Here is a 56,100-nt window from a genome sequence, read left to right as displayed (position 1 = left end):
AGATGTGTATAAGAGACAGGGGTGGGGTTTCGGGGTGCGGGGGGAGGGAGGCGCGGCGCGCTTCCGTGCTCATGCACCCCCCGTTTCCTCGGGCCCGGCCCGTTTCTCCGACACGGGCCGCAGACGGTGGTCCTGACCGCCTCCTGCCCGGCCCGGCGCGGAACCGATCCGTTCCGGGCACGCATACCCGCTCGGGAGGACCGCCATCCCGGCGCGGGCCCCCGGGCCCTGCCGCCGGGGCCGGGGCCCCGCCGTGCGTGCGCGTCACTCTACGGCGTGACCCCGCCGAAGGGGGAACCAGTCCGCACGCCCGCGGCATTGGCCCGGATCGTCCCCCTACCCTGCGGTAATCCTGTCTGGCAGGCTGCCGTCATGACCGCACGCGCCGCCGACCGGGCCCGGTACGACCGGGCCACCGCCCATCTGGACGCCCCCGTGGCGATCGTGGACCTGGAGGCCTTCGACGCCAACGCGGACGATTTGGTCCGCCGGGCCGGCGGGAAGCCGATCCGGGTCGCCAGCAAGTCCGTACGCTGTCGTGCGCTGCTGGAACGGGCCCTGGCCAGGGACGGTTTCGCGGGCGTCATGTCGTTCACCCTGGCCGAGTCCCTGTGGCTGGCGCGCTCCGGTTTCGAGGACGTGCTGCTCGCCTATCCGTCGGCGGACCGCGCCGGGTACGCCGAGCTGACCGCCGACCCGAAGCTCGCCTCCGCCGTGACGGTGATGGTCGACGACCTGGCGCAGCTGGACCTCGTCGACGCCGCGCGCGACGGCGACGGCGGCGGGGAAGTCGTGCGGGTGTGCCTGGAGTTGGACACCTCGCTGAGGCTGTTCGGGGGCCGGGTGCGGGTCGGCGCCCGTCGTTCGCCGCTGCACTCCCCCGCCGAGGTCGCCGCCCTGGCCCGCGCGGTGGCCCGGCGGCCTGGGTTCGAGGTCGTCGGCATCATGGCGTACGAGGGGCATGTCGCCGGGGTCGGCGACGCGGTGGCGGGGCGTCCGCTCCGGTCGCGTGCCGTGCGGCTGATGCAGGCCGCCGCCCGACGGGAACTCGCCGAGCGGCGGGCGGCCGTGGTGCGGGCGGTCCGGGCCGTGGTGCCCGGCCTGGAGTTCGTCAACGGCGGCGGCACGGGCAGCGTGCAGCACACCGCCGCCGAGGACGCGGTGACCGAGATCGCGGCCGGTTCCGGGCTGTACGTGCCGCGGTTGTTCGACAACTACACCTCGTTCAGCGGCCGTCCGGCGGCGCTGTTCGCCCAGCCCGTGGTACGGCGGCCGGGGGTCGGGGTCGTGACCGTGCTCGGCGGCGGGTATCCGGCCTCGGGCGCGGCCGGTGCCGACCGGCTGCCGGTGCCGTACCTGCCCGAGGGCCTGCGCTACGACCCCCAGGAGGGCCCGGGCGAGGTGCAGACGCCGCTGCTGGGCTCGCCCGCCGACGACCTGCTCATCGGCGACAAGGTGTGGTTCCGGCACGCCAAGGCCGGGGAGCTGTGCGAGCGGTTCGACGCCCTGCACCTGGTGGAGGGCGACGCGGTGACGGCGACGGTGCCGACGTACCGGGGCGAGGGGCGCACCTTCCTGTAGCGCGGGCGCCCCGGGCCGGGTCAGTCCGTCGGGCCGATGCCGCTGCCCACGCCGCCGCCGGTGTCCGCGTCGCCGATGGGCCGGATGCCCTTGGTGATCCGGTCCATGTCCGTCAGGGGCGGTCCGTCCTCGCCCGCGTCGAAGACGTAGCGGACGAGGATCGGGGACTCGGTGCCGACGGTGGAGGGGAACACCGTCGACTGGACGTAGCCGCCGGGCCCCTCGGCCGTCCTCACCCGCCAGCGCACGTAGTACCCGGCACGTCCGGCGACCGCGACGGGGCCGGACGCCACCTCGTGGTGGGATTCGACGCCGCCGAAGGGCTTGTTGCCGACGAGGTCGCGGTCGTAGGCGTCGTCGGCCGCGTCCTCGATGTCCTGCCGCGCGAGGGCCTTGGGGGACGACTCGGAGTTCGCCGTGACGGTGCGGGAGAGGACGAGGCCGTGCCGGCACACGCCGCCGTCGGCGGGGCAGTCGTAGGTACCGTCGGTGGTCATCATGACGTCGTCCTCCGCGACGTACGTGGGCGGGACCCAGCCGTCCGGCAGCGGGAAGGTGACGCCGTTGAGCTGGTCCTCGACCAGGGCCGGGTCGTCGGCCGAGGGCGCGGCGGAGGTGGGTGAGGGGGACGGCGACTCGCTCACCGGCGCGGGGTCGGTGGCGCTCTCCGTGACCGGCGGGGTCCGGGTCCGGGGGCTGCCGCCGTCGTCCTCGCCCAGCACGAACACGCCGGTGACGATCGCCGCGACCAGCACGGCCGCGGCGACGGTCACGGCGACGGCCTTGCCGCGTCCGCCGGTGCCCGCCCCCGGCCCGGGTCCCGGGCCGGGTCCCGGGCCGGGTCCCGGGCCGGGTCCCGGTGCCTGACCCACCGCCGGCCCGTACCCGGCGGGTTCGGCGGCGCGGCGGTGCTCCGTCCAGGCGGTGCCGTCCCACCAGCGTTCCTGGTGCGGGGCCGACGGGTCGCGGTACCAGCCGGGCGGCGGCGTCATGCTCATCCCGGCACTGTAGGACGCGGCGCGCGGTGTTCTACAGCGGTGTGACGTACGCCCCCGAGATCCCGCCGTCCACCAGGAAGTCCGTGGCGTTGACGAAGGAGGAGTCGTCGCTGGCCAGGAAGGCGACGGCGGCGGCGATCTCCTCGGCCTCGGCGAACCGCCCCACCGGAATGTGCACGAGCCGGCGCGCGGCCCGCTCCGGGTCCTTGGCGAACAGTTCCTGGAGGAGCGGGGTGTTGACCGGCCCCGGGCACAGCGCGTTGACGCGGATGCCCTCCCGCGCGAACTGCACGCCCAGTTCCCGGGACATGGCGAGGACGCCGCCCTTGGAGGCCGTGTACGAGATCTGCGAGGTGGCCGCGCCCATCCGGGCCACGAAGGAGGCGGTGTTGATGACGGACCCCCTGCCCTGACGCCGCATGTAGGGGATGGCGGCCTTGCAGCACAGGTAGACGGAGGTGAGGTTGACCTCCTGGACGCGCTTCCACGCCTCCAGGCCGGTCTCCAGGATGGAGTCGTCGTCGGGCGGTGAGATGCCGGCGTTGTTGAACGCGACGTCGACGCTGCCGTAGGTGTCGTACGCCGCCGCGAACAGCGCCTCGACCTGCTCGGGGTCGGTGACGTCGGCCTTGACGAAGGTCCCGCCGGTCTGCTCGGCCGCGGCCTTGCCCCGGGTCTCGTCGACGTCGCCGCAGACGACGTGGGCGCCCTCGGAGGCCAGTCGGCGGGCGGAGGCGAGGCCGATGCCGCTCCCGGCTCCGGTGACGACGGCGGTACGGCCGACCAGGCGGCGGCAGACGATGTCCTCGGTCATGAGTGGCTAGCCCTCCGTGCTGATGAAGACGTTCTTGGTCTCGGTGAACGCGGTCAGCGCGTCCGGGCCCAGTTCGCGGCCGAGGCCGGACTGCTTGAACCCGCCGAACGGTGTCCAGTAGCGGACGCTGGCGTGGGAGTTGACGGACAGGTTCCCGGTGCGCACCGCGCCCGACACGCGCAGGGCGCGGCCGACGTCCCGGGTCCACAGCGAGCCGGACAGTCCGTAGGCGGTGGCGTTGGCCAGGCGGATCGCGTCGGCCTCGTCCGCGAAGGGCAGGACGACGGCGACGGGCCCGAAGACCTCCTCCACGGCCACGCGCGCCTGCGGGTCGACGCCGGTGAGGACGGTCGGCGGGAACCAGAATCCGGGGCCTTGCTCGGGTGCCTTGCCCCGGATTCCGGCGGCGTCGGCGGGGACGTGGGAGCGGACGCGCTCCAGTTGGGCGCGGGAGATCAGCGGGCCCATCTCGGTGCTCTCGTCGGCCGGGTCGCCGACCCGGACGGCCTCGATCGCGGGGGCGAGGAGTTCGAGGAAGCGGTCGTACACGGACCGCTGGACCAGGATGCGGGTGCGGGCGCAGCAGTCCTGGCCGCTGTTGTCGAGGAAGGACAGGGGCGTGGCGGCCGCGGCGGCCTCGACGTCCGCGTCGGCGAAGACGATGTTGGGGCTCTTGCCGCCGAGTTCGAGGGTGACGGGTTTGAGGAGCGCCGCGGCCCTGGCGGCCACCCGGCGGCCGACGGCGGTGGACCCGGTGAAGACGATCTTGGCGACGCCCGGGTGCTCGACGAGCGCGTCTCCCGCGACCGGCCCGTGGCCGGGCAGTACCTGGAACAGGCCCTCGGGAAGGCCCGCCGCCAGGGCGAGTTCGGCCAGGCGGAGTGCGGTGAGCGGGGTCGTCTCGGCGGGCTTGAGGAGGACCGCGTTGCCCGCCGCGAGCGCCGGGGCGGCGGCCCACGCGGCGATCGGCATGGGGAAGTTCCAGGGGGCGATGACGCCGACGACGCCGAGTGGTTCGAGGAGCGTGACGTCCAGGCCGCCTGCCACCGGAATCTGGCGGCCGGTGAGCCGCTCCACTCCCCCGGCGGCGTAGTCGAGCAGGTCGCGGACGTTGCCGGCCTCCCAGCGGGCGTTGCCCAGGAGGTGCCCGGCCTGGCGGACCTCCAGACGGGCCAGCTCCTCCAGGTGCTCGTCGACGGTGACGGCGAAGCGGCGCAGCAGTCGGGCCCGGTCGCCGGGGGCGAGGGCGGCCCAGGCGCCCTGGGCCCGTGCGGCGCGTGCGACGGCGGCGTCCACGTCGGCCGCGGAGGCGGCGGGGACGGTGGCGACGACCTCTTCGGTGGCGGGATTCAGTACGACCAGGTCGGGCGACTCGTGGGACGAGTGGGACGAGTGGGACACGTGGGCCTCACATGCGTTCGAAGGAGCGGCGCAGTTCCCAGTCCGTGACGGCGGCGTCGTACGCGTCCAGTTCGACGCGTGCCATGTTGCGGTAGTGGGCGACGACCTCGTCCCCGAAGGCGGCCTTGGCGAGGGCGCTGTTCTCCCACAGCTCGGCGGCCTCGCGCAGGGTGGAGGGGACGTGCTCGAAGTCGGCGGCGTACGCGTTGCCGGGGCAGGGATCGGGCAGCTCCAGCCGCTGCTCGACGCCGTGCAGTCCGGCCGCGACCAGACCGGCCACCGCGAGGTAGGGGTTGACGTCGCCGCCGGGGAGCCGGTTCTCGAAGCGGAGCGAGCGGCCGTGGCCGACGACGCGCAGGGCGCAGGTGCGGTTGTCGTGGCCCCAGGCGACGGCGGTGGGGGCGAAGGAGCCGGGCTGGAAGCGCTTGTAGGAGTTGATGTGCGGGGCGTAGAGGAGGGAGAACTCGCGCAGCGCCACCAGTTGTCCGGCGAGGAAGTGCCGCATGACCTCGGACATGCCGGTCCCGTCGGCCATCGCGTTGCGGCCGTCGGGGTCGGCGAGCGAGAGGTGGATGTGGCAGGAGTTGCCCTCGCGCTCGTTGTACTTGGCCATGAAGGTGAGGGACATGCCCTCCTGGGCGGCGATCTCCTTGGCGCCGGTCTTGTAGACCGCGTGCTGGTCGCAGGTGACCAGGGCCTCGTCGTAGCGGAAGGCGATCTCGTGCTGGCCCGGGTTGCACTCGCCCTTGGCGGACTCGACGGTGAGGCCGGCGCCGGCCATCTCGTTGCGGATGCGGCGCAGCAGCGGTTCGACGCGGCCGGTGCCGAGCACCGAGTAGTCGACGTTGTACTGGTTGGCCGGGGTCAGGCCGCGGTAGCCCGCGTCCCAGGCGTGTTCGTAGGTGTCGCGGAAGACGATGAACTCCAGCTCGGTGCCGACCTGCGCGGTGTAGCCGTGCCCGGCGAGCCGCTCCAGTTGGCGGCGCAGGATCTGCCGGGGCGCGGCGAGCACCGGGGAGCCGTCCTCCCAGGCGAGGTCGGCGACGGCCATCGCGGTGCCCTCGTTCCAGGGCAGCCGGCGCAGGGTGGCCGGGTCGGGGCGCATGGCGAAGTCGCCGTAGCCGCGGTCCCAGGAGGACATGGCGTAGCCGTCGACGGTGTTCATGTCGGCGTCGACGGCGAGGAGGTAGTTGCAGCCCTCGGTGCCGTGTGCGAGGACCTCGTCGAGGAAGAAGCGCGCGGCGAACCGCTTGCCCTGGAGGCGGCCCTGCATGTCGGGGAAGGCCAGGACGACGGTGTCGATGTCACCGGCGGCGACGAGGGCGTGCAGCTCCTCGACCCCGAGCGGGGGTGTGCGGTCTGCCACGGGGAGAGCCTCCTTCTGGCCGGGAGCCATAAGGTATTGCCGGGAACCTTTGGTTGGGAAGGGGGCGCGGCCGCGTGCGGGAGGAATCCGGCGGGAGTGCCGGGAGCGTGACGGACCGGCTGGCGCCGGTGCTGCGACCGGTGCGGGCCGGGAACGGCTTCGAGGAGGCGCTGAAGCAGATCCTCCAGGTCGTCCGGCTGGGCCTGGTGGCGGGCGGCGAGCGGCTGCCGGCCGAGCGGGAGCTGGCGGAGCGGCTGGGGATCAGCCGGGTGACGCTGCGCGAGGTGCTGCGGGTGCTCCAGGAGCAGGGGCTGGTCGAGGCGCGGCGCGGGCGCTACGGCGGAACGTTCGTGCTGGCCCGCGCGGACGCGGCCGGCGAGGACGAACTGCGGCGCCGGGTGGCGGGGGTGGACATCGAGGACGTGCTGCGCTTCCGGGAGGTGCTGGAGGTGGGCGCGGTCGGGCTGTGCGCGGCGCACGGGCTGACGGACGCGGGGGCGGAGCGGCTGGGCGCGGCACTGACCGGCACCCGGGACGCGCCGCTGGCGCAGTACCGGCGGCGGGACACGATGCTGCACCTCACCCTGGCGGAGCTGTGCGGCTCACCGGCGCTGGCGGCGCAGTACGCGGCCGTCCGTGCCACCCTCAACGACCTGCTGGACTGCATCCCGCTGCTGGTGCGCAACCTGGAGCACTCCCAGCGCCAGCACGCCGCGCTGGTGGCGGCGGTGCTCGACGGGGACGCGGACGCGGCTCGGGAGATCGCGCGGGAGCACTGTGCGGGGACGGCGGCGCTGCTGCGCGGGTTCCTGACCTGACCGCCTTGCCGCGACCGTGCCCTCCGGCAAAGGTATGGGAACGGTTCATTGTCTGGAGGACGGATGGCCGACCGGCCGCTGATCGGTGTCAGTACGTATCTGGAGTCCGGGGCGCGCTGGGGCGTGTGGGAGCTGGAGGCGGCGCTGCTGCCGGCCGGGTATCCGCGGCTGGTGCAGCGGGCGGGCGGGCTGGCCGCGATGCTCCCGCCGGACGCGCCGGAGCACGCCGCCGCGGCCGTCGCCCGCGTCGACGGGCTGGTGATCGCGGGCGGCCCGGACGTGGAGCCGGTCCGTTACGGCGCCGAGCCCGATCCGCGCACCGGCCCGCCGGCCCGGGCCCGGGACACCTGGGAGCTGGCGCTCATCGGGGCGGCCCTGGCCGCGGGCGTGCCGTTGCTGGGCGTATGCCGGGGCATGCAACTGCTCAACGTCGCCCTGGGCGGCACCCTGGTCCAGCACATCGAGGGGCACGCCGAGGCGGTGGGCGTGTTCGGCGGCCACCTGGTCCGTCCGGTGCCGGGGACGCGGTACGCCGGTGCCGTACCGGAGGAGATGTTCGGCGTCCAGTGGCACCCGGAGATGGGCGAGGACACACGCGTGATGCACGCCCTGGTGAACGCGGCGGCAGCGGACTGAGCATCGGCGTCCAGTGGCACCCGGAGATGGGCGAGGACACACGCGTGATGCACGCCCTGGTGAACGCGGCGGCAGCGGACTGAGCACGCTGAGCGACCCGACGGCGCCCCCAACCCACCCGACACCGACCGGCACGGCACCGCCCCGGCGACGTCGAGACCCCACCGGGTCGGCATCGCCCCGATCGCGGCGGCCGGTGCCGGCGCCGGTGTGAACCGCTCGCCGAGGCGGCCCGCCTACGCCCGAGGCGGCCCGCTACGCCCGGGACGGCCCGCTACGCCCGGGGCGGCCCGCCTACGCCCGGGTCAGGGACAGCAGTTGGCGGGCCGGGCCGGTGGGGCGGTGGCCGGTGGGCCACACCGCTCGCAGGTCGCGGGCCAGGACGACGTCCGCCACGGGGACGCTCACCAGGCGCCGGGTGGTCAGTTCCTCGCCGACGGCGAGTTCGCTGAGGACGGAGGGCCCGGCGCCGCCCACCGCGGCCGCCTTCACGGCCGTGGTCGAGGACAGTTCGATCAGGGGGCGGGCCAGACCGCCCAGCGCCGCGTCCAGGACCTGCCGGGTGCCCGAGCCCTTCTCGCGCAGGATCAGCGGGGTGGCCGCCAGCTCCGCCGCCTCCAGCGGGCGCCCGCGCCGGGCCCAGGGGTGGCCCGGCGCGGTCACGACGATGAGCCGGTCGTGGCCGATGACGGCGGAGTCGAGGCCGGTCGGCACACTCACCCCCTCCACGAAGCCGAGGTCGGCCTCGCCGGCCAGCAGCCGCTCGGCCACCGCCGCCGAGTTGCCCGCCAGCAGCGACACCGCCGTGTCCGGCAGCTGTGTGCGCAGCGCGACCAGCCAGCCCGGCAGCAGGTACTCGGCGATCGTCATGCTCGCCGCGACCCGCAGCCGCGAGTCCCGCCGGTCCCGCAGCGCCTGCGCGCCCGCGTCGAACGCCTCGGCGGCCTCCATGATCCGCCGCGCCCAGTCCGTGACCAGCGCGCCCGCGTCGGTGAGCCGGGAACCGCGCGGCGAGCGGTCCACCAGGGCGACGCCCAGCTGCCGTTCCATCGAGCGGATGCGGCTGCTGGCGGCCGGCTGCGTGATGCCCAGTTCGCGCGCCGCCCCGCCGAGGCTGCCCAGGCGCGCCACCGCCAGCAGCAGCTCCATCGCGCCGAGGTCGGGCACCCGGTGCGCCAGGCCCGCAGCGGGCCGCGGCCGGCCCTCTTGCCCCGCCTCTGTGCCGCCCACGCCGCTCCCCGCCCCGCTCGCCGTACTCCTGCCCATAACTCCAGCTTATGCCCTCATAGGGACATGCTCCCTGGTCAGGGGCTCCGTCCGCCGGGACGGTGGAGTCATGGTCACCGCAGCCCAGCACCGCTCTCCCGTCCCCGGGCCCGCCCCCTCGCCCCCCGCCGGCCCGGCCGTACGGCGGGTCCCGGCCCTCCGTCATCTCGGGCCCAACTGGTACGCCTGCGTCATGGGCACCGCCATCGTCGGTACGGCGGGGGCCGCTCTCCCCGGGCACATGCCCGGCCTGCGTACCGTGTGCACCGCGGTCTGGGCGCTGTCCCTCCTCCTGCTGGCGGTGCTCCTGATCGCCCGGTCGCTGCACTGGCGCCACCACCGCGACCAGGCTCGCGCCCACCTCCTGGACCCGGCCGCGGCCCCGTTCTACGGCTGCCTGTCGATGGCCCTGCTGGCGGTCGGCGGCGGCGCCCTGGCCCTCGGCCGGGACTGGATCGGCACCTCGGCCGCGCTCGCCCTGGACACCGTGCTGTTCACCGCCGGTACGGTGATCGGGCTCACGGCGGCGGTCGCCGTGCCGTACCTGATGGCCGTGCGCCACCGCATCGAGCCGGGCCGGGCCAGCCCCGTGTGGCTGCTGCCGCTCGTCGCACCGATGGTGTCCGCGGCCGTCGGTCCGCTGCTGGTCCCGCACCTCCCGGCGGGAGAGCCCCGGCAGACGCTGCTGCTCGCGTGCGTCGCGATGTTCGGGGTCAGTCTGTTCGCGACGCTGGTGACGCTGCCGGTGATCTTCGGCAGGCTGCTCACCGGCGGCCCGCTGCCCCTCGCGCTCACCCCGTCGCTGTTCCTCGTCCTCGGCCCGCTCGGCCAGTCGACGACCGCCGTGGGGAAGTTCGCGGACGTGGCGCCGGGCGTCCTGCCGGGGCCGTACGCCGAGGGGTTCTCCGTCTTCGCCGTGCTGTACGGGGTGCCCGTGACGGGCTTCGCCCTGATGTGGCTGGCCCTCGCCGCCGCGCACGTCGTGCGGGCCCTCCGGGTGGGCATGGGCTTCTCGATGACGTGGTGGTCCTTCACCTTCCCGGTGGGCACCTGTGTCACCGGCGCCGAGACGCTGGCCCGCGAGACGGGACTGGTCGTCTACGACGGGCTCGCCGTCGCCCTGTACGCCCTGCTCGTCGCCGCCTGGGCCGTCGCCGCCGTGCGGACGGTCCGGGGCCTGCTCAGCGGTGTGCTGCTCGCAGGGCCGCGGCCAGCGCCCGGGGCGCCTCGGCCAGTGACGGCCCGTACCACGTGAGGTACCGCCCGTCGACGAGGGCGCAGGGCAGGCCGGGGAAGGCCTCCGGGCCGTCGTCGGCGGTGAAGCGGTACGGCTCGTCCGGGAGCACCACGACGTCCGGGCCGGCCGCCCGCAGTTCGTCCACGGGGACCTTCGGGTAGCGCTCGGTGTGGGTGGCGTACAGGTGGTCGACGCCGAGGCGGGCCAGGAGGTCCCCGGCGAAGGTGTCGCGGCCCAGCACCATCCAGGGCCTGCGCCAGATCGGCACGACGGCCGTGGCGCGCCGCTCGGGGGCGGGCGGGTCGCTCCAGGCGGCCTGCGCCTCGTCCAGCCAGCGGGGCCGGGAGCGGGCACCGCAGGCGGTCAGCACCCGGTCCAGTTCGGTGAAGGCCTGCGGGACGGTGCGCACCTCGGTCACCAGCACCTCGACGCCCGCCGCACGCAGGGCGTCGAGGTCGGGGGCGCGGTTCTCCTCCTCGTTGGCGACAACCAGGTCGGGGGCGAGGGCGAGGACCCGCTCGGTCTTCGGGTTCTTGGTGCCGCCGACGCGGACCACGTCGAGGCCGGCCGGGTGGGTGCACCAGTCGGTGGCGCCGATCAGCGCCCCGGGGAGGGTGCGTGCCACCGCCTCGGTCAGCGACGGCACCAGCGAGACCACCCTCACCGGCAGGCCCTCACCGGCGGGGTCCTTCCCGGACCGCCTCGATGTGCTCGGCGACGGCGACGACGATCAGCCGGGTGTCCGGCACGGTGGCCCGCCAGCGGTGCCGCACCCCTCCGGTGAGGTACAGCGTGTCGCCCCGCCCGAGCCGGTAGGCGCGGCCCTCGGCCTCGATCTCCACGGCGCCCTCGGCGACGAACATCAACTGGTCGTTGCGGTACTGCAGTTCCCGCCCGGCGTCATGGTCGCCGGTGAACTCGGAGGCGTGCATCTGGTGGTGCCCGCGCACCAGGGAGCGCACCCTGGGTGCCAACTCGGGGTCGGGGTCCTCGGCACGGACCACGTCGACGCTGCACGCGGGGTCGGCGGCGGCGAGCAGTTCGACGGCGGTGGTGCGCAGGGCGTCGGCCACCTTCTCCAGGGAGGTCTGGCTGGGCCGCGCCCGGTCGTTCTCGATCTGGCTCAGGAAGGGCACGGACAGGCCGCTGCGCTCGGACACCACGGCGAGGGTGAGTTCGAGGTCCCGGCGCCGCCGCCGTACGGCCGCGCCCACCCGGAGGTGCTGATCTTTGTGGTCGCCCATCGCTCCGGCTCCCTCCTTCACCCGTCGTCGTACCGTCACCGCGCCCGGTGCGGGGCGCGGTCCTCCTGATGAGCTCTCTGCACCCTACGCATGTTCGGCAAACCGTTTCACGCGGCCGTCACATCGATGTCACGGTGCGGTGGCCGGGATCTCACATTTCTCGCCATCGCCCGGTGGCTCCGCGTGCTCTATCGGTTCAAGGCGTGGACGCTCCCGCATGTTCCCCCCGGTCCCCCGCGCCCCGGTCGCGGGCTGCTCGGGCCGGGACTTGGCGCTCCGTGGTTGGCCGGATTCCCACCGTGTCCCATCCGGGAACGACCCGAGGGGTGGGCCCGGCGGCGCGCCGTCAGGAGACGCCACCGGGCCCACCCCTCGGGTGAGGATCGTCGGGTACCGCGCCGCTACGGGGTCATCCGGCCGACCATGTCCGGGTGCTCCTTCAGCCAGGCCGCGACGGCTTCCTCCTCCTGGCCCTGGCCGCGGTCCTTGATCTCGGCCTCCAGGCTGCCCAGCTCGTCCTCGCTCATCTTGAAGTTCTTGATCCACTTCGTGAGCTGCGGGTACTGCTCGGGGAAGTCCTTGCTGGAGATGGTCCGGATCGTGTTGCCCTCCCCGAAGGCCTTCTTCGGGTCCTTCAGCTTGGTCAGCTCGTAGTCGCTGTAGGCCCAGTGCGGCGACCACAGGGTGACCGCGACCGGCTCCTTCTTGGCGAGGGCGCGCTTGAGCTCGGCCAGCATCGCGGGCGTCGAGCCGTCGACGACGTCGTACTCGTCCTCCAGGCCGTAGCCCGGCAGCACCTCGTTCTTCAGCAGCTGCATCTCACCGGTGCCGGGCTCGATGCCGATGATCCTCCCGTCGAAGAGGTCGCTCTTGCCCTTGAGGTCCGCGAGGGACTTGACGTCCTTCACGTACGAGGGGACGGCGATCTCCAGGGAGGTCGGCTCGTACCAGGTGCCCAGGTCGACGAGGTTGTCCTTGTGCTTGTTCCAGTAGTTGCTCTGGGCGTAGGGCAGCCACGCGTCGAAGTTGAGGTCGATGCCTCCGGAGGCCAGGCCGGTGTAGACCGGGCCGACGTCCATCTGCTTCAGGTTCATCCTGTAGCCGCGCCGCTCCAGGACGTTCTTCCACAGGTAGGTGACGGCGACGTCCTCCTCCCAGGGGAACCAGGCCACGTCGAGGGCCTGCTTGGCCTCGGCGGGGGTGGCGCCGGCGCCGCCCCCGACCGGGGCGAGCTTGTCGACGACACCCGGGTTGGCCTTGAGCCAGGTGCGGACGGCGTCCTGCTGCTGCCCCTTGCCGGCCTTGTTGATCTCGGCCTCCAGGCTGGTGAGCTGCTTCTCCGTCATGGAGAAGTCCTTCAGCCACTGGGCCACGACCGGGTTGTCCTCGGTGAAGCCCTTGCGCGACAGCGAGTGCACGCCGTCGCCCTTGCCCCAGGCGCCCTTGGGGTCCTTGAGCTTCTTCAGCTTGTAGTCGTTGTACGCCCAGTGCGGGGACCACAGCGTCGTGACGATCGGTTCCTGCTTGCTGTAGGCCCGCTTCAGCTCGGCCAGCATCGCCGGCGTGGAGCTGTCGACGACCTTGTACTCCTTGTCGAGGCCGTACTCCTTGAGGACCTTGCTCTTGAGCAGGTTCATCTCGCCGGCACTGGGCTCGATGCCGGTGATCTTCCCGCCGAAGAGGTCGGCCCTGCCCTTGAGGTCGTCCAGGGAGTCGACGTCCTTCATGTACGCCGGGACGGTCAGCTCCAGCGACGTCTGGTCGTACCAGGAGCCGAGGTCCTCCAGTTGCTCGCCGTACTTCTTCCAGTACTGCTCGTGGGTCGTGGGCAGCCACGAGTCGGTCTGGAAGTCGATGGTGCCCTGGGCGAGCGCGGTGTAGAGCGGGCCGGCCTCGAACTGCTTGGCCTCGACCTCGAAGCCGCGCTGTTCGAGGATCTCCTTCCACAGGAACGTGGAGGCGACGCCCTCGTCCCAGGGGATGTAGCCGATGGAGACCTTCTTGCCGGCGCCGACGTTCTTGCCGCCGGCCGCCGGGTCGGCGTCGTCGGTGCCGCCGAACATGCCCATGCCGCCGGCCACCAGGGCGAGGATCACGATGCCGATCACGGCGATCTGCGGCTGGGGGCGGTAGGACCAGATCTTCAGGCCCCTGGCGGCGCGTACCTTGGCGGCGGCGCGGCGGCCCAGCGGGGAGACGTGCGTGCCCAGCGCGCTGGTCATGCGGTCCAGGTAGATCGCCAGGATCACGATGGCGACGCCGGCCTCGGCGCCGAGGCCGACGTTGAGCTGGCCGATGGACTCCATGACGTCGCCGCCGAGGCCGCCGGTGCCGACCATGCCGGCGATCGCGGCCATGGACAGGCCGAGCATGATGACCTGGTTGACGCCCGCCATCACCGTGGGCAGCGCGAGCGGGAGCTGGACGCGCAGCAGGGTGTTGCGGGGCGTGGTGCCGAACGCCTCCGCGGCCTCGACCAGTTCCTTGTCGACCTGGCGGATGCCCAGCTCGGTCATGCGCACGCCGGGGGCGAGGGCGAAGATCAGGGTGGCCACGATGCCCGGGGCGGAGCCGGTCCCGAAGAACAGGATCGCGGGGATCAGGTAGATCATCGCGGGCAGCGTCTGCATGAAGTCCAGGACCGGCCGGACGAAGGCGCTCACCCGGTCCGAGCGGGCCGCCCAGATGCCCACCGGCACCGAGACGACCAGGGCGATGATCGTGGCGACCAGCAGGAGCGCCAGGGTGACCATCGCGTTCTCCCACAGGCCGAGGGAGTCGATGAAGGCGAATCCCACGAAGGAGAGGACACCGGCGAAGGTGCCGCGCAGCCAGAAGGCCAGCACGGCGAAGATACCGGCCAGCAGCAGCGGCTCCGGGGCCTGGAGGAGGGCGTTGATGCCGTCGTAGGCGCCGGTGAAGACGCTCTTGAAGAAGGTGAAGAGCCAGGAGACGTTGTCGAGCAGCCAGTCGACGCTGCTGTTGACCCAGTCGCCGAGGGGAATCCTAGGCACGGCTGATCACCTTCTCGCCCCCCTTGTCCCGCGGGCTGTCGCAGACGCCGGGGACGGAGTCGTCCTCGTCGCCGAGGAAGCCGATGAGCCGCTGGGCCGGGACGACGCCGACCAGTCGGCGGTCGCCGTCGACCACCGCCACCGCGTGGGGCACGCGGGCGCTGATCGCGCACAGCTCCGAGAACGGCGTCTCGGGTGCGGCGGTCTCGCAGTCGCAGTCCGCCTCGTCGCCGCGCACGTCGGTCTCCATGACCGCGCCCGCGGTCAGGACGCGGGAGCGGTCGACGTCCTTGGTGAAGGAGGCGACGTAGTCGTTGGCGGGACGTATCAGGATGTCCTGCGCGGTGCCTATCTGCACGATCCGGCCGTCGCGCATCACGGCGATGCGGTCGCCCAGGCGCATGGCCTCGTTGAGGTCGTGGGTGATGAAGACGATGGTCTTCTTCAGGGTCTTCTGGAGGTCGAGCAGCTGGTCCTGCATGTCGCGGCGGATCAGCGGGTCGAGGGCGCTGAAGGACTCGTCCATCAGCAGCAGGTCGGCGTCCGTGGCGAGCGCGCGGGCCAGGCCGACCCGCTGCTGCATGCCGCCGGACAGCTCGTCGGGCCAGGACTTCTCCCAGCCGGCCAGGCCGCACAGGGCGAGCGCCTCGTCGGCGCGGCGTTCGCGCTCGGCGCGGGGCACGCCCTGCACTTCGAGACCGTAGGCAGCGTTGTCACGGACGCTGCGGTGGGGGAAGAGCGCGAAGTGCTGGAAGACCATGCTGATCTTCTTGGAACGGACCTCGCGCAGCTCGCGGTCGCTGAGCTCGGTGAGGTCCTGGCCCCCGAAGCGGACGTGTCCGGCGGTCGGCTCCGAGAGGCCGTTGAGCATGCGCAGCAGCGTGGACTTGCCTGATCCGGACAGTCCCATGACCACGAAGATCTCGCCGGGCTCCACGGTGAAGGACGCGTCGATGACGGCGGCGGTGGTGCCGTCGGCGCGCAGTTCCTCCCGGACGTCCTCCTGGCGCAGCCGCTGGACTGCCTGGTCCGGTTTCCTGCCGAAGACCTTGTACAGGTTCTCGGCCTCTAGTCTGGCTGACACGCTTACCTCTTGGCTCGGGGGCAGGGGCAGGGCCCAAAGCTCCCCTAACAGTTGAACGCATCAACCAGCTTCGGCCCGGCTGCGCGCCTGCCCCGATCCTTATGCACCAAACATGCGAGTGACCCAGTTCACAGGTCCTCCGTCCCTCACCCCCGTCACCTGCGGCATGATGCGTGGCGTGACCGGACGACTGATGCTTCTCGACACCGCCTCCCTCTACTTCCGTGCCTACTTCGGCGTGCCGGACTCGGTGCGGGCGCCCGACGGCACACCGGTGAACGCCGTGCGCGGGCTGCTGGAATTCATCGACCGCCTGGTGAAGGACCACCGGCCCGAGCACCTGGTGGCCTGCATGGACGCCGACTGGCGACCGCACTGGCGGGTGGAGCTGATCCCCTCCTACAAGGCGCACCGGGTGGCCGAGGAACGCCTGGCGGGCCCCGACGAGGAGGAGGTGCCCGACACGCTGTCCCCGCAGGTCCCGGTCATCGAGGCCGTCCTCGACGCGCTCGGCATCGCCCGCGTGGGCGTGGCGGGGTACGAGGCGGACGACGTCATCGGCACCTACACCGCGCGGGCCACGGGCCCGGTGGACATCGTCACCGGCGACCGCGACCTCTACCAGCTCGTCGACGACGCCCGCGGCGTGCGCGTGCTCTACCCGGTCAAGGGCGTCGGCACGCTCAACCTCGTCGACGAGGCCGCGCTGCGCGAGAAGTACGGCGTCGACGGCGGCGGGTACGCCGATCTGGCGCTGCTGCGCGGCGACCCGAGCGACGGCCTGCCCGGTGTGCCCGGCATCGGCGAGAAGACCGCGGCGAAGCTGCTCGCCGAGTTCGGGGACCTGGCCGGGATCCGGGCCGCCGTCGCCGACCCGAAGGCGAAGCTCACCCCCACGCAGCGCAAGCGGCTGACCGAGGCCGGGCCGTATCTCGCGGTGGCTCCGAAGGTCGTCCGGGTGGCGGACGACGTGCCGCTGCCGGACACCGGCACGGCGCTGCCGCACGGCCCCCGCGACGCCGAGGCGCTGGAGGCGCTGGCGGCCCGCTGGGGGCTCGGCGGGTCGCTGCGGCGGCTGCTGGCCACGCTCGCCGCCTGAGCGGCGGCACGCGGCTCCCGTTTCCCTGAGCGGCATGCGGCGGCGGGATGCTAGCTTAGGTATACCTAACTCTGGGAACCGCACGCAGGGAGCAGGGAGGCCGTCATGGCAGACCGTCCGGCACGCAAGCCGCGCACGCCGCACACCGCGCAGGTCGTCCGCACCGAGCGGCTGACCCCGCACATGCAGCGCGTGGTGCTCGGCGGTGAGGGACTCTCCGCGTTCGCGGCGGACACCTGCACCGACCACTATGTGAAGCTGCTCTTCCCCTCCGGGGGCGCGACCTATCCGGAGCCCTTCGACATGGAGCGGATCCGCGAGGAGTTCCCCCGCGAGCAGTGGCCGGTGACCCGGACGTACACCGTGCGCCACTGGGACGCCGAGCACCGCGAGATGACGCTGGACTTCGTCATCCACGGCGACGAGGGGCTGGCCGGGCCCTGGGCGAAGCGGGTGCGTCCCGGCGAAACGATCCACTTCATGGGCCCCGGCGGCGCCTACGCCCCCGACCCCGCCGCCGACTGGCACCTGCTCGCCGGGGACGAGAGCGCGCTGCCCGCGATCGCGCGCTCCCTGGAGGCGCTGTCCGACGGCACCCGCGCGTTCGCCTTCGTCGAGGTCGACGGACCCGAGGAGGAGCAGAAGATCGACTCCGACGTGGAGGTCGTCTGGCTGCACCGGGCCGGCCGCCCGGTCGGGCAGGCCCTGGTCGAGGCCGTGCGCGCGCTGGAGTTCCCCGAGGGCCGGGTGCACGCGTTCGTCCACGGCGAGGCGGCCTGCGTGAAGGAACTCCGCCGGTACCTGCGGCTGGAGCGCGAGATCCCCCGCGAGGACCTGTCCATCTCGGGGTACTGGCGACTGGGCCACAACGAGGACGGCTGGCAGGCCTCCAAGCGCGAGTGGAACGCCCGCATCGAGGCCGAGCAGGAGGGCACGGCGGCGGCGTAACGGCTCCGCCGGCCCACGGGCCGCCCCCGCTTCCTCGGCCAGTCCGCGCGCACACCCCACGCGACCACACACCCCGGCGCCCCGTCACCCCGGCGCCAGCGTGCCGCGCGCCCGCTCCGGCCCGTGCCGTGCCACCGACCCGCGAGCAGCGGGGCATCGCACCGGCCCCGGCGGCCGCCGCGGCGAAGCCCCCACCGGTAACCGCCCCGCCCGCCGGGTGCGTCGCACCCCGCGCCGACGCGGCGCCACGCACCGGACACCGCACGCCGCCCCGGCCGCACCCACCCCCGCACGCGCCCTCGCCCAGCGATCACGCACGACGGACACCACAGCCCCCAGCGGGCCCGACCGGCCCCCGGCGCACTCCAGCACTCCCGAAACGGCAACCAACGGGTCAGTCGGCCCCCGGGCGCCCCGCGGGCCCGCGCGAACCGACCCCGCCCAGCAATGCCCCCCACCGGGCCCCGGCCACGCGCCCCTCAGTCGCCGCGTACGCGCGCGTGCAGGTGCATGTCGTGCCAGCCGTCGGCGTGGAGGAGGGCGCTGCGCTTGGTGCCCTCCAGGGCGAAGCCGGTCTTGTGCGCGACGCGGCACGAGGCCTCGTTGGCCACGGCGTGGGAGAGTTCCAGGCGCTGGAAGCCGATCTCGTCCAGGGCCCAGTGGGCGAGGGTGCGGGTGCCCCGCGCGGCGACGCCCCGGCCGCGAGCGTCCGCCGTCGTCCAGTACGCGACCTCGGCCACCCCGTCGCCGAGCACCATCTCCCGCAGCGCGACCCGGCCGAGCAACCGGTCGTCCGCCGCGTCGGCGACCGCCCACTGGACGCCGCGCTCCCCTTCCCAGGCGCGCTGCCACTCGGTGATCCAGCCCCGCACCTCCTCCTCGGAGTCGGCGGCGCGGACGTGCCACCGGCGCAGCACCGGGTCCTGGAAGGCCGCGTGCACGGCGGGTGCGTCCTCGGAGCGCCAGGGGCGCAGCACCAACCCGTCGCCGGTGGGGAGCGTGGGCTGCGGGGTGCGGGAGAGGGTACCGGCGGCAAGGACCGGGCGGGTCAGATAGGGCATGGACGGCATCCTGCCAAGGGCGGCGACGGGCCGCCCGGCGTTTTTCCGGGGCGGTCCCCCTGCCTCGGCCCACCGCCGCGGGTCACCGCCTCGTACGCTGGCAGGTGATGAGACGCCGTACCCCTCCCCCGCCCTCGCCCCTGCCGCAGCGCGACGGCATCGACGCCGTGCGGGTACGGCTGCCCGCGGACGGGCCGTGGTCCACGGTGCGGGAGCACCTGACCGAGCGGCTGTCCGGCGCGGGCGCCGGGGTGGTCGACGGCATGTTCGACGCCGGGCTGTTCGTCGGGGCGGACGGGCACCCCGTGGCGGGCGACGCGCCGTACCGGCCGGGCATGTTCGTGTGGTTCCACCGTGAGCTGCCCGCCGAGGCGCCGGTGCCCTTCCCGCTGGAGGTCGTCTACCGCGACGAGCACATCGTCGTCGTGGACAAGCCGCACTTCCTGGCCACCACCCCGCGCGGCGGCCATGTCACGCAGACCGCGCTGGCACGGCTGCGCCGGGAGCTGGGCATCCCGGCCCTCGGCGCCGCACACCGACTGGACCGGCTCACGGCGGGGCTGGTCCTGTTCACCGTACGCCCGGAGGAACGGGGCGCGTATCAGGGCCTGTTCGCCGAACGGCGGGTGCGCAAGGAGTACGAGGCCGTCGCCCCGTACGACGCGGCGCTCGCCCTGCCCCGGACGGTCCGCAGCCGGATCCTCAAGGAGCGCGGGGTGCTCGCCGCCCGCGAGGTCGACGGCGAGCCGAACGCCGTGACCCGCGTGGAACTGCTCGCCCACCGGCCCGAAAGCGGGCTCGGACGCTACCGCCTGCTTCCCGCGACGGGTCAGACGCACCAGCTGCGCGTGCACATGAACGCGCTGGGCGTGCCGATCCTCGGCGACCCCCTCTACCCCGAGGTGGCCGCCCCCGTCCCGGCCGGTGACTTCCGGCGCCCGCTGCAACTGCTCGCGCGGGAGCTGGGGTTCACCGATCCGGTCACGGGGCGCGAGCACCGCTTCCGCAGCGGTCGAGCCCTCGGCGCCTGGACGGCGTACGAGGACTGGGCCGCGTAGGCGGACGGGACGGCCGGCCGTCAGTAGCCGCGCCACCAGCGCAGGAAGCGCTGCCAGGCACCGCGGGGCGGCGGCTGCTGCGCTGCCGGCGCCCGTGGGGGCTCGGCGGCCGTCACCGACACGGGCTGCGAAGGCCCGGACGGCGACGGCGGCTGCGTCCGCTCTTCCGGCTTCGGGAGGCCGACGTGCCAGGGAGCACGCCGTTCCGGGGCCGGGGCGTGGCTCGGCTGCTGCATGACGTCCTGCTGTGCCCTGGGCTCGAACCGCACCGGCAGTTCCACCAGGTGCCGCGAGGCGATCGACGACCGCCACCGCAGCTCGTCCTCGTCGCAGTCGAGCTGGACGTCGGGCAGCCGCATCAGCAGCGCGTCGATGCCGGCGTCGGCGATGGCCCGCCCGATGTCCTGCCCGGGGCACTCGTGCGGGCCGCCCCCGAAGGCGAGGTGGGCGCGGTTGCCCATCATGCTCGCGTCCAGGTCGGGACGGATGCGCGGGTCGACGTTGCCCGGGGCGATGCCGAGCAGCAGGCCGTCACCGGCGCGGATGCGCTGGCCGCCGAGTTCCGTCTCCTGCTTGGCGAAGTAGGCGAAGACGGTGCTGAACGGCGGCTCGTCCCACAGGGACTGCTCGACCGCCTGGGGCACCGTCATCTGGCCGCCGCTGAGCTGGGCGCGGAAGCCGGGGTCGGTGAGCACCACGCGCAGCACGTTGGCGATCAGGTTGACGGTCGCCTCGTAGGCGGCCAGCAGGACCACCCGCAGGTGCTCGCGGACCTCGTCGTCGGTGAGCCCGGCCGGGTGGGTGACGAGCCGGCCGGCGATGTCGTCGGCCGGTTCGGCGAGGCGGGCGGCGGTGAGCCGGCCGAGGGCCTCCATGACGTAGGCGTGGCTGGCGATCGCCGTGTCGGTGCCCTTGAGGGTGTCGCGGGCCGCCTCCACCAGCCGGTCGTTGTACTCCTCGGGCATGCCGAGCAGATGGCACATCACGCCCATCGGCAGGTGCTCGGCGAACTGGCCGACGAGGTCGGCGCGGCCCTCCTCGCAGAAGCGGTTGACGATGCGCTGGGTGTAGCGCTTGATGTGCCGGCGCAGCTCGCGGTAGTCGAGGTCGGACATGGCGCTGGTGACCGCGCCGCGCAGCCGCTTGTGTTCGTCGCCCTCGGCGTGGGAGCAGATGGGCTGCCAGGCGATGTGCGGCATCAGCGGGTGGTCGGGCTTGACCATGCCCTCGTTGAGCGGGGTCCAGATCCGGCTGTCGCGGCAGAACTGGGAGGGGGTGCTGACCATGTGCAGGTTCTCGGCGTGCCCGAGGACCACCCACATCGGTACGTCGTCGTGGAGCAGCGCGGGCGCCACCGGCCCGTGCTGCTCGCGCAGTTTCTCGTACAGCTCCTCCAGGTCCTCCGCCTCGTGCAGCCGGTGCAGTCCGCCCGGCCCGAGGCCGTGCGCGGGGCAGCCGGGCGGTGGTTCGAGCAGGGGTTCGCCCGTTCCGGTCGGGGAATGGCGTTCAGGCGTCACAGTCTCGCTCCGCAACAAAAGATGTGGTCACGTCAAAGGGGGGAGGGCGGGCTCGCGGGTCAGGTGAGCGCGCCCTTCATGGCGAGGGAGTGCAGGAAGCGCATGAGGGTCATCAGGACGTCCCGGCTGGAGGCCCGGCGCCGCACGTCGCAGTCGAGGATGGGGATCTCCTCGGGCAGGTCGAGCGCGGTGCGCAGCTCCGTGACCGGGTAACGGGGCGCGTCGGGGAAGGTGTTGACGGCGACGACGAAGGGGACGCCGCGCTCCTCCAGGCGGCCCATCACGTCGAAGCTGACCTCCAGGCGCCGCGTGTCGACCAGGACGACCGCGCCGAGGGCGCCCTCGAACAGGCCGTTCCACAGGAACCAGAAGCGCTCCTGGCCGGGCGTGCCGAACAGGTACAGCACCAGTTCGTCGGTGATGCTGATGCGGCCGAAGTCCATGGCGACGGTGGTGGCGGTCTTGGAGGCCGACCCGTAGTTGTCGTCGACTCCGATGCCGGCCTGGGTCATCGTCTCCTCGGTGGTCAGCGGTCTGATCTCGCTGACCGAGCCGACCATGGTGGTCTTGCCGACCCCGAAGCCGCCCACGATGACGATTTTCACGGCGGCCTCGGCCGTGTGCGGCAGCCGGTCCTCGGTCCGTGGGCCCGGGATCGTGTCAGAGCTTTTGAAGTCCATGCATCACCGCTTCGAGGAGGTTTCGGTCGGCGACCTTCTGGCGGACGATCGGCGCGCGGGCCTGCACCAGTTCCGACGCCAGCAGGTCGGTGAGCAGCACGGTCACCACACTGAACGGCAGGCTCAGGTAGGCCGAGAGCTCGGCCACGGACAGGGGGGCGGCGCACAGCCGCAGCAGGGCGGCCTGTTCCGGCGTGGCGGAGACCGGGGGGTCGGCGCGGGCCACGATCAGGGTGACGAGGTCGATGTCGGCGCGTTCGCCGCCCCCCTCCCCGCCGATGACGAAGAGCCGCTCGGGGTTGCGGGCCTCGCCCTCCTTGGCGGGCGCGCCGGGAGGGGACGGCGCGGCGGGCCGGTCCGGCCCGGGGGATCGCCTCTGGCGCCTGGGAGGAGTCATACGGTCTGCCCGTTGCGCCGTGCGGGACTGGTCAGATGGGGGCCGATCCGGGCGACCAGGTCGGCCATGCTCAGGCCCATCCGGCCGGGTTCGCAGCGGACGTCGGAGAGCACGGCGAGATAGGCGTTGGGGCCGGCGGCCATCAGGTAGAAGTAGCCGCCGTTCATCTCGATGAGCACCATCTTCATGTCGCCGTCGCTGGTGGGGATCTCCTGGCTGACGGCGCTCGCCAGGCTCTGCAGGCCCGCGCAGGCGGCGGCGACCCGGTCGGCGGCGTCCGGGTCCCCGGAGTAGCGGGCGATGCGCAGGCCGTCGGCGGAGAGCACCACGATCATCTCGATGCCCGGGACGCCGTCGTAGAGGTCCCGGAGCATCCAGTCGAACTTGCCTTGCTGCTCGATCACTTGAGGTTCCCCTCGTCGTCTGCCGGGGCGTGGGCCGGCTCACTGCTGCTGGACTGCTGGTGGGCCTGGGCGCTGCCCGGGTGCTGCTTGAGCCCCTCCCAGAAAGCGCCGATGAAGTGGCCCGGCGGGAGGCCGCCCTGGTCCTTGTCCTCCGCGGACTCCGGCGCGGTGGGCGCCGGGATGCCCCTGCGGGCGCGCTCGGCGGCCTGGCGGGCCTCGCGTTCGGCGTCCTCGCGCTCCCATGCCGCCTGCTCGGCGAGGCGCTGGCTGAGCGGCATCTTGACCCGGCTGCGGCGCTGCGGGAGTCCGCCGGCCGTCCACTCGGTCACCTCGGGGACGTCGTCCTCCAGGGAGACCGTGGCGGGGATCCGCGGGCTGGTGGGGCGGCGCTTCTTGGGCTTGCGCTCCGGGCCGGGCAGGGCGTCGGGGCCGGGGGTGGGGATCGAGGTGGCTCCGATGCCGTGGGCGAGGCCGACGCCCGGTTCGGTGGTCATCATCTTGCTGGGCACGATGAGGATGGCGCGGACACCGCCGTACGCGGAGGCGCGCAGCGAGACGTCCATGCCGAACTGGGTGCACAGCCGGCCGACCACGGACAGGCCCAGGCGCGGATGGTGGGCGAGGTCCTGCACGTCGGTGCCGCGCTTGGCCTGTTCGAGCAGGCCCTCGATGCGGGCGCGGGACTCCTCGCTGAGGCTGACGCCGGCGTCCTCGATCTCGATGCACACACCGCTCTGCACCTCGGTCGCGGTGACGTGCACCTTGGCCGCGGGCGGCGAGTAGCGGGTGGCGTTGTCGAGGAGTTCGGCCGCGGCGTGGATGACCGGCTCGACGGCGGTGCCCTTGATGTTGACCTTGGCGATGGAGGCCAGATTGATCCGGCGGTATTCCAGGATCCGGGACATCGCGCCGCGCAGCACGCTGTACAGGGCGACCGGCTCGGGCCACTGGCGACCGGGCCGGCCGCCGCCGATCACGGAGATGGAGTCGGCGAGGCGGCCGATCAGCGAGGTGCCGTGGTCGATGCGCAGGAGGTCGTCGAAGACCTCGGGGTTGCGCCCGTGGTCCTCCTCCATCTCGCGGAGTTCCTTCTGCTGCTGGTGGACGATCGCCTGGACACGGCGGGCGATGTCGACGAAGGAGCGCTCGGCGGACTCGCGCATGGCGTCCTCGTGGTCGACGATCTCGCAGACCATGCGGACCAGCTTGCGCTGGGGCTCGCCGAGTTCGGCGTAGCTGGGGTCCACCTCGCCGAGCCGGTTCATGATCTCGCGGGGCGTGGCGCCCCGGCGCATGTGCCGCAGGACGTTCGGGATGACGTCGGCGCCGAGGCGGACCATCTCCTCGTGGTGGCTCGCGGCCCGGTGGTCCAGATACGCGGTGTGACGGGCGTGCTCGGCGCGCAGGGCCCTCAGCGTTCGGCCGCGGCGCACCGCTTCGGCGCCCGCGACGATCACCAGGACGGTGGCGAGGGCACCGCACAGGCCGACGGCGAGCCGGGCCGGTTCCGTCACGAGGGCGACGGCGGCCCCGGTGGCCGCGGCCATCAGTATGGCCGGCAGCAACAGTGTTCGCGCGTAGGGAAGTTCACGGCGACCTGGAGGGGAATCAACACTCACCATGTAGGCCCTCTGAAAACGAATCGGCTGGGATGGGGGAGCTTGCGGCGGGGTATGTCTGGGAGTTGTCGGGATCTTCGGCGCATTGGGAACAAGCGCGCGAATACACCTCAACTCGGTGCGCTGCGGGCGAGCTTAGTCCGGGGGGATCATCGCCGTGTCATATTCGGCAACCGCCTGAAACGGGCGCGGGGACTGGAGTAGGGTCGGACCCATTTGCACACCGAGGAGTCGTTCGAACACATGGAGTAATGCCCCCTGTGCACTCCAACCTCACTCACTGTGATGGGGGGGAAGAGGCACCGCGGCCGGTGGAACGCGCGAAGGCCCGGCGGTATCGCCGGGCCTTCGCTGGGGTGGGGGTCAGCCCACGGACGAGTAGGCGACCACCCCGCGCAGCAGTTCGTCGACCGCCTTGCGCGCGTTCTTCGGCACGGTGGATCCCGAGCCGGGCGCGGCGGCCGAGATCTGGCCGAGGACGTCGATGACCTGCTTGCACCAGCGCACGAAGTCGCCGGCCGGCATCTCGACCTCGCGCAGCACCTCGTCGAGGCCCTTGCCGGAGGCCCACATGTACGCCGCCCAGGCGAAGCCCAGATCGGGCTCGCGCTGGCCGACCCCCTCGGTCTGGCTGATCCGGAAGTCCTCCTCCAGGGCGTCGAGGCGTCCCCAGATGCGGACCGTCTCACCGAGCGCGGCCTTCGCCCTGCCCGAGGGCACCTTCGGCGCCGTCGCGTCGTCGGCGGCCCGCGACTCGAAGACCAGCGCCGAGACACAGGCGGCCAGCTCGGCCGGGGACAGCCCCTCCCACACGCCCTCGCGCAGGCACTCGCTGGCGAGCAGGTCCAGCTCGCCGTAGAGCCGGGCCAGGCGCTTGCCGTGCTCGGTGACCTCGTCGCCGCGCAGGTAGTCCAGCTCGGTCAGCAGCGCGACGATCCGGTCGAAGGTGCGGGCGATGGTGTTCGTCCGGCCCTCGATCCTGCGCTCCAGCTGCGAGGTGTCGCGCATCAGCCGGTGGTAGCGCTCGGCCCAGCGGGCGTGGTCCTCGCGGTCGTCGCAGCCGTGGCAGGGGTGGGCGCGGATCGCCTTGCGCAGCCGGGCGATCTCCCGGTCGTCGGCGGCCTGGGCACGCTTCTTGCGGGCCCGCTCCGGAGGGATGTGCCCGGCCTTGGTGCGCAGCGCGGAGGCCAGGTCGCGCCGGGACTGCGGCGAGCGCGGGTTGAAGGCCTTGGGGATCCGCATGCGGTCCAGCGCCTCGACGGGCACCGGGAAGTCGATCGACGCCAGCCGCTTGACCTGCCGCTCCGCCGTCAGCACCAGGGGGCGAGGCCCGTCGTGGTGGTCGAAGCCGCGGTGCCCGTTGGACCGCCCGGCGGGCAGCCCGGGGTCGAGGACCAGGGCGAGGCCCGCGTACTTGCCCGTGGGCACGTGGATGACGTCGCCCGGCTTCAGCTTCTCCAGCGCCACGGCGGCCTCGGCACGCCGCTGGCTGGCGCCCTGCCGGGCCAGCTCCTGCTCCCGGTCCTTCAGCTCGCGGCGCAGCCGGGCGTACTCGTCGAAGTCGCCGAGGTGGCAGGTCATGGAAGCCTTGTAGCCCTCCAGCCCCTCCTCGTTGCGCTGCACCTGGCGGGAGATGCCGACGACCGACTTGTCCGCCTGGAACTGCGCGAAGGACGTCTCCAGCAGCTCCCGCGAGCGGTGCCGGCCGAACTGCTCCACCAGGTTGACCGCCATGTTGTACGACGGCTTGAAGCTGGAGCGCAGCGGGTACGTGCGGGTGCCGGCCAGTCCGGCGAGGTGCTCGGGGTTCATCGCGCGCTGCCACAGCACCACGGCGTGGCCCTCGACGTCGATGCCGCGCCGCCCGGCCCGGCCGGTGAGCTGGGTGAACTCGCCGGGGGTGATGTCGGCGTGCTGCTCGCCGTTCCACTTGACGAGCTTCTCCAGCACGACCGAGCGGGCGGGCATGTTGATGCCGAGGGCGAGAGTCTCGGTGGCGAAGACGGCCTTCACGAGACCGCGGACGAACAGCTCCTCGACGACCTCCTTGAAGGTGGGCAGCATGCCCGCGTGGTGGGCGGCGATGCCGCGCTCCAGCCCTTCCAGCCACTCGTAGTAGCCGAGGACGTGCAGGTCCTCGCGGGGGATGGACGCGGTGCGCTCCTCGACCAGGGCCCGCACCTGCTCCCGGGCGTCCTCGTCGTTGAGCCTGAGGCCCGCGAACAGGCACTGCTGGACGGCGGCCTCGCAGCCGGCCCGGCTGAAGATGAAGGTGATCGCGGGCAGCAGCCCCTCGGAGTCCAGCCGCTCGATGACCTCGGGCCGGCTGGGCGTCCACACCCGCGAGCGCGCTCTGCGCTCCCGCTCCCGGTCGGCCTCCTTCATGGCCCGGCCGCGCCTGCGGTCCTGGTAGGACGGGCGGCTCGCCTCCAGGCGCGCCATCCGGGTGAGGTCGGGGTTGACGGCCTTCTTGTGGCCCTCGGCCTCCTCGAACAGGTCGTACATCCGGCGCCCGGCCAGCACGTGCTGGAACAGCGGCACGGGCCGGTGCTCGGAGACGATCACCTGGGTGTCGCCGCGCACGGTGTCGAGCCAGTCGCCGAACTCCTCCGCGTTCGACACGGTCGCCGAGAGTGACACGAGGGTCACGGACTCGGGGAGGTGGATGATCACTTCCTCCCACACGGCGCCGCGGAACCGGTCGGAGAGGTAGTGCACCTCGTCCATGACCACGTGCCCCAGGCCGACGAGGGTCCGCGAGCCCGCGTACAGCATGTTCCGCAGGACCTCGGTGGTCATCACGACCACCGGGGCGTCCGAGTTCACGCTGTTGTCGCCGGTGAGCAGGCCCACCTTGTCGGTGCCGTAGCGGCGGCACAGGTCGGCGTACTTCTGGTTCGACAGGGCCTTGATGGGGGTCGTGTAGAAGCACTTCCTGCCCTGCTGGAGGGCGAGGTGGACGGCGAACTCGCCGACGATCGTCTTGCCGGAGCCGGTGGGCGCCGCCACCAGCACGCCCTTGCCCGCTTCGAGCGCCTGACAGGCCTCGATCTGGAAGGGGTCGAGGCCGAAGTCGTACATCTCGCGGAAGGTGGCGAGCGCGGTGGCCTGCTCGACAGCGCGCTGACGGGCTGCCGCGTACCGCTCGGCCGGTGAGAGATCCTCTGTCATCGTGCTTTCGAGCGTACCGGCCCGCACTGACAACCGGACGATCATTATCGGGATCGGCCGTGCGGGAGCTCCGTGGGGGCGGCGACGCCTGCCGTCACCGCCCCGGCGGTCTCTCAGGTCACGTCGTCGTAGCCGTTGACCCGGTCCTTCGTGGCCTGCTCGGGCAGGGCACGGGCGGTGGTCACGGGCTCGACCTCGCCGATGTCCTCGGGGGTGAGGTCCAGGTCGGAGGCCTCGTCGTCGTCCGGCTCCAGGGCCTCGCGACGGGTCTTGCGGCGGTCGTTCACCAGGGAGAAGACGACCGCGGCGAAGTACAGGACCCAGATCGGTCCGGCCAGCAGGAGCATGGTCAGCGGGTCGGTGCTGGGCGTGGCGATGGCCGCGAACAGCGTGATGCCCAGGATCATCCCGCGCCACCAGCCGAGCATCCGCTTGCCCGTCAGTATGCCGGTGAGGTTGAGCATGACCAGGAGCAGGGGCAACTCGAAGGAGAGCCCGAAGACGAGCACCAGGCGGGTGACGAGGTCGAGCAGCTCGTCCAGCGGCAACAGGTTGTCGACGTCGCTCGGGGTGAAGTCGATGAGCACCTTCGCCGAGGTGGGCAGCACCGCGTAGGCGAAGTAGGCGCCGATGAGGAACAGCGGAGCGCCGGTGGCGACGAACGCGTAGGCGTACTTCTTCTCGTTCTTGTGCAGACCCGGGGCGACGAACGCCCACAGCTGGTAGAGCCAGACCGGCGAGGCCAGCACGACACCCGCGGTCAGGGAGACCTTCAGAGCCAGGGTGAAGGGGCCGAGCAGACCGTTGATGGTGATCTGCGCGCACGGCTCCGAGCCGGCCGTCGCCTTGGCCAGCTCGCCGAACGACTTCTCACAGCCGACCGACTCGAGGATCGGCTCGGTGAGGAAGTTGATGATCTCCTGATAGAAGAAGGCGGCGACCACCGTGACGACGACGATGGCCAGCAGCGCCTTCGCGAGCCGGTTGCGAAGCTCACGAAGGTGCTCCGCGAGCGGCATCCGCCCCTCGGGATCCTTCTCCTTGTTGCGGGCAGACTTCAGCAACCCACGTTCCCATCTCGTGCGGCGGGCCGGAGGTCACCGGCCCTGCGTCAGCGCTTGGTCGTGTCCGTCGGCTCGGTGACCGGCCGGGAGCTGGTCACGTCGCCGGGGGCGGCCTGGATGGTGCGCTGCGCCGCGGACTGCTCCGGGGTGGGCGGGTCGGCGGGGGCGGCGTCGTCGGACTTGCCCTCGCTCTTCATCGCCTTGGCCTCGCTCTTGAGGATGCGCGCGGACTTTCCGAGCGACCGCGCCATGTCCGGAAGCTTCTTCGCGCCGAACAGCAGGATGATGACGACGAGGATGAGAATGATCTCGGGGGCTCCGAGCCTTCCGAACATAAGTCTTTACCTTCTCACCGAGGCGGCTGGGTGGGGGTGCTGTCCGACCGGCCGGACATATGTCCGATCGATCGTCTTGTGCAGCGATCGTAACGCTCAGGGGTAAACGTGAGGCAATCCCCGTGCGTACTCCCGTCCGCGACCGGGCCTCGTTTTCCTGGCCGCGACCAGCAGCGTACCGCCCGGGGACGGTGATATGACAGGGCGAAGTGCCCCAAAACGTAACGGACACCGGTCCGTCGGGGCACCGGCGTCACCGCGCGGCCGGATGCGGCCCGTTCACAAGGCGTCCACGGCACGTGCGGCATTCTCGGTCGCGCGCTCCAGGTCCTCCGCGGCCCGGCTGATCCGGCGGGCGGAGTCCGTCACCTGCCGGCCGAGGCGCTCGGCCTCGACGAACACCTTCACGGCGAACACCGCGAGGACGGCAAGACCCAGGAAACCCACGGCAACCGCGAACATCGGCCAGAACATGACGTCGAGACTAGACCGTCGAGTGCAGCCGAAGGGTCCTGACCCCGCCGCCGGTGAGCAGCTCCACGACCCGCTCCCCCGCCGGCTTGCGCACGGCCGCCCCGCACTCGGGGCAGGTGAACGAGTAGAAGGTGGTACGGCTCGTGGCGCCGATGGCCAGGCGCAGGGCGCTCGCGGCGAGTTCGAAACGGCCCCGGCAGTCCGGGCAGCCCGCCTTGAAGACGACGGGTGACACACGTCTCATCCCGGCGAACGCGGTCGCCGCGGTCATGCCCGGCCCGGACGTCCCCGACGACCCGGACGTCCCCGACGGTCCCAGGGGGTCGCTCACAGTGCTCGCTCCTGCCTGTCGTGCTGCCCGTCGACCACTTCGTCGTACGCGGCCAGCGCCTCGCGGGCGGCCCGCCGGGCGCTGTCGGCGAGCCCGGAGGGGGAGACGATCCGGCCGTCGCGCCCCAGCCGCAGCGCCAGCCGCCGCAGGGAGGCGGGGTCGGGGGTGCGCAGGGTGATGCGCAGACCGCCGTCGGGAAGTTCGTCCGCGCTGTCGTGCGGGTAGTACTCGGCGACCCAGCGTCCGCCGGGGCCGACCTCCACGACCACCTCGGGATCCTCCGCGGCGGGCTGCACCAGCCCCTCCGACAGGTCCCGCAGCTCCACCTCCGGCGGTGCGGAGGGCTCGTCCAGGATGCGGATCTCGGCGACCCGGTCGAGCCGGAAGGTGCGCCGGGCCTCGGAGCGGCGGCACCACGCCTCCACGTAGGTGTGCCCGACGCTGACCAGCCGGATGGGGTCGATCTCGCGCTCGGTGAGCTCGTCGCGGGCCGGCGAGTAGTAGCGGATCCACAGCCGGCGGCGCTCCGAGATGGCCCGGTCGACGTCGGCGAAGACACCGCCTTCGGACTCGAAGGTGACGGACAGGCGCGAGCTGGCCCCGGCGGCCTCACCGGCCGAGGTCTCCACCTTCGCGGTCGCCCGCAGCAGCGCCTGCCGGTCGCTCTCGCGCAGCCCCGGCAGGGTCGCCACCGCCCGGGCGGCGACCAGCAGCGCGGTGGCCTCGTCGGCGGCCAGCCGCAGCGGCTCGGCGGCGTCCGCGCCCAGAGCGGCCGGGTTGTGCCACCAGATGCGCTCGCCGTCGGTGTCGATGTCGAGCAGATCGCCGCCCCGGAAGCTGGTCCCGCACATCGGGAGCACGTCCAGGTCGGAGACCAACTCGTCCTCGGTGATGCCGAAGGCACGCGCGACGTCCTCGATCCGGGCCCCGGGGCGCTCACGCAGATACGTCACCAGGGACAGCATCCGCCGGGTCTGGTCGATGGCGTTCACGGGCCTGACCGGTTTGCCTGCCACAGTGTTGTCCGCTCCCCCTCAGCCCTTGGCCACGGCACGCAGCCGGTCCACCACGTCCGCGCGCAACTCCGCGGGCTCCAGCACCACCACGTCCGGCCCGAACTCCACCAGCCAGGCGTCCAGGCCGTGCCCGTACGGAATCTCCAACTCGTCCCAGCCGTCACCGAGTTCCCGCACCCCGGTGGCCTTCGCCCGCAGGGGGTAGCCCGCGCCCGTGCGCAGCCGGATCAGCGCGGAACGGTCGGCGCTCTCCCCCGCCCAGCTCGCGACCGTCTCCCGGACGGTGACGACGTCGGGCACCGGTGCGGTGAAGCGCGAGCCGCGCGCACGCACCTTCCCCGAGATCCGCGACAGCCGGAACACCCGCTCGGCACCCCGGTCGCGGTCGAAGCCCGCCAGGTACCAGTGGCCGCGCCAGCACTCCAGCGCCCACGGCTCCACGTGCCGGGGCTCGGGCTGGGCGGCGTTCGCCTTGCGGTAGTCGAAGAGGACCGGCCGGCGGTCGCGGCAGGCCAGCATCAGCGGCTCGAAGGCCGCCTCGTGCACCGGGATGCGAGGCTCCAGCGCGCTGTGCGCCTCGTACGGGTCGACGTCCTCGGGCAGCCCTGCCGCCCGCAACTTCTGCAAGGCGCCGCTCGCGGCACCGGCGAGCCGGGCCTGCTGCCACACCTTCGCTGCCAGACCGAGGGCGGCGGCCTCCTCGGCGTCCAGGGTGATGGGCGGCAGCCGGTTGCTGTCCCGTCGGGCCAGGTAGCCGATCTCGCCGTCCAGGCTCTCCACGGTCTCGATGACCAGACCGAGTTCGCGCAGATCGTCCTTGTCGCGCTCGAACATGCGGTTGAAGGAGTCGTCGGAACCCGCCTCGAGATAGGCCTCGACCGACTCGCGCAGCTCACGCTTGCTGAGTGGCCGCCGCGTCCCGAGCAGACACAGCGCCAGGTTCATCAGCCGCTCGGCCTTGGCAATGGCCATCGACGCCCTTCTCCCTATGGTGCTTACGACGGATGACCGTACCGCCCCGCGGTGGCGCGGCAAAAGCCGAGGGCCCACGCCCGGACAGGCATGGACCCCAGGTGACGGGCTTTGATCGCCGATCGCTCGTCCTTCGATCAGACGCCGAGCAGATCGACCACGAAGATCAGCGTCGAGCCGGGCGGGATCGCCGGGGTCGGGCTCTGGTCGCCGTACGCGAGGTGCGCCGGGATGGTCAGCTGGCGGCGGCCGCCGACCTTCATGCCCTGCACGCCCTGGTCCCAGCCCTTGATGACGCGGCCGCCACCGAGCGGGAAGCGGAACGGCGCACCGCGGTTCCAGCTGGCGTCGAACTCCTCGCCCGTGCTGAAGGTCACGCCCACGTAGTGGACGGTCACGGTCTGACCGGCCTCGGCAACCGGGCCGTCGCCCTCCCAGATGTCCTTGATCTCGAGGTCCGCCGGGGGCTCGCCGCCCGGGAAGTCGACCTCGGGCTTGTCGATGCTCACGTGTTCAGCTCCTGCTTGTCTGCGGAAAGGCAACGGCCCAAGTCTTACATCCCCGGGGTGTCACATCTTCGCGAGGATGTCCACGGAGAAGACCAGCGTGGAGTCCTTCTCGATGCCGCTGCCCTCCGGCGGGCTGTCGCCGTACCCCAGGTCCGGCGGGATGACGATGAGGACCCGGCTGCCGACCTTCCTGCCCGTCAGGCCCTGCGCCCAGCCTTTGACGACCTGCTGCAACGAGAACGACGTCAGCTGCTTCCTGGCGTACGTGGAGTCGAACTCCTTGCCGCCGTCCCACAACACGCCCTCGTACTGCACGAGCACGCTGTCCTGGGCCCCGACCTCGGCGCCGTCGCCCTCCAGCACGTACTGGGCGGCGAGCTTCTTCGGCGGGTCGGTCTTCGGCACCTCGATCGAGGGCGCCTTGCCGTCGGTGTTGGTGCCGACCTTCGGCAGGGCGGCGTCGTCCTGCGCGACCTTCTTGCCGTCGGCGCTGCTCTTCGCGTTGAAGGTGTCCTGGACGTCGACCACGAACACCAGCGTGTCGTCGCCCTTGATGCCCGCCTGCTCGTTGCCCTGCTTCCCGTACCCCCAGGTCGGCGGTACCGAGAACTGGACGCGGCTGCCGGTCTTCTTGCCGGTGAGCGCGTACCGCCAGCCGTCGATGATGCTGCCCTGGGCGAGCTGGATGACCAGGGGGGTCTTGCGGTCGTAGGAGTTGTCGAAGACCTTCGCGCTCTGCCAGACCTGGCCCAGGTAGTTCGCCGAGATGAAGTCGTTCTCCGCGACCGCCTTGCCGCCGCCCGCGATGACGGTCTTGACCGCGAGGTCCTTGGAGGGCTCGCCGCTGCCCTTGGCGACGGTCGGCTTCTCGTCGAACTTCGTCCCCGCCGTGATCGCCGGCAGCGGACCGTCCACGATCTTGGGCGGCGGTGCGGCCGACGTGGCCGACGCGTCGGGCGACGGGCTGTCACTCGCGTTGCTCGATGAGCCGGAGTCGTCACCGTCGCCGCAGGCGGCGAGCGTGACCAGTCCCGCGGGGACGGCGATGAGGAGTGAGCGTCGGCGCACGGTGGGGGCCTCGTATCGGTATCGGGTCGGTCCTGTTGGCTGGCGTGCGCGCAACTCTACGGCGTGAGAAGGGCACCGCACGGCTAACGTACGGTGCCCGTGTGGCGTTCCGCCCCTTCGCGCGGAGACGCTCCTCTCACCCGTCCGGTCCCTGGCCGCCCGGACCGGACCCGGATCACATCCCGGCGATCAGCTTCTCCACCCGGTCGTCCACCGCACGGAACGGGTCCTTGCACAACACGGTGCGCTGCGCCTGGTCGTTGAGCTTGAGATGGACCCAGTCGACGGTGAAGTCCCGGCGCTGCTCCTGGGCCCGCCGGATGAAGTCGCCGCGCAGCCGGGCCCGAGTGGTCTGCGGCGGGACGGACTTGCCCTCGAAGATCTTCAGGTCGTTGGCGACCCGGGCGGCCTGGCCCTTCCTCTCGAGCAGGTAGTACAGGCCACGACGCCGATGGATGTCGTGGTAGGCGAGGTCTATCTGCGCGACCCGCGGGTGCGACATGGTCATGTTGTGCTTGGCCCGGTACCGCTCCAGCAGCTTGTACTTTATGACCCAGTCGATCTCGGTGTCGATGCGGTCGAGGTCCTCGGCCTCGATGGCGTCCAGCGTGCGGCCCCACAGCTCCAGCACCCGCTCGACGGTGCCGGTGCGGATGCCGCGGCGCTCGCAGAAGTCCACCGCCTTCTCGTAGTACTCCCGCTGCACCTCCAGCGCCGACGCCTCCCGGCCACTGGCCAGGCGCACCTTGCGACGCCCGGTGATGTCGTGGCTGACCTCGCGGATCGCCCGGATCGGGTTCTCCAGGGTCAGGTCCCGCATCACCGTGCCCGCCTCGATCATGCGCAGCACCAGGTCGGTGGCGCCGACCTTGAGCAGCATGGTCGTCTCGGACATGTTCGAGTCGCCCACGATCACGTGCAGACGCCGGTAACGCTCGGCGTCCGCGTGCGGCTCGTCGCGCGTGTTGATGATGGGCCGGGAGCGGGTCGTCGCCGAGGAGACGCCCTCCCAGATGTGCTCGGCCCGCTGGCTGACGCAGTACACGGCACCGCGCGGCGTCTGCAGCACCTTGCCCGCACCGCACAGCAACTGCCGCGTCACCAGGAACGGAATCAGGATGTCCGCGAGCCGCGAGAACTCCCCGTGCCGGGCCACGAGGTAATTCTCGTGGCAACCGTAGGAGTTGCCCGCGGAGTCGGTGTTGTTCTTGAAGAGGTAGACGTCGCCCGCGATTCCCTCCTCGTGCAGGCGTCGTTCGGCGTCCACCAGGAGTCCTTCGAGAATGCGCTCGCCCGCTTTGTCGTGGGTGACGAGCTCGATCACGTTGTCACATTCGGGTGTCGCGTATTCCGGATGTGATCCCACGTCGAGATACAGGCGGGCCCCGTTGCGCAGAAAGACATTGCTGCTGCGGCCCCATGACACGACACGGCGGAAGAGGTACCGCGCCACCTCGTCAGGCGACAGGCGGCGCTGTCCCCTGAACGTGCACGTGACGCCGTACTCGTTCTCCAGCCCGAAAATGCGGCGGTCCATGACTGAACATTACGCCTGATGACCCGAACTGAAACGGGGTTCGACGGCACGGTTTGGATCATTTTCCGATGAAGCCGCAACCACCGCCGCCCGCGCGGGAGCTGCGAGGACCCGCCCGGTGCCCGCCAGCACCAGCAGCGAGACACACCCCGCCGCCCCCGGCACCGCGAAGCCCCACAGCGCCCCGCCGTGCTCCACGACGGGCCCCGCGAGACCGGTACCCACCGAGGCACCCACCGTGAACGTCGTCACCAGCCACGAGAACGCCTCCGTCACCGTGCCGCGCGGCGCGTGCACGTCGACGAGCACGAACGCGCAGGCGATGCACGGCGCGAGGAAGACACCCGCGAGCACCGTCAGCAGCACCATGGCCACCGCACCCGGCATCAGCATCAACGGCAGGTAGCAGACCGCCAGCAGGGCCACCAGGACCCGCAGCCGCCGCGCCGGCTCACCCGTCCACCGCCGCGCCCCGTAGACGGCTCCCCCCACCAGCGCACCGAGCCCCAGTGCCGCCATCAGCCACCCGTACACGGCGTCGCCCCCGTGCTCGTCGGCGTACGGCACCGAGGCCACCGTGATGGACCCGAGCGCCATCCCGATGAACAGGAAGGCCCCCAGCAGCGCCAGCAGCCCGCCCGAACGCAGCGCGCCCAGCCAGTGCGCCTCCCGGGGCGCCGAGCGCCACGCCCGCGAGGGCGGCGACACGACCACGGACAGCGCGCCCAGCACACCGACACCGTTCAGCGCCAGCAGCGCCGCCTGCGGCGACCACAGCGACACGCACACCGTCACCAGCAGCGGCCCGACCGTGAACATGACCTCCTGCGCCACGGCGTCCATCGCGTACGCCGTGTGCACCTGGTCCTCCTCGCCCAGCACACTCGGCCACAGCGCCCGCAGTCCGCCCTCCAGCGGCGGCGTGAACAGCCCCGCGGCGCCCACGGACAGATACGCGAGCGCGGTAGTCCCGGTGCCCGCGAAGGCGAACACGGCCATCGCCAGCGCCGACAGCACCGCGGCCGGCAACTGCACCCGCGGCTGCCCGTGCAGGTCCACCAGCCGCCCCAGCACCGGCTGCCCCACGGCATTGGCCACGCCGTACACCGCCGCCAGCGCCCCCGCCAGGCTGTACGAGCCGCCCTCGGCCCGCACGAACAGCACGATCGCGATCGCCGCGGTGGCGTTCGGCAGCCGCCCGACCAGCGTGCCGACCAGCAGCCGCACGGCATGCCGCGCCCGGAGAATGTCCAGATACCCGGCGACCACGACCCACCTCCTTGTCCTCGGTCCAGCAAGTGTTACGTATAACGTCCGTCGCCATACGTACCATGTCGCCAGTTCCGCAGTCCAGACGAAAGCGCAGGCGAACGGTGGCACGAGGCAGCACCCGCCCCACCAGCCGGGACGTCGCCCAGGCCGCCGGCGTCTCCCAGGCGGCCGTCTCCCTGGTCCTCGGCGACAAGTGGCGCGGCCGCGTCTCGGAACCGACGGCCCAGCGGGTCCGCGACGCCGCGTCCGAACTCGGCTACCGCCCCAACCTCGCCGCCCGCAACCTGCGCCTCGGCCGCACCCGCACCGTCCTGCTGGTCGTCCCCGCACTCACCACCGAGTTCTTCGCGGAGGTGTACACCGGCGCCGCGCGCGTCGCCGCCGAGCACGGCTTCGGCGTGGTCCTCTACCCCTCACCCGAAGGCGTGGGACCCGCCCGCGATCCCTTCGCCTCCGCACAGGCCGCCCTGGACGGCGTCATCGCCTCCTCCATGGCCGCCGACGCCCTCTCCGCCATCCGGGGCGACCAACTCCCCCTCGTCATGCTGGACAGCGACCCCGAGGGCAGCCTGGGCGCCGCGACCGTCAACCTCGACATCGCCGACGGCATCCGCCAGGTCGCCGAGCACCTGCTGGCCCTCGGCCACCGCAGCTTCCTCCACCTCGCCGCGGACATCCCGTCCTGGACCTTCGAGGTACGCGCCCGCGAACTCGCCACCCGCCTCACCGGCGTCCCCGGCACCGAGCTGCGCACGATCCGGGCGCCCATCTCGATCGAGGGCGCCCTGAGGGCCACCGAAGCCGCCCTCGCCGCGCCCGGACCCCGGCCCACGGCGCTGGTCTGCGACGACGACAAGCTGGCGGCCGGCGCCTACAAGGCCATCCGGCGCGCCGGACTCCGCGTCCCCGACGACCTCTCCGTCACCGGCCTGGACGACCTCGGCCTCGCCACCGCCATCGACCCCGAACTCACCACCGTCCGCCTCGACGCGGAGGCCTTCGGCGAACGGGGCATGCGCGCACTGCTCGCGGTACTGGAAGGCAGGCCCCCCGAGAAGGGGGACCTGCCGGTCAGCCTGGTGGTGCGGGGGTCCACGGCCCCGCCGCGCTGAGGTGAGCCCAGGTGGTGTGCCTACTCCTCGTCCGACCCGGACTCGGACTCGCCCGCCTCGGGCGACTTGCCGACGTCGTCCCCCGCACCCGCACCGGAATCCAGCAGCCGCGACAGCTGGCCGCCCACGATGCGCTTGAACTTGCGCTGCTGCGGACGCGTCCGGTCCAGCACCGCGACCTCCAGCCGCTCCGCCGGAATCTCCCGCTCGGTCCCGTTGGTGTCGCGGGACAGCGCCTGCACCGCCAGCTTCAGCGCCTCGGCCAGCGTCATGCCGTCCCGGTGCCGCTGGTCCAGATACCCGCTGATCTGCTCCGCGTTGCCCCCGACCGCCACCGAGCCGTGCTCGTCCACGATCGAACCGTCGTGCGGCAGCCGGTAGATCTGGTCGTTCTCCGGACTGTCACCGACCTCCGCGACGACCAGCTCCACCTCGTACGGCTTCTCGGCCTGGCTGGAGAAGATCGTGCCCAGCGTCTGGGCGTACACGTTCGCCAGACCGCGCGCCGTCACGTCGTCCCGGTCGTAGGTGTAACCCCGCAGATCGGCGTAGCGCACGCCACCGATCCGCAGATTCTCGTACTCGTTGTACTTGCCGGCGGCCGCGAAGCCGATCCGGTCGTAGATCTCGCTGAACTTGTGCAGCGCACGGGACGGATTCTCACCGACGAACACGATGCCGTCGGCGTACTGCAGCACGACCAGGCTGCGGCCACGCGCGATGCCCTTGCGGGCGTACTCCGCCCGGTCCGCCATCGCCTGCTGAGGAGATACATAGAACGGCGTCGACACCGGTTATCCGTCCCTTCCTGTCGAAATCACTGGACCACCTGACAACGAAGAACCGCGCCCGCTACAGGAGCGCGGCCCGCGGGCCGTCGGGCTGCTCGAGCCGCGCCCGCAGCACCGAGCCGGCCAGCTCCGCGGCCTCGTCCTCACCGAGCCGACGGAAACCGTCCTCGGTGATCACAGTGATGATCGGATAGATCCGGCGGGCGACATCGGGACCACCGGTCGCCGAGTCGTCGTCAGCCGCGTCGTACAGCGCCTGCACCACGAGCGTCGTGGCCTGCTCCTCGGTCAGGTCGTCACGGAACAGCTTCTTCATCGCACCGCGCGCGAAGACCGAGCCCGAACCCGTGGTCGCGTAGTTCCGCTCCTCGGAACGGCCACCCGTCACGTCGTACGAGAAGATGCGACCCCTGCCCCGGTCCACGTCGTACCCGGCGAACAGCGGCACCACGGCCAGTCCCTGCATCGCCATGCCCAGGTTGGACCGGATCATCGTCGACAGACGGTTCGCCTTGCCCTCAAGGGACAGCTGCGCACCCTCGACCTTCTCGAAGTGCTCCAGCTCCAGCTGGAACAGCTTCACCATCTCCACGGCCAGACCCGCGGTGCCGGCGATGCCCACCGCCGAGTACTCGTCGGCCGGGAAGACCTTCTCGATGTCCCGCTGGGCGATCATGTTGCCCATGGTGGCCCGCCGGTCACCGGCCAGGACCACACCGCCGGGGAACGTGACCGCGACGATCGTGGTGCCGTGCGGCGCCTCGATGACGCCCTGCACCGGCGGCAGCTGCCGGTTGCCCGGGAGCATCTCCGGCTGGTGCTCCCCGAGGAAGTCCATGAAGGAGGAGGACCCGGGCGTCAGGAAGGCAGCCGGTAGACGCCCGGTGCTACGAGTGTTGGCTTCCACGCGATTCCTTCCACGTAAGCGGCAGCCCGCCTTATGGCATCGGGCCGGTCCTTGAACTGCCCCAGCGCAGCGTTGCAGCTGAAGCACAGTACGCCACGGACCCTACCCGTCTCGTGGCAGTGATCCACATGTGCGGCAGGAGCGGCAAGACATATGCAGCAGACGCCGCCCTGATCGGCGATCAACTGATCGCGCTCGGCCTCGGTGAGGCCGTAGTGACGCTTCAGGTGACCTTCCCGCCCCTGGATGGCTCGGCATGCCTTGCAGCGGGTCGCCAGGCCGTCAGAAGCGGTCGCGTTGCGGTGCCACTCGCTGTGCGGCTTCGTCTCGCCACAGCTTCGGCAGTGCTTGTGCCCCTCGGGGGCATCCACCCTGGGTCGGACTTTCTTTCCCTTGGCCAGTTGGCGGGCCTGGTGGTACTCCGCCACGCATGTACGGCAATAACCCTGCAGGCCGTCACGCGCAGCTCGGTTGGCGGCGAAGGCCGCTCGCGGTCGGGTCTCCCCGCACCGCGAGCAGCGCTTCTCCGTTTGCCTCTCCCGCACTCACCAACCCCCAAAGCCGACCTTCATTTCGAAGGCGAAAGCGGCCTACTGGCCACCCTTCTGGACGAAGGAGCGCACGAAATCCTCGGCATTCTCCTCCAGGACATCGTCGATCTCGTCCAGGACGGAGTCCACGTCGTTGTTCAGCTCCGCCTGGCGTTTCTTGAGGTCCTCCGATGCCTGCGCGTCCTGCGCCTGCTCCTCGACCTCCTCGGTGGATCGTGTGGCCTTCTGCTGCCCGCCGCCGGTGTCCTTGGTCGCCATAACCCTCACCCCGCTCGGTTCGCCCGACACAGTTGCTCGGTCAAGATCAGACCCTACAAGTCTGGTCCGACATCGGCCCCGCACTTCCTCCAACGTACGGGGGCCCTCTCCATGGTTCCCGGACCTGGGATATTCCACCCTGTCCGACTGCTTACTCCCCGGTTTCCGTTCGGCCCGCTCACCCGCCGGCCAGGACCCTGACCAGGTCTTCCGCCGTACGGCAGCGGTCCAGGAGCTCCTTGACGTGATTACGCGTTCCGCGAAGCGGTTCCAGGGTTGGGACCCGCTGGAGCGAGTCCCGGCCCGGCAGATCGAAGATCACCGAGTCCCAGGAGGCCGCCGCGACGTCGTCCGCGTACTGCTCCAGACAGCGCCCGCGGAAGTAGGCCCTGGTGTCCTCCGGCGGCTTCGTACGGGCCCGCTCGACCTCGTTCTCGTCCAGCAGGCGCTTGATGCGGCCGCGGTCCACCAGTCGGTTGTAGAGGCCCTTGTCGGGCCGTACGTCGGCGTACTGGAGGTCGACGAGGTGCAGCCGCGCGGCGTCCCAGTCGAGGTTGTCGCGGCGGCGGTAGCCCTCCATGAGCTCCCGCTTGGCGACCCAGTCCAGCTCGCCGGCGAGGCTCATCGGGTCGTTCTCGAGCCGGTTGAGGGTGTCCTCCCAGCGGCCGAGGACGTCCTTGGTCTGGTCGTCGGCATCCGCGCCGTACCGCTCCTCGACGTACTTGCGGGCCAGCTCGTAGTACTCCATCTGGAGCTGTACGGCGGTCAGTGTGCGGCCGCTGCGCAGGGTGACGAGGTGCTTGAGCGTCGGGTCGTGCGAGACCTGGTGGAGGGTGCGCACGGGCTGGTCGACGGCGAGGTCGACGGCGATGAAGCCGTCCTCGATCATGGAGAGGACCAGGGCCGTCGTGCCCAGCTTCAGGTACGTCGAGATCTCCGACAGGTTGGCGTCGCCGATGATCACGTGCAGGCGGCGCCATTTCTCGGCGTCGGCGTGCGGTTCGTCGCGGGTGTTGATGATGGGGCGCTTCAGCGTCGTCTCCAGGCCGACCTCGACCTCGAAGTAGTCGGCGCGCTGGCTGAGCTGGAAGCCGTGCTCGTGGCCGTCCTGGCCGATGCCTACGCGGCCGGCGCCGGTGAAGACCTGGCGGGAGACGAAGAAGGGCGTCAGGTGGCGCACGATGTCCGAGAAGGCGGTTTCCCGCTTCATCAGGTAGTTCTCGTGCGTGCCGTAGGAGGCGCCCTTGTTGTCGGTGTTGTTCTTGTAGAGGTGGATGGGCTGGGCGCCGGGCAGCTGGGCGGCACGCTCGGCGGCCTCGGCCATGATGCGTTCGCCGGCCTTGTCCCACAGGACGGCGTCGCGCGGGTTGGTGACTTCCGGAGCGCTGTATTCGGGGTGGGCGTGGTCGACGTAGAGCCGGGCTCCGTTGGTGAGGATGACGTTGGCGAGGCCGATGTCCTCGTCGGTGAGCTGGCTGGAGTCGGCGGCCTCGCGGGCGAGGTCGAAGCCTCGCGCGTCCCGCAGCGGGTTCTCCTCCTCGAAGTCCCAGCGGGCCCGGCGGGCCCGGTGCATCGCCGCCGCGTAGGCGTTGACGATCTGGGACGAGGTGAGCATGGCATTGGCGTTCGGGTGGCCGGGGACGGAGATCCCGTACTCCGTCTCGATGCCCATTACTCGCCGTACGGTCATGCGGCCCTCCTTGCCCGGCAGCGCCCGTAGTGGGCGCAGCTCAAGTACCGCTGGCGCTCCGATGCGTGTGCGGTGCCCGTCCCCGCACTGCGCGACTCGGCGGTATGGAAGAGCCTAGAACGCCTTTGCGCTGGCGGGGAGATCATTTGCGTCATTGCCTTGCTCCAGCCGGGGCTCCGGAAAACAGTCGGCTGCGGGTACCCATTGAGGGGACCCGCAGCCGCCCCGCCTTTTACAGGTACTGACCGGTGTTCGCCACCGTGTCGATGGAGCGTCCGGTGTCCGCGCCCTGCTTTCCGGTGACGAGCGTACGGATGTACACGATCCGCTCGCCCTTCTTTCCGGAGATGCGGGCCCAGTCGTCGGGGTTGGTGGTGTTGGGCAGGTCCTCGTTCTCCTTGAACTCGTCCACGCAGGCCTGGAGGAGGTGGGAGACGCGGAGGCCCTTCTGGTTCTTGTCGAGGAAGTCCTTGATCGCCATTTTCTTGGCGCGGCCCACGATGTTCTCGATCATGGCGCCGGAATTGAAGTCCTTGAAGTAGAGGACTTCCTTGTCGCCGTTGGCGTAGGTGACTTCCAGGAAGCGGTTCTCCTCGGATTCGGCGTACATCTGTTCCACCGCCGTCTGGATCATGCTCTGGACGGTGGCCGCCTTGTCCTTCTCGTGCTCCGCGAGGTCGTCGGAGTGGAGGGGGAGGCGTTCGGTGAGGTACTTGCCGAAGATGTCCTTGGCCGCTTCGGCGTCCGGACGTTCGATCTTGATCTTCACATCGAGCCGGCCGGGCCGCAGGATGGCGGGATCGATCATGTCCTCGCGGTTGGAGGCGCCGATCACGACCACGTTCTGCAGGCCTTCCACACCGTCGATCTCGGCGAGCAGCTGCGGGACGATGGTGTTCTCCACGTCCGAGCTGACGCCGGAGCCGCGGGTGCGGAAGAGGGATTCCATCTCGTCGAAGAAGACGATGACGGGGGTGCCCTCGCTGGCCTTCTCACGGGCCCGCTGGAAGACCAGGCGGATCTGCCGCTCGGTCTCGCCGACGTACTTGTTGAGGAGCTCGGGGCCCTTGATGTTGAGGAAGAAGCTCTTGCCGGCGGCCTGGCCGGTGACCTCGGCGACCTTCTTGGCCAGCGAGTTGGCGACGGCCTTGGCGATGAGCGTCTTGCCGCATCCGGGGGGCCCGTAGAGCAGGACGCCCTTGGGCGGGCGCAGCTCGTGCTCCCGGAACAGGTCGGGGTAGAGGTAGGGGAGCTCGACCGCGTCGCGGATGGCTTCGATCTGTCCGCCGAGGCCACCGATCTGCTCGTAGCCGATGTCGGGGACCTCTTCGAGGACGAGTTCCTCGACCTCGCTCTTGGGGACGACCTCGTATACGTAGCCGGAGCGGGGTTCGAGCAGGAGGGCGTCGCCGGGGCGGATGGTGAGTCCGCGCAGGGGCTCGGCGAGCCGGACCACCCTTTCCTCGTCGGTGTGGCCCAGTACCAGGGCGCGCTCGCCGTCCTCGAGGATCTCCTTGAGGGTGACGATGTCGCCGACGCTCTCGTACTCCATGGCCTCGACCACGTTGAGTGCTTCGTTGAGCATCACTTCCTGGCCGCGCCGGAGCTCGTCGAGCTCGACGCTCGGGCTGACGTTCACCCTGAGTTTGCGGCCGCCGGTGAAGATGTCGGCGGTGCCGTCCTCGTTGGCCTGCAGGAAGACGCCGAAGCCGGCGGGCGGCTGGGCCAGCCGGTCGACCTCTTCCTTGAGGGCCACGATCTGGTCGCGGGCCTCGCGGAGTGTGCCGGCGAGTCGCTCGTTCTGGGCGGACACGCCGGCCAGGTTGGTCTGCAGTTCGACGATCCGCTCTTCGAGAATTCTCGTGTGTCGCGGAGATTCGGCGAGCTTGCGTCGCAGGACGGCGATCTCCTGCTCAAGGTAGGCCACCTGCCCGGCCGGGTCCTCGGACCCGCGTCCCGGGCGGATGCCGCGGTTCATGTCGTCGTCGTGGGCTGCCACGGTCCTCACCTCCTCCAAGGGGAGCTGGACGCTTCCAGACCCTACCTGGGTGGGTGTCGATTGAAACCCCTAGATCACAAAGACTGTCGGGGTGTGTCCGATCTTCACCCTTGCGCTCTCCCTCACGCCAGGGGAATACCCACGGAACGTGGGGGGAACCCCGGCGGGGGTAGGGTCGAAGTGTTCAACACCCGTCAGAGCTGGCCGGATTCCCGAAGGGCTCGAGGCAGGAAACGGCAGGAGAAATGAGCGTGCAGCAGGAGGCCGGAGTCGGCGGCGAGGCTCTGGAGGTCTGGATCGACCAGGACCTGTGTACCGGTGACGGCATCTGCGCCCAGTACGCACCCGAGGTGTTCGAGCTGGACATCGACGGTCTGGCCTATGTGAAGGGCGCGGACGACGAGCTGCTGCAGGCCCCGGGGGCGACAACGCCCGTGCCGCTGACGCTTCTCACGGATGTGGTGGACTCCGCGAAGGAGTGTCCGGGCGAGTGCATCCACGTGCGTCGTGTTTCGGACAGGGCCGAGGTCTACGGCCCGGACGCAGAGTGACCAAAATGTGACTTGGCGCGTACGTTCCGTGACCGTTGTCTGGTGTGTCACACCGGCTGTCCCGGCGGTACCGGGAGTGCCGGTCACACGGTGCGTGCCTGTGAGGGCGTGTCGCTGACGAACGCGCCGTTCTTCCACTGCCACTTCACGTCGTCCGTGACGTCGGGGCAGCAACTGGGCACGTCGGTCGACGAGTAGCCGAGCAGGGTGGCGCGGACGACGCCGTCGCGCACGGCGAGTTCGGTGGCCGTACGGCGCTCCTTGGGGTCCACGAGGGTGGCCACGACGCGGGCCTTGCCACCGTCGGTGCTCCGGGTGAGGACGTACACGCCGTCGGGCGGTGTGCCCATGGGGGCGTCGCAGTGCACGACGGCCACGGTTTCGGGGCGGCCGTCGCCGTCGAGGTCCCCGGAGGCCTTCTTCTGCACCACGGCCTTGACCGGGCCGCACTCCAGGGGGAAGGCCACGCCGGCCGGGTCGGGCGGCGCGATCTGGGCCGGTGCGCTCCGGGGAGCGGGCGCCGTCTTGTCGGCGCTCTGGGCCGCCGTCGCGGCGTCGGGCTGGAGGACCGAGGACAGGGCGACCACTGCGGCGACGGCCGTGGCGGTGGCGACCCAGTGGATCGGCCGCGTGTGGGTGTGCGAGAGGTCCGGAACGGCGGGGTGCTGCACGAGGAGTGTCTCCTGTGAGGGCTGTGCCGGTGGGGGTGGCCAGCATCGTGCCACACGTCACAGTGCGGGGGAACGGCGGGGTGGGTACTCGTTCCGGTTCCCGTGCGGGCGCATGTCCCGTCGGGTGGCCGCCGTCAACGTACAGACGCCGTGGCGGAGTTCCGGCAGCGTCCCGGAACTCCGCCACGGCGTCTGTACGTTGTACGCGGCACGGGCCGCCTCAGCGGCCGGAGCCTCCGCCGGCGTTGGGGCCGTCGTAGTCCTCGCCGTAGGCGCCCTTGGCGGGGCGGCGGCGGCGCATGGGCGGCTCCACGCCGTCGGCGAGGCGGCGGGCGGTGAGCAGGAAGCCGGTGTGGCCGATCATCCGGTGGTCGGGGCGGACGGCGAGGCCCTCCACGTGCCAGTTGCGGATCATGGTCTCCCAGGAGGTCGGCTCGTTGAAGCAGCCGATCTCGCGGATGGACTCGACGGTCCGGGCGAGCTGGGTGGTGGTCGCGACGTAGCAGCACAGGATGCCGCCGGGCACGAGCGCCTTGGAGACGGCCTCCAGGCACTCCCACGGCGCGAGCATGTCGAGGATGACGCGGTCGACGTCGGCGTCGGACAGGTTGTCCTGGAGGTCGCCGACGGTGAGCTGCCAGGCGGGGTGCGGGCCGCCGAAGTAGCGCTGCACGTTCTGCTGGGCGATCTCGGCGAAGTCCTCGCGGCGCTCGTAGGAGTGCAGCATGCCCTGGTCGCCGATGGCGCGCAGCAGGAAGCTGCTGAGGGAGCCGGAGCCCACGCCGGCCTCCACGACGCGTGCGCCGGGGAAGATGTCGGCGAAGGCGAGGATCTGCCCCGCGTCCTTCGGGTAGACGACGGCTGCCCCGCGGGGCATGGACAGGACGTAGTCGGGGAGCAGGGGGCGCAGCGCGAGGTAGGCGACGTTCCCGGTGGTGCGGACGACGCTGCCCTCGGGTGCACCGATCAGTTCGTCGTGGGGGAAGGAACCCTTGTGGGTGTGGAAGTTCTTCCCGGCCTCGAGCGTGAACGTGTAGTGGCGGCCCTTGGGGTCGGTCAGCTGAACCTGGTCCCCGACCTTGAAGGGCCCGCGCCTGCGGGCGGCACCGGTCGGTTCGGACATGTGACCAGCCTACCGGTCCCGGGCGGGGCCGCCGACCACCGCCGGTGGAGGGCGGTGCTCAGGAGGGGCGGGCCATGGCCTTGACGAAGGCGCGTTCCACGTCGGCGGCGGACAGGACGCCGTAGATCTCGCCGGTCTCCTCGACGACGAGGTACTCGGTGGCCGGGTTGGCGCGCAGGGCGTCCAGGAGCTCCTCGCCGGACAGCTCGGCGGAGACGCGCATGCCGTCGGTGAGGTCCTGGGCGAGGGTGCTGACCGGTACCCAGGGGCGGCGGTGCTCGGGTACGCCGACGATGGCGGCCTCGCGGACCAGTGAGGCGGGGGTGCCGTCGGCGTCGACGACGACCAGGGCGCGGGCGCCGGAGGCGTTGGCGCGGCGCAGGGCCTCGGACAGGGGGGTGTCGGCCTGGACGGGAACGGCGCGCCGGGTGAGGGCGCGGGCGCGCAGTTCGGGGAGGTGTTCGCGCAGGCGGGCCATGCGGAGGCTGTTTCCGGCGCCGGTCCAGATGATCGCGGCGAGGATGGCGGCGAGCAGGGCGTCCATGACCGTGTCCATGCCGACGTCGTCGGCGGACTGGCTGCCGAGCGACTGGGTGAGCAGCGGCAGGCCGATCAGTACGGCGATGGCGAGGGCGCGGCCGACCCAGGCGGCGGCGACGGTGCCGCTCATCGGCTTGCCGGTGATCTTCCAGACGACGGCGCGGAGCATGCGGCCGCCGTCGAGGGGGAGGCCGGGCAGCAGGTTGAAGACGGCCACGATGAGGTTGGAGACCATCAGGCCGGCCAGCAGCACCCCGGCAACGCTGTCGGGCTCCACGGGCAGCAGGGCCGCGTAGAAGATCCCGGAGAGGACGAGGGAGAGCAGGGGGCCGACGAAGGCCAGCACGAATTCACGGCCGGGGGTTTCGGCTTCCTTCTCGATCTCGGAGACGCCGCCGAAGAACTGGAGCTGGATGCGGCGGACGGGGAGCTTGAAGCGGAGGGCGGCGACGGTGTGGGCCAGCTCGTGGACGAGGACGGAGGCGTAGAAGGCGACGGCGAAGAACAGGGAGACCAGGTAGCGGGCGGCGCCCAGCTCGGGCAGCACGCGGTCGAGCTGGCCGCCGAACACCCAGGTGATCAGGGCGGCGACCAGGAACCAGCTGGGGGCGACGTATACGGGCACGCCGAAGGGCCGGCCCATCAGCAGACCGCCGCCGGGCTCCGGTCGGCGCCGCGGGGGTCGTCCCGGCCCGTCCCCGCCGCGGGTGTGGGCCTCGGCGCGGTGGCGTGGGGCTTCGGAGGGACGGTCGCCGTCCGACGGCGTTCTCGACGGGGCGCTCGTGTCGCGCTCGCCACCGGCGCCCGGGCCCGGTTCCCCGGTCGCGGCATCCGGGGCGTCGCGGCCGGGCCCGTCGTGTGCGGCGGCGGTCGCATCGGGGGTCTCCCCCGGTCCGGGAGGCGTCCGCTCCTGCGGACCCGGGGTGTCGGGGCTCGGGGTGTCGGGGCTCGGGGTGTCGGGGTCCGGCGCTCCGCCCCCGGGCGTCTGGGGGCCCGTGGCGGTCGGACCCGTGTCCGTCGGTCCGGTGGGCTCCGGTCGTCCGGCGTCGGCGGGGTCGTCGGCGGCCGGGGCCGTGGGATGTGCCCGGGGTCCGGCCGACTCGTCGTTGCCGGACCGCGGCTGCCCGCTCCCGCCGCTCACGTCCACGGTGTCCCCTCGTTCGAAGCGTCTCCCGCCTGCCGGACGGGAGGGTCTCGTGTCGATGGTATGCGTCCCTCCCCGCCCGTTTCGCCCCGGCACCCCTGTGCTTCCCCTCCGTCACACGGGTCACGCCCGCGGGCTGGGTCGCTGTCAGTGGCCGGCCGTAAGGTCTGTGGACATGGAGACGAGTGCGGAGGATGTCGCGGAGGACGCCGGCGGACCTGCCCGCCCGGCGGCGGCTGTGGTGGACCAGGCGGAGGCGACGGTGGAGTCGGCGGCCTTGGTGGCGGGTCCGACGGCCGCGGCCCCCTCGCCCGTGCCCGTGCCGATACCGCCCGCCTCGCTCTCGCCCTCCAGGGCCGGCGATTTCATGCAGTGCCCGCTGCTGTACCGGTTCCGGGTCATCGACCGGCTGCCGGAGAAGCCCAGCGAGGCGGCGACCCGGGGCACCCTGGTGCACGCGGTGCTGGAGCGGCTCTTCGACGCCCCGGCGGCCGAGCGGACGGCGCCGAGGGCGAAGGCGCTGGTCCCCGGGCAGTGGGACCGGCTGCGGGAGAGCAGGCCGGAGGTCGGTGAGCTGTTCGCGGACGATCCGCAGGGCGAGCGACTGGCGCAGTGGCTGACCGAGGCGGAGCGGCTCGTCGAGCGCTGGTTCACCCTGGAGGACCCGAGTCGGCTGGAGCCCGCCGAGCGGGAGCTGTTCGTCGAGGCCGAGCTGGACTCCGGGCTGCGGCTGCGCGGCATCATCGACCGGGTCGACGTGGCCCCCACCGGCGAGGTGCGGATCGTCGACTACAAGACGGGCAAGGCGCCCCGGCCGCAGTACGCCGAGGGCGCGCTGTTCCAGATGAAGTTCTACGCGCTGGTGGTGTGGCGGCTGAAGAAGGTCGTCCCGCGGCGGCTGCAACTGGTCTATCTCGGCAGCGGTGACGTGCTCACGTACGACCCGGTCCTGGCCGACCTGGAGCGGGTCGAGCGCAAGCTGCTGGCGCTGTGGGAGGCGATCCGGCTGGCGACCGAGACGGGTGACTGGCGACCGCGCCCCACCAAGCTGTGCGGCTGGTGCGACCACCAGGCGCACTGTCCGGAGTTCGGCGGCACTCCCCCGCCCTACCCGCTGCCGGTGAGGGCGCCCGGCTCCGGCGTCGTCGAGCAGGGCAGAATGGGGCCGGACTAGCGAGAAGGAGACTTACGTGGCCATCCGCGTCCTACTGGTCGACGACCAGCCGCTGCTGCGCACGGGCTTCCGGATGATTCTGGAGGCGGAGCAGGACCTCGCGGTCGTCGGCGAGGCCGGAGACGGCCTCCAGGCGCTCGACCAGGTGCGGGCGCTGCAGCCCGATGTGGTGCTGATGGACATCCGCATGCCGCGGATGGACGGAGTGGAGGCGACCCGGCAGATCACCGGGCCCGAGCGGGACGGCCCGGCGAAGGTGCTGGTGCTGACCACGTTCGACCTCGACGAGTACGTGGTCGAGGCGCTGAAGGCGGGCGCCAGCGGCTTCCTGCTCAAGGACGCCCCGGCCAACGAGCTGGTGCAGGCGATCCGGGTGGTGGCGAACGGCGAGGCGATGCTCGCGCCGAGCATCACCCGGCGGCTGCTCGACAAGTACGCCACGCACCTGCCCTCCGGGGACGAGCCGGTGCCGGACACCCTGCACACGCTCACGGACCGTGAGGTCGAGGTGCTGAAGCTGGTGGCCCGCGGGCTGTCCAACGCGGAGATCGCCGCGGACCTGTTCGTCAGCGAGACCACCGTCAAGACCCATGTGGGGCACGTGCTGACCAAGCTGGGTCTGCGGGACCGGGTGCAGGCCGCGGTGTACGCGTACGAGAGCGGACTGGTGCGTCCCGGCGCGCAGTAGCCGCTCCCGGCGGCACGGCCACGCCCGGCCCGCGCACAGCACGATCCGAAGGGCGCCTTCCTCCGACGACGGGAGGAAGGCGCCCTTCGGGCTTGTCAGGTGCCGGCGTCAGCCGCTCACGCCCCGGCCCAGCTCCCACAGCTGGAGCGAGGAGGAGGAGTTGAGGAGGTAGGCCGTGCCGGTGACGTCGTCGCGGGTGGCGACGTACTGCTTGCCCTGCCACAGCGGGATCAGCGGGACGTCCTTGGCGGTGAGGTCCTGGATCTTGGTGAGGCTGTCCACCGCGGAGAGCCGGTCGGCCTCACTGCGGGAGGCGGGGATCAGGTCGTTGATGATCTCCGAGTTGGCGTACGGGATGTTGAGGGTGTTGCCCTTGTCGAGGAACGGCGCGATGAAGCTGTCGGCGTCCGGGAAGTCGGGGAACCAGCCCATTCCGAAGACGTCGTACTCGCGGTTCCGCTCCGCCTTGTGGAACTTCTCCCAGAGCGTGCCCTGGATGTCGACGTCGAACAGACCGCTGTCGTTGAGCTGCTTCTGGAGGTGCTCGAACTCCGGCTTGGTCGCGGCGCCGTAGTGGTCCGTCGTGTAGTGCAGCGTCAGCTTGACCGGCGTGGTGATGTTCGCGTCCTCCAGCATCGCCTTCGCCTTGGCGACGCTGGGATCACCGTACTTGTTGAAGAACGAGTTGGAGTGGCCCGTGATGCCGGCCGGCACCATCGAGTACAGCGGTTCGGCCTGGGATCCGTAGACCGCGGAGACGAGTTCGCTGCGGTTGATGAGCTGGGCCATGGCGGCGCGGACGGCCTTGTCCTTGACCGAGGTGGCGTCCGTGTTGAAGGCGAGGTAGCGGATCTCGAGTCCGGCCACCTCGACCAGGCCGACGTCGCCGTCCGTGGCCTTGGACAGGTTCTGGATCTGTTCCGGCGTCATCGCGCGGGTCATCACGTCGATGTCGCCCTTGTCGATGGCGTCGCCCATGGCGTCGGCGTCGGCGAAGGACACGAGTTCGACCTTGCTGTTGTTCACCTTGAGACTCCCCTTGTAACGGGGGTTCTTGGTGAACACGGCCTTGGTCATCTTGTTGCCCTTGACCTCGGCCTTCATGGTGTACGGGCCCGAGCCGGTCAGCTCGAAGCCGTCGCGCACCTTGTCCTTCGCGTAGTCGGCCGGGTTGACGATGCCGGCGACCGGCGTCGACAGCTTGAACGGGAAGATGGCGTCGGCGGTGTTGAGGTGGAAGATGACCTCGCGGTCGCCCTTGGTCTCGACCGTGTCCACGGTGGACAGGATCGACGCCACCTCGGTGTCGGCATTGATCTTCCGGACGCGTTCGATGGAGTACTTCACGTCCTCGGCGGTGACCGGGTCGCCGTTGGCGAACTCCAGGCCGTCGCGCAGGGTGCACGCGTAGCGCTCGTTGCCGGTGTCGGTGAACCCGCACTGCTCGGCGGCCTCGGGCACGGGTTCGCCGTCACCGCGGGGCATCACCATCAGCGTCTGCGAGGTCTGGCGCATGATGTTCCAGGCGCCGACGTCGTAGGCGTACGCCGGGTCGAAGGGCGCGGTGATCTCTTTCGAGACGTTGAACCCGTCCGTGGTGCCGACGACGATCGCATCCCCGTCGCCGCTGCCGCTGTCCGATCCGCCGCAGGCGGCGAGCACCGGCGCGAGCAGGCCGACGACGGCCGGCAGCACCAAAGTCTTGCGGTTCATGCTCGAGTTTCTCCAGAGCTGTCGGTCCGTGTATCCGGCATGCAGGGGGTGTCGCGGCGGATCACGGGGATAGTGGCCGATGTTCTCGCGACGAGATTAGTCCGCGCCCGCACGGGCGCTCGCAGCCACCGGAGTTGAGGGCTCATCACGGAGCGAAACCGGGTGTGGACACACCGAAAACCCGACAGTGGAAGGATTCGTGCAGGGTTTCACCAATCAGGACACAAAGACCCCTCGACAACGTTCGCCATGCAGGGAGCAGCACACGCCCTCACCCTTGTCGACCCCCGGTGAGGTGGCGAACATCACAGTGGGACTTCGGCCGTCGCTGCTGGAATTCGGCCATCCAAGGCGGCGGAAATGGTGGGTGAACAACCGTCGGTCCGCGCCGGGCGGCCCTTCCCCGAATTGCCGCGCTAACGCCGCCGCACGCTCCGTGTACGGCTAGCGCATTTGTGTCATCAGGCCGCGCAGAAATGTCAGGTCGACCTCTTCCAGGGAGGCGACCACCGTGCGCCGGGCGGCCGGGGTGATGGGTGCGACGGAGGGCACGGCCACGACGTGGCAGCCGGCGGTCTCGGCGGCGGCGACGCCCGTCGCGGTGTCCTCGACGACGGCGCACCGGGCCGGGTCCACGCCGAGTCCGGCCGCCGCGGCCAGGTACGGGTCGGGGTGGGGCTTGGTGCGCGGCACCTCGTCGCCGGCGACGGTGAGGGCGAAGTGCTGGGGGCCGAGCGTCTTCAGGACACGGTCGATGATGCGCCGGTGCGAGGCGGAGACCAGGGCCGTGGGGATCTCGTGCGCGGACAGCTCCGCGAGCAGCCGGGCGGCGCCGGGCATGAGCGGCAGGTCGCGGCCGATGCGCTGCTCGAAGCCGTCGTTGAGCAGGACGCTGAGTTCGGCGAAGGTGATGTCGGCGCCGGTGGCCTCGATCAGGAAGCCGGCGCTGCGGGTCATGGGGCCGCCGACCACGACGTGGCGCCAGGAGTCGTCGAGAGTGTGGCCGAGGGAGGCGAAGACCTCCGTCTCGACGTCCCACCAGAAGCCCTCGGTGTCCACCAGGGTGCCGTCCATGTCGAGGAGCACGGCCTGCAGGGCTGAGCCTTCGGCCGTACGGGTTCCGAGTGCGGGGACCGTACTGGTCATCCACGTACCTCCTTGAGGGACGATCAGGCCGGCTCCCACGAAGGGAGCCGGCCTGCGGTGGACCGACCAGTGTACGTCGTGCGGGACCCGAACGCCTGGTGAGGCCCGGGAGGCCCGGCGGGGCCTCAGCGGGCGTTGAAGTACTTCGCCTCCGGGTGGTGGATGACGATGGCGTCGGTGGACTGCTCGGGGTGGAGCTGGAACTCCTCGGAGAGGTGGACGCCGATGCGCTCGGGCTCCAGGAGCGCGGCGATCTTCGCGCGGTCCTCCAGGTCCGGGCAGGCGCCGTAGCCGAGGGAGAAGCGGGCGCCCCGGTACTTGAGGGCGAACATGTCCTCCATGTCGGCCGGGTCCTCCCCGGCGAAGCCGAGTTCGGAGCGCACGCGCGCGTGCCAGTACTCGGCGAGGGCCTCGGCGAGCTGGACCGACAGGCCGTGCAGTTCGAGGTAGTCGCGGTAGGCGTTGGCCTCGAACATCCGGGCGGTCTCCTCGCCGATGCGGGAGCCGACGGTGACGACCTGGAAGCCGACGACGTCGACCTCGCCGGACTCCTCCGGGCGGAAGAAGTCGGCCAGGCACAGCCGCCGGCCGCGGCGCTGGCGGGGGAAGGTGAAGCGGGTGCGCTCGTTGCCGTCGTCGTCCAGGACGATCAGGTCGTCGTCCTTGGAGACGCAGGGGAAGTAGCCGTAGACCACGGCCGCCTCCAGCAGGTTCTCCGTCTGGAGCCGGTCGAGCAGGCCGCGCAGCCGCGGCCGGCCCTCGGACTCGACCAGTTCCTCGTAGGAGGGTCCCTCGCCGGTGCGGGCCTGCTTGAGGCCCCACTGGCCCTTGAAGAGTGCGCCCTCGTCGAGCCAGGAGGCGTACTCCTTGAGCTGGATGCCCTTGACGACGCGGGTGCCGCGGAAGGGGGGCTCGGGGACGGGGTTGTCGGTGGCGACGTCGGAGCGGACGTGCCCCTCCTCGGGACGCTCGTCGATCTCCACGGTGGCGGCCCGCACCCGGCGCTGCCTCAGCTCGGGCAGCTGGGCGCCGGGCACGCCTCGCTTGATGCCGATGAGCGCGTCCATCAGGCGCAGGCCCTCGAAGGCGTCGCGGGCGTAGCGGACCTCGCCGTCGTAGATCTCGTGGAGATCCTGTTCGACGTAGGCCCTGGTGAGGGCCGCGCCGCCGAGGATGACGGGGTAGTCGGCGGCGAGCCCGCGCTGGTTGAGCTCCTCCAGGTTCTCCTTCATGATCACCGTGGACTTGACCAGGAGGCCGGACATGCCGATGACGTCGGCCCGGTGCTCGTCGGCGGCCTCCAGGATCGCGGAGACGGGCTGCTTGATGCCGAGGTTGACGACGGTGTAGCCGTTGTTGGACAGGATGATGTCGACGAGGTTCTTGCCGATGTCGTGGACGTCGCCGCGGACGGTGGCCAGCACGATGGTGCCCTTGCCGTCGTCGTCGGTCTTCTCCATGTGCGGCTCCAGGTGGGCCACCGCGGTCTTCATGACCTCGGCGGACTGGAGCACGAACGGCAACTGCATCTGGCCGGATCCGAACAGCTCGCCGACCACCTTCATGCCGTCGAGCAGGGTCTCGTTGACGATGTCGAGCGCCGGGCGCTGCTGGAGGGCCTCGTCCAGGTCCTGCTCCAGGCCGTTCTTCTCGCCGTCGATGATGCGGCGCTTGAGGCGCTCCTCCAGCGGGAGGGCGGCCAGTTCCTCGGCCTTGGAGGCCTTCAGCGACTTGGCGGTGGCGCCCTCGAAGAGCTGCATCAGCTTCTGCAGGGGGTCGTAGCCCTCGCGGCGGCGGTCGTAGATCAGGTCGAGGGCGGTGGTGACCTGTTCCTCGTCGAAGCGGGCGATCGGCAGGATCTTGCTCGCGTGCACGATCGCCGAGTCCAGGCCGGCCTTGACGCACTCGTCGAGGAAGACGGAGTTGAGCAGGATGCGGGCGGCCGGGTTGAGGCCGAAGGAGATGTTCGACAGGCCGAGCGTGGTCTGCACGTCCGGGTGGCGCCTCTTGAGTTCCCGGATGCCCTCGATGGTGGCCAGGCCGTCCTTGCGGGACTCTTCCTGGCCGGTGCAGATGGTGAAGGTCAGACAGTCGACGAGGATGTCCGACTCGTGGATGCCCCAGTTGCCGGTGAGGTCCTCGATCAGCCGTTCGGCGATCTCGACCTTCTTCTCGGCGGTGCGGGCCTGGCCCTCCTCGTCGATGGTCAGCGCGATCAGCGCGGCGCCGTGCTCCCGGGCCAGCTGCGTGACGCGCGCGAACCGGGACTCGGGGCCGGCGCCGTCCTCGTAGTTGACCGAGTTGATCACCGCGCGACCGCCCAGCTTCTCCAGGCCGGCCCGGATGACGTCGACCTCGGTGGAGTCCAGCACGATCGGCAGCGTGGAGGCGGTGGCGAAGCGGCCGGCCAGCTCCTCCATGTCGGCGACGCCGTCCCGGCCGACGTAGTCGACGCACAGGTCGAGCATGTGCGCGCCCTCGCGGATCTGGTCGCGGGCCATCTCGACGCAGTCGTCCCAGCGGCCCTCCAGCATGGCCTCGCGGAACTTCTTCGAACCGTTGGCGTTGGTGCGCTCGCCGATGGCCAGGTAGGAGGTGTCCTGGCGGAAGGGCACGGTCTGGTAGAGCGAGGCGGCGCCGGGCTCGGGCCGCGGATCGCGCGCGGTGGGGGCGGTGTCCCGGACCCGCTCGACGACCTGGCGCAGGTGCTCGGGGGTGGTGCCGCAGCAGCCGCCGACCAGGGACAGGCCGTACTCGCGGACGAAGGTCTCGTGCGCGTCGGCCAGCTCGGGCGCGGTCAGGGGGTAGTGGGCGCCGTCCTTGCCGAGGACGGGCAGGCCGGCGTTGGGCATGCAGGTCAGCGGGATGCGGGAGTGCCGGGCGAGGTAGCGCAGGTGCTCGCTCATCTCGGCCGGGCCGGTCGCGCAGTTCAGGCCGATCATGTCGATGCCGAGCGGCTCCAGCGCGGTGAGCGCGGCGCCGATCTCCGAGCCGAGCAGCATGGTGCCGGTGGTCTCGACGGTGACGGACACGATGACCGGCAGGTCCAGGCCCAGGGCGTCCAGGGCGCGCCGGGCGCCGAGCACGGAGGCCTTGGTCTGGAGCAGGTCCTGCGTGGTCTCCACCAGCAGTGCGTCCGCGCCGCCCGCGACCAGGCCCTCGGCGTTGCGCTGGTAGGCGTCGCGCAGGACGGTGTACGGGGCGTGGCCGAGGGTGGGGAGCTTGGTGCCGGGGCCCATGGAGCCCAGCACCCAGCGCTGCCGGCCGTCCCGGGCGGCGAAGTCGTCGGCGACCTCGCGGGCGACGCGTGCGCCGGCCTCGGACAGCTCGTGGACGCGTTCGGGGATGTCGTACTCGCCGAGGGCGGAGTGGTTGGCGCCGAAGGTGTTGGTCTCGACGCAGTCGACGCCGGCCGCGAAGTACTCCTCGTGCACGGAGCGGACGATGTCGGGCCGGGTGAGGTTCAGGACCTCGTTGCACCCCTCCAGCTGCTGGAAGTCGTCCAGCGTGGGGTTCTGGGCCTGGAGCATGGTGCCCATGGCGCCGTCGGCGACCACCACGCGGGTGGCGAGGGCCTCTCGGAGGGCGGACACGCGGGTGCGGGTGTCGGCGGGCGGGGTGGATGGCGACGAGGCCATGAAAGGGCTCCCTAGGATGCGACGGCTGTCGGCTTTGCCTCTGCCCGGTGCCGCCCGTCGTGGACGTCCCCGGGGAGAACGCACGCCGCCAGCGTAGCCGGGACCGGGGGCCGATGGTCAGGGCGTCCACGAGACGGACGAGGATGGCGGGGCGAATACCCGCCGAACGGGCGAGCCCCCCCTCCCGGAGCGTCACCGCGACGGCGGTGGCCCGCGCGGCGCGCCCGTCCGGCGCACGCGCGGTGCGCGGGCCCGGTCCGGACGCCCGTGGTCGTCGCGAGGTGGCCGAAGTGCAACAGTTGCCCGCTGACCATTAGGGCCTGTTGCGAAAGTGCTGGTCACAGCCATTCATTGATGGCTGCGACCAGCACGGTCGCTTCGTAGCGGACGGCGAGTTTGTCGTACCTCGTGGC

Annotated in this window: 49 protein-coding genes; 11 read left to right on the top strand and 38 right to left on the bottom strand. The window is 71.5% G+C overall.

Translation table 11 applies throughout. The features are described 5' to 3' along the window. Positions 1-372: 372 nt before the first annotated feature. Positions 373-1,581, top strand: a complete 1,209-nt coding sequence (locus tag IE94_RS0130895; RefSeq protein WP_030190858.1) for an alanine racemase — start codon at positions 373-375, stop codon at positions 1,579-1,581. 20 nt (positions 1,582-1,601) lie between these two features. On the opposite strand, the gene IE94_RS0130890 is transcribed toward IE94_RS0130895, so the two are convergent. The 4 genes from IE94_RS0130890 to glnA4 are packed head-to-tail and all read right to left on the bottom strand — an operon-like array spanning position 1,602 to position 6,160. Beyond that, entirely contained in the window at positions 1,602-2,573 is a 972-nt protein-coding gene (locus IE94_RS0130890) for a DUF2510 domain-containing protein (protein WP_030190856.1), read from the bottom strand. A gap of 37 nt (positions 2,574-2,610) precedes the next feature. After that, positions 2,611-3,393, bottom strand: coding sequence for a 3-oxoacyl-ACP reductase (locus IE94_RS0130885; RefSeq protein ID WP_030190854.1), 783 nt, complete (start codon positions 3,391-3,393; stop codon positions 2,611-2,613). A gap of 6 nt (positions 3,394-3,399) precedes the next feature. Further along, on the bottom strand, positions 3,400-4,794 hold the full coding sequence (locus IE94_RS0130880; RefSeq protein ID WP_030190852.1) for an aldehyde dehydrogenase family protein: 1,395 nt from the start codon (positions 4,792-4,794) through the stop codon (positions 3,400-3,402). A gap of 7 nt (positions 4,795-4,801) precedes the next feature. Then, a complete protein-coding gene (glnA4, locus tag IE94_RS0130875) occupies positions 4,802-6,160 on the bottom strand; it encodes a gamma-glutamylethanolamide synthetase GlnA4 (RefSeq protein ID WP_030190850.1) in 1,359 nt (452 codons plus the stop codon). A gap of 107 nt (positions 6,161-6,267) precedes the next feature. Between glnA4 and IE94_RS0130870 the strand changes: the two genes are divergently transcribed. Continuing rightward, positions 6,268-6,978, top strand: a complete 711-nt coding sequence (locus IE94_RS0130870) for a FadR/GntR family transcriptional regulator (protein ID WP_030190848.1) — start codon at positions 6,268-6,270, stop codon at positions 6,976-6,978. 63 nt (positions 6,979-7,041) lie between these two features. Next, positions 7,042-7,614 carry a gamma-glutamyl-gamma-aminobutyrate hydrolase family protein gene (locus IE94_RS36265; protein ID WP_245235342.1) on the top strand — a complete coding sequence of 191 codons (573 nt, stop codon included), beginning with the start codon at positions 7,042-7,044 and terminating at the stop codon, positions 7,612-7,614. Between the two features lie 294 nt (positions 7,615-7,908). Here IE94_RS36265 and IE94_RS0130860 read toward each other — a convergent pair whose 3' ends face one another. Next, positions 7,909-8,880 carry a LysR family transcriptional regulator gene (locus tag IE94_RS0130860; RefSeq protein WP_030190846.1) on the bottom strand — a complete coding sequence of 324 codons (972 nt, stop codon included), beginning with the start codon at positions 8,878-8,880 and terminating at the stop codon, positions 7,909-7,911. A 70-nt stretch (positions 8,881-8,950) separates the two neighbouring features. On the opposite strand from IE94_RS0130860, the gene IE94_RS0130855 reads away from it, so the two are divergent. Further along, positions 8,951-10,135, top strand: coding sequence for a TDT family transporter (locus IE94_RS0130855; protein ID WP_030190844.1), 1,185 nt, complete (start codon positions 8,951-8,953; stop codon positions 10,133-10,135). Here the strand turns inward: IE94_RS0130855 and IE94_RS0130850 are convergent. The 4 genes from IE94_RS0130850 to IE94_RS0130835 form a co-directional block, all read right to left on the bottom strand. Then, entirely contained in the window at positions 10,062-10,781 is a 720-nt protein-coding gene (locus tag IE94_RS0130850; RefSeq protein WP_030190842.1) for a helical backbone metal receptor, read from the bottom strand. The genes IE94_RS0130855 and IE94_RS0130850 overlap by 74 nt on opposite strands. Positions 10,782-10,791: 10 nt before the next feature. Then, positions 10,792-11,361 (bottom strand): helix-turn-helix domain-containing protein, encoded by a 570-nt coding sequence (locus tag IE94_RS0130845; protein ID WP_030190837.1) that lies wholly within the window; start codon positions 11,359-11,361, stop codon positions 10,792-10,794. Between the two features lie 401 nt (positions 11,362-11,762). Then, the gene (locus IE94_RS0130840) at positions 11,763-14,375 is read right to left on the bottom strand and encodes an ABC transporter permease/substrate binding protein (RefSeq protein WP_030190835.1); all 2,613 of its coding nucleotides are present in this window, start codon (positions 14,373-14,375) and stop codon (positions 11,763-11,765) included. After that, the gene (locus tag IE94_RS0130835) at positions 14,368-15,459 is read right to left on the bottom strand and encodes a quaternary amine ABC transporter ATP-binding protein (RefSeq protein ID WP_030190833.1); all 1,092 of its coding nucleotides are present in this window, start codon (positions 15,457-15,459) and stop codon (positions 14,368-14,370) included. Before IE94_RS0130835 ends, IE94_RS0130840 begins: the two co-directional genes overlap by 8 nt. Positions 15,460-15,652: 193 nt before the next feature. On the opposite strand from IE94_RS0130835, the gene IE94_RS0130830 reads away from it, so the two are divergent. Together IE94_RS0130830 and IE94_RS0130825 are read left to right on the top strand one after the other, a co-directional pair. Continuing rightward, positions 15,653-16,558, top strand: a complete 906-nt coding sequence (locus tag IE94_RS0130830) for a 5'-3' exonuclease (RefSeq protein ID WP_030190831.1) — start codon at positions 15,653-15,655, stop codon at positions 16,556-16,558. A 105-nt stretch (positions 16,559-16,663) separates the two neighbouring features. Continuing rightward, a complete protein-coding gene (locus IE94_RS0130825) occupies positions 16,664-17,506 on the top strand; it encodes a siderophore-interacting protein (RefSeq protein WP_030190829.1) in 843 nt (280 codons plus the stop codon). 479 nt (positions 17,507-17,985) lie between these two features. Here IE94_RS0130825 and IE94_RS0130820 read toward each other — a convergent pair whose 3' ends face one another. Beyond that, positions 17,986-18,567, bottom strand: coding sequence for a GNAT family N-acetyltransferase (locus tag IE94_RS0130820; RefSeq protein WP_030190826.1), 582 nt, complete (start codon positions 18,565-18,567; stop codon positions 17,986-17,988). Between the two features lie 107 nt (positions 18,568-18,674). On the opposite strand from IE94_RS0130820, the gene IE94_RS0130815 reads away from it, so the two are divergent. Continuing rightward, positions 18,675-19,625, top strand: a complete 951-nt coding sequence (locus IE94_RS0130815) for an RluA family pseudouridine synthase (protein WP_030190823.1) — start codon at positions 18,675-18,677, stop codon at positions 19,623-19,625. Positions 19,626-19,645: 20 nt separating this feature from the next. On the opposite strand, the gene IE94_RS0130810 is transcribed toward IE94_RS0130815, so the two are convergent. The 16 genes from IE94_RS0130810 to IE94_RS0130735 all read right to left on the bottom strand — a co-directional run bounded on the left by IE94_RS0130810 (position 19,646) and on the right by IE94_RS0130735 (position 35,988). Further along, the gene (locus IE94_RS0130810; protein ID WP_030190822.1) at positions 19,646-21,142 is read right to left on the bottom strand and encodes a cytochrome P450; all 1,497 of its coding nucleotides are present in this window, start codon (positions 21,140-21,142) and stop codon (positions 19,646-19,648) included. Between the two features lie 59 nt (positions 21,143-21,201). Next, positions 21,202-21,822: a GTP-binding protein gene (locus IE94_RS0130805; RefSeq protein ID WP_030190819.1), complete on the bottom strand. Its 621-nt coding sequence runs from the start codon at positions 21,820-21,822 to the stop codon at positions 21,202-21,204. Further along, on the bottom strand, positions 21,803-22,219 hold the full coding sequence (locus tag IE94_RS0130800; RefSeq protein ID WP_030190816.1) for a DUF742 domain-containing protein: 417 nt from the start codon (positions 22,217-22,219) through the stop codon (positions 21,803-21,805). Before IE94_RS0130800 ends, IE94_RS0130805 begins: the two co-directional genes overlap by 20 nt. After that, complete coding sequence (locus IE94_RS0130795; RefSeq protein ID WP_167308645.1) at positions 22,216-22,593, bottom strand: roadblock/LC7 domain-containing protein; 378 nt, start codon at positions 22,591-22,593, stop codon at positions 22,216-22,218. The genes IE94_RS0130800 and IE94_RS0130795 overlap by 4 nt, the downstream gene beginning before the upstream one ends. A 26-nt stretch (positions 22,594-22,619) precedes the next feature. After that, positions 22,620-24,245 carry a sensor histidine kinase gene (locus IE94_RS0130790; RefSeq protein WP_030190813.1) on the bottom strand — a complete coding sequence of 542 codons (1,626 nt, stop codon included), beginning with the start codon at positions 24,243-24,245 and terminating at the stop codon, positions 22,620-22,622. A gap of 360 nt (positions 24,246-24,605) precedes the next feature. Beyond that, on the bottom strand, positions 24,606-27,458 hold the full coding sequence (locus IE94_RS0130785; protein WP_030190811.1) for a DEAD/DEAH box helicase: 2,853 nt from the start codon (positions 27,456-27,458) through the stop codon (positions 24,606-24,608). 68 nt (positions 27,459-27,526) lie between these two features. Next, positions 27,527-28,477 (bottom strand): twin-arginine translocase subunit TatC, encoded by a 951-nt coding sequence (gene tatC, locus IE94_RS0130780; RefSeq protein ID WP_030190808.1) that lies wholly within the window; start codon positions 28,475-28,477, stop codon positions 27,527-27,529. A gap of 47 nt (positions 28,478-28,524) precedes the next feature. After that, positions 28,525-28,812 (bottom strand): Sec-independent protein translocase subunit TatA, encoded by a 288-nt coding sequence (gene tatA / locus IE94_RS0130775; RefSeq protein WP_030190805.1) that lies wholly within the window; start codon positions 28,810-28,812, stop codon positions 28,525-28,527. A 279-nt stretch (positions 28,813-29,091) separates the two neighbouring features. Beyond that, a complete protein-coding gene (locus tag IE94_RS0130770; protein WP_030190804.1) occupies positions 29,092-29,286 on the bottom strand; it encodes a hypothetical protein in 195 nt (64 codons plus the stop codon). Between the two features lie 10 nt (positions 29,287-29,296). Next, positions 29,297-29,557, bottom strand: a complete 261-nt coding sequence (locus IE94_RS0130765; RefSeq protein WP_030190800.1) for a hypothetical protein — start codon at positions 29,555-29,557, stop codon at positions 29,297-29,299. Positions 29,558-29,613: 56 nt separating this feature from the next. After that, complete coding sequence (locus IE94_RS0130760) at positions 29,614-30,633, bottom strand: helix-turn-helix transcriptional regulator (RefSeq protein WP_063829751.1); 1,020 nt, start codon at positions 30,631-30,633, stop codon at positions 29,614-29,616. Positions 30,634-30,651: 18 nt separating this feature from the next. Further along, positions 30,652-31,605, bottom strand: a complete 954-nt coding sequence (locus IE94_RS0130755) for a helix-turn-helix transcriptional regulator (RefSeq protein WP_030190794.1) — start codon at positions 31,603-31,605, stop codon at positions 30,652-30,654. Between the two features lie 137 nt (positions 31,606-31,742). Beyond that, positions 31,743-32,114 (bottom strand): FKBP-type peptidyl-prolyl cis-trans isomerase, encoded by a 372-nt coding sequence (locus IE94_RS0130750; RefSeq protein ID WP_030190791.1) that lies wholly within the window; start codon positions 32,112-32,114, stop codon positions 31,743-31,745. 60 nt (positions 32,115-32,174) lie between these two features. Further along, positions 32,175-33,182, bottom strand: coding sequence for an FKBP-type peptidyl-prolyl cis-trans isomerase (locus IE94_RS0130745; RefSeq protein WP_030190788.1), 1,008 nt, complete (start codon positions 33,180-33,182; stop codon positions 32,175-32,177). Between the two features lie 175 nt (positions 33,183-33,357). Continuing rightward, a complete protein-coding gene (gene pafA / locus IE94_RS0130740; protein ID WP_030190785.1) occupies positions 33,358-34,719 on the bottom strand; it encodes a Pup--protein ligase in 1,362 nt (453 codons plus the stop codon). A gap of 9 nt (positions 34,720-34,728) precedes the next feature. Beyond that, a complete protein-coding gene (locus IE94_RS0130735) occupies positions 34,729-35,988 on the bottom strand; it encodes an MFS transporter (protein WP_030190784.1) in 1,260 nt (419 codons plus the stop codon). A 104-nt stretch (positions 35,989-36,092) separates the two neighbouring features. Between IE94_RS0130735 and IE94_RS0130730 the strand changes: the two genes are divergently transcribed. Then, the gene (locus IE94_RS0130730; RefSeq protein WP_030190780.1) at positions 36,093-37,103 is read left to right on the top strand and encodes a LacI family DNA-binding transcriptional regulator; all 1,011 of its coding nucleotides are present in this window, start codon (positions 36,093-36,095) and stop codon (positions 37,101-37,103) included. Between the two features lie 20 nt (positions 37,104-37,123). Here the strand turns inward: IE94_RS0130730 and prcA are convergent, their stop codons facing one another. From prcA to arc, 6 genes are all read right to left on the bottom strand, one after another. Beyond that, a complete protein-coding gene (gene prcA, locus IE94_RS0130725; protein WP_030190777.1) occupies positions 37,124-37,894 on the bottom strand; it encodes a proteasome subunit alpha in 771 nt (256 codons plus the stop codon). Between the two features lie 61 nt (positions 37,895-37,955). After that, positions 37,956-38,801, bottom strand: a complete 846-nt coding sequence (gene prcB, locus IE94_RS0130720; protein WP_030190774.1) for a proteasome subunit beta — start codon at positions 38,799-38,801, stop codon at positions 37,956-37,958. Beyond that, positions 38,753-39,346: an endonuclease VII domain-containing protein gene (locus tag IE94_RS0130715; RefSeq protein WP_030190771.1), complete on the bottom strand. Its 594-nt coding sequence runs from the start codon at positions 39,344-39,346 to the stop codon at positions 38,753-38,755. Before IE94_RS0130715 ends, prcB begins: the two co-directional genes overlap by 49 nt. A gap of 45 nt (positions 39,347-39,391) precedes the next feature. Further along, positions 39,392-39,610, bottom strand: a complete 219-nt coding sequence (locus IE94_RS0130710) for a ubiquitin-like protein Pup (protein ID WP_030190769.1) — start codon at positions 39,608-39,610, stop codon at positions 39,392-39,394. A gap of 178 nt (positions 39,611-39,788) precedes the next feature. Continuing rightward, positions 39,789-41,300, bottom strand: a complete 1,512-nt coding sequence (gene dop, locus IE94_RS0130705) for a depupylase/deamidase Dop (protein WP_342450766.1) — start codon at positions 41,298-41,300, stop codon at positions 39,789-39,791. Positions 41,301-41,532: 232 nt separating this feature from the next. Then, positions 41,533-43,299, bottom strand: a complete 1,767-nt coding sequence (gene arc / locus IE94_RS0130700; RefSeq protein ID WP_030190765.1) for a proteasome ATPase — start codon at positions 43,297-43,299, stop codon at positions 41,533-41,535. A 245-nt stretch (positions 43,300-43,544) separates the two neighbouring features. Between arc and IE94_RS0130695 the strand changes: the two genes are divergently transcribed. Next, on the top strand, positions 43,545-43,850 hold the full coding sequence (locus tag IE94_RS0130695) for a ferredoxin (RefSeq protein WP_030190763.1): 306 nt from the start codon (positions 43,545-43,547) through the stop codon (positions 43,848-43,850). A gap of 83 nt (positions 43,851-43,933) precedes the next feature. On the opposite strand, the gene IE94_RS0130690 is transcribed toward IE94_RS0130695, so the two are convergent. From IE94_RS0130690 to IE94_RS0130680, 3 genes are all read right to left on the bottom strand, one after another. Beyond that, positions 43,934-44,521 (bottom strand): hypothetical protein, encoded by a 588-nt coding sequence (locus IE94_RS0130690; protein WP_030190761.1) that lies wholly within the window; start codon positions 44,519-44,521, stop codon positions 43,934-43,936. Between the two features lie 220 nt (positions 44,522-44,741). Next, entirely contained in the window at positions 44,742-45,644 is a 903-nt protein-coding gene (locus IE94_RS0130685; RefSeq protein WP_030190757.1) for a tRNA (adenine-N1)-methyltransferase, read from the bottom strand. A 58-nt stretch (positions 45,645-45,702) separates the two neighbouring features. Continuing rightward, complete coding sequence (locus IE94_RS0130680) at positions 45,703-47,331, bottom strand: site-2 protease family protein (protein ID WP_030190755.1); 1,629 nt, start codon at positions 47,329-47,331, stop codon at positions 45,703-45,705. 172 nt (positions 47,332-47,503) lie between these two features. Between IE94_RS0130680 and IE94_RS0130675 the strand changes: the two genes are divergently transcribed. Together IE94_RS0130675 and IE94_RS0130670 are read left to right on the top strand one after the other, a co-directional pair. After that, positions 47,504-48,502, top strand: coding sequence for a RecB family exonuclease (locus IE94_RS0130675; protein WP_030190752.1), 999 nt, complete (start codon positions 47,504-47,506; stop codon positions 48,500-48,502). Positions 48,503-48,518: 16 nt separating this feature from the next. Then, positions 48,519-49,190 (top strand): response regulator, encoded by a 672-nt coding sequence (locus IE94_RS0130670; protein ID WP_003977171.1) that lies wholly within the window; start codon positions 48,519-48,521, stop codon positions 49,188-49,190. Between the two features lie 108 nt (positions 49,191-49,298). Here IE94_RS0130670 and IE94_RS0130665 read toward each other — a convergent pair whose 3' ends face one another. From IE94_RS0130665 to metH, 3 genes are all read right to left on the bottom strand, one after another. Then, a complete protein-coding gene (locus IE94_RS0130665) occupies positions 49,299-50,903 on the bottom strand; it encodes an ABC transporter substrate-binding protein (protein ID WP_030190750.1) in 1,605 nt (534 codons plus the stop codon). 444 nt (positions 50,904-51,347) lie between these two features. After that, a complete protein-coding gene (locus tag IE94_RS0130660) occupies positions 51,348-52,049 on the bottom strand; it encodes an HAD family hydrolase (protein ID WP_030190748.1) in 702 nt (233 codons plus the stop codon). Positions 52,050-52,174: 125 nt separating this feature from the next. Beyond that, positions 52,175-55,687 carry a methionine synthase gene (gene metH, locus IE94_RS0130655; protein WP_030190746.1) on the bottom strand — a complete coding sequence of 1,171 codons (3,513 nt, stop codon included), beginning with the start codon at positions 55,685-55,687 and terminating at the stop codon, positions 52,175-52,177. Positions 55,688-56,100 lie beyond the last annotated feature (413 nt).

It is taken from the genome of Streptomyces violaceorubidus, assembly GCF_000717995.1.
Taxonomy (GTDB): domain Bacteria; phylum Actinomycetota; class Actinomycetes; order Streptomycetales; family Streptomycetaceae; genus Streptomyces; species Streptomyces violaceorubidus.
Note: the sequence above shows the minus strand (reverse complement) of the source record. Positions and strands in the feature narration are given on the sequence as shown.

Excerpts from the sequence above, each read along its gene's own strand:
- IE94_RS0130895 (WP_030190858.1), top strand. The coding sequence starts at position 373 with ATGACCGCACGCGCCGCCGACCGGGCCCGGTACGACCGGGCCACCGCC.
- IE94_RS0130890 (WP_030190856.1), bottom strand. The coding sequence starts at position 2,573 with ATGACGCCGCCGCCCGGCTGGTACCGCGACCCGTCGGCCCCGCACCAG.
- IE94_RS0130885 (WP_030190854.1), bottom strand. The coding sequence starts at position 3,393 with ATGACCGAGGACATCGTCTGCCGCCGCCTGGTCGGCCGTACCGCCGTC.
- IE94_RS36265 (WP_245235342.1), top strand. The coding sequence starts at position 7,042 with ATGGCCGACCGGCCGCTGATCGGTGTCAGTACGTATCTGGAGTCCGGG.
- IE94_RS0130860 (WP_030190846.1), bottom strand. The coding sequence starts at position 8,880 with ATGGGCAGGAGTACGGCGAGCGGGGCGGGGAGCGGCGTGGGCGGCACA.
- IE94_RS0130855 (WP_030190844.1), top strand. The coding sequence starts at position 8,951 with ATGGTCACCGCAGCCCAGCACCGCTCTCCCGTCCCCGGGCCCGCCCCC.
- IE94_RS0130845 (WP_030190837.1), bottom strand. The coding sequence starts at position 11,361 with ATGGGCGACCACAAAGATCAGCACCTCCGGGTGGGCGCGGCCGTACGG.
- IE94_RS0130830 (WP_030190831.1), top strand. The coding sequence starts at position 15,653 with ATGCTTCTCGACACCGCCTCCCTCTACTTCCGTGCCTACTTCGGCGTG.
- IE94_RS0130825 (WP_030190829.1), top strand. The coding sequence starts at position 16,664 with ATGGCAGACCGTCCGGCACGCAAGCCGCGCACGCCGCACACCGCGCAG.
- IE94_RS0130820 (WP_030190826.1), bottom strand. The coding sequence starts at position 18,567 with ATGCCCTATCTGACCCGCCCGGTCCTTGCCGCCGGTACCCTCTCCCGC.
- IE94_RS0130815 (WP_030190823.1), top strand. The coding sequence starts at position 18,675 with ATGAGACGCCGTACCCCTCCCCCGCCCTCGCCCCTGCCGCAGCGCGAC.
- IE94_RS0130805 (WP_030190819.1), bottom strand. The coding sequence starts at position 21,822 with ATGGACTTCAAAAGCTCTGACACGATCCCGGGCCCACGGACCGAGGAC.
- IE94_RS0130800 (WP_030190816.1), bottom strand. The coding sequence starts at position 22,219 with ATGACTCCTCCCAGGCGCCAGAGGCGATCCCCCGGGCCGGACCGGCCC.
- IE94_RS0130795 (WP_167308645.1), bottom strand. The coding sequence starts at position 22,593 with ATGCTCCGGGACCTCTACGACGGCGTCCCGGGCATCGAGATGATCGTG.
- IE94_RS0130790 (WP_030190813.1), bottom strand. The coding sequence starts at position 24,245 with ATGGTGAGTGTTGATTCCCCTCCAGGTCGCCGTGAACTTCCCTACGCG.
- IE94_RS0130785 (WP_030190811.1), bottom strand. The coding sequence starts at position 27,458 with ATGATCGTCCGGTTGTCAGTGCGGGCCGGTACGCTCGAAAGCACGATG.
- tatA (WP_030190805.1), bottom strand. The coding sequence starts at position 28,812 with ATGTTCGGAAGGCTCGGAGCCCCCGAGATCATTCTCATCCTCGTCGTC.
- IE94_RS0130770 (WP_030190804.1), bottom strand. The coding sequence starts at position 29,286 with ATGTTCTGGCCGATGTTCGCGGTTGCCGTGGGTTTCCTGGGTCTTGCC.
- IE94_RS0130765 (WP_030190800.1), bottom strand. The coding sequence starts at position 29,557 with ATGACCGCGGCGACCGCGTTCGCCGGGATGAGACGTGTGTCACCCGTC.
- IE94_RS0130755 (WP_030190794.1), bottom strand. The coding sequence starts at position 31,605 with ATGGCCATTGCCAAGGCCGAGCGGCTGATGAACCTGGCGCTGTGTCTG.
- pafA (WP_030190785.1), bottom strand. The coding sequence starts at position 34,719 with ATGGACCGCCGCATTTTCGGGCTGGAGAACGAGTACGGCGTCACGTGC.
- IE94_RS0130710 (WP_030190769.1), bottom strand. The coding sequence starts at position 39,610 with ATGGCGACCAAGGACACCGGCGGCGGGCAGCAGAAGGCCACACGATCC.
- dop (WP_342450766.1), bottom strand. The coding sequence starts at position 41,300 with ATGACCGTACGGCGAGTAATGGGCATCGAGACGGAGTACGGGATCTCC.
- IE94_RS0130695 (WP_030190763.1), top strand. The coding sequence starts at position 43,545 with ATGAGCGTGCAGCAGGAGGCCGGAGTCGGCGGCGAGGCTCTGGAGGTC.
- IE94_RS0130685 (WP_030190757.1), bottom strand. The coding sequence starts at position 45,644 with ATGTCCGAACCGACCGGTGCCGCCCGCAGGCGCGGGCCCTTCAAGGTC.
- IE94_RS0130675 (WP_030190752.1), top strand. The coding sequence starts at position 47,504 with ATGGAGACGAGTGCGGAGGATGTCGCGGAGGACGCCGGCGGACCTGCC.
- IE94_RS0130665 (WP_030190750.1), bottom strand. The coding sequence starts at position 50,903 with ATGAACCGCAAGACTTTGGTGCTGCCGGCCGTCGTCGGCCTGCTCGCG.
- IE94_RS0130660 (WP_030190748.1), bottom strand. The coding sequence starts at position 52,049 with ATGACCAGTACGGTCCCCGCACTCGGAACCCGTACGGCCGAAGGCTCA.
- metH (WP_030190746.1), bottom strand. The coding sequence starts at position 55,687 with ATGGCCTCGTCGCCATCCACCCCGCCCGCCGACACCCGCACCCGCGTG.